This window comes from Rhizobium sp. LjRoot98, assembly GCF_964252935.1.
In the GTDB taxonomy this organism is placed as follows: domain Bacteria; phylum Pseudomonadota; class Alphaproteobacteria; order Rhizobiales; family Rhizobiaceae; genus Pararhizobium.
Genome location: NZ_CAXUPW020000003.1, coordinates 398,925 through 456,595, shown reverse-complemented (window position 1 = coordinate 456,595; position 57,671 = coordinate 398,925). Strand labels below are relative to the sequence as shown.

Sequence of the window (57,671 nt, the reverse complement as noted above, 5' to 3'; positions counted from 1 at the left end):
TTGGCACCAGCTGCGATTTTCGGCGCAAACGACAAGGCAACCTTCTGGCCATCGAGATCGACGGACGACCCGTCGATCTTTGCCGGCAAGACGTTCATGCCCGGAGAACCGATGAAATAGCCGACGAATGTGTGCTTGGGCTTTTCGAACAGCTCTGCAGGCGTGCCGATCTGAACAATCTCGCCGTCATACATGACGACGACCTTGTCGGCGAACGTCAGCGCCTCGGTCTGGTCGTGCGTGACGTAGACCATGGTGAAACCGAACTGCTTGTGCAGACGCTTCAACTGCGAGCGCAGCACCCATTTCATATGCGGATCGATGACCGTCAGCGGCTCATCGAACAGGATGGCGCTGACGTCGGAGCGGACCAGACCACGGCCGAGCGAAATCTTCTGCTTCTGGTCGGCCGTCAGCCCCTGTGCCTTTTTCTTCGCGCGATCGGAAAGCCCGATCATCTCGAGGATTTCCGTAACCCGGCGATCGACCTCATTCTCCGGAACCTTACGATTGCGCAGCGGAAAGGCCAGGTTGTCGTAAACGGTCATCGTGTCGTAGATCACCGGGAACTGGAACACCTGCGCGATGTTGCGCTCCTGCGTCGACAGGTTGGTGACGTCCTTGCCGTCGAACAGGATCTTGCCTTCGGACGGCTGCAGCAATCCGGAAATGATGTTGAGCAAAGTGGTCTTGCCGCAGCCGGAAGGCCCAAGCAGCGCATAGGCGCCGCCGTCGTTCCATTCGTGATGCACTTCCTTCAGCGAATAGTCGGAAGGCTTTGTCGGATTGGGGCCGTAAGCGTGGCGGATATGATCGAGATTGATGCGTGCCATGGTTTTCTCCTCACGCTCCTCGAACGGCAGAGCCGCCGATGGCGCGGCCATCCGGGCCGAAGGCCATCAGGTGGCGGGTATCGACGAAAAGCTCGATCGCCGTATCCGGCTCGATGTCGTGGATGCCGTGTTCAAGCATGACCCAGCGTGATCCCGCGCAATCGACGTGGATAAAGCTCTCGGAACCGGCAATTTCGGAAATGATGATCCGCGCCTTCAGCGTCGCTGCCGTATCGTGCGGACGGGTGAGCGACAGATGATGCGGATGGAACGCGATGGTGTAGGCACCATCGGCGATACCGGCCAGATGCCCCGGTACCGGCAGGACGCTGAGACCACCACGTTCGAATGTATTGCCGGACTTCACCACGTCGAGAACATTCAGCGGCGGATCGGCAAAGGTTTTTGCGGTCGCGATGTCTGCCGGCTTGCGATAGACCGAGATGGTCGGTCCAAACTGGCTGATGCGGCCTTCGCTCATGGTTGCGGTGTTGCCGCCGAGCAGCAGCGCTTCCTGTGGTTCGGTCGTCGCATAAACGAAGATCGAGCCTGCGGCCGCAAACAGTTTGGGCAGTTCTTCACGCAATTCCTCGCGCAGCTTGTAGTCGAGGTTGGCGAGCGGCTCATCAAGCAGCACGAGGCTGGCATTCTTGACGATGGCGCGCGCCAGCGCGGTGCGCTGCTGCTGCCCGCCCGACAGGTTGAGCGGCGTGCGCTCCAGATAGGGCGTCAGCTTCATCAGTTCGGCGGCTTTGCGAACTTCGCGATCGATCGTCGCCGCGTCCTTACCGGAAATGCGCATCGGCGAGGCGATATTCTCATAAACCGTCATCGCCGGATAATTGATGAACTGCTGATAGACCATGGCGACGGAGCGGTCCTGCACGCGCACGCCCGTCACATCCTTGCCGTCGAAGGTGATGGTGCCGGTGGTCGGCTTGTCGAGACCGGCCATCAGCCGCATCAACGATGTCTTGCCCGACAGCGTCGGGCCCAGCAGCACATTCAGCGAGCCCCGCTCCAGCACAAGGTTCGTCGGATGGATATGCGTATCCGCTCCGACAACCTTGGTTATGTTTTTCAGTTCAAGCATTCTCAGGCTTCCTCCCAGCCATCGGCGGCGCCATCCCGGCGCGGCCTTCAGGCAACGATGCGGATCGTTTCCCGCATGTAGTCTTCCAACCCGTCGGCTTCCGCTTGGGTCAATGTCAGGCCCAGTTTGGTGCGGCGCCAGAGGATATCCTCGGCATGCCGCGCCCATTCCTGGCCAATCAGCCACTGCACCTCGACCTCATAGAGATCAGCGCCGAAATGCCGCCCGAGATCTTCGGTCTTGCCCGCGCTTCCAAGCAGGCTCGCCGCAAGTGTTCCGTAAAGCCGAACCAGACGGCGCGCGTAACGCTCGGCCAGAAACGGATAGCGGCTCTTGAGTTTCGCCACTTCGGCCTCGTAGCCCGTCGCTGGAAAATCACCGCCCGGCAGCACGCTCTTCGCGGTCCACGGATTGCCCTTGGCGCCAATCGCAGCAGCGATCTTTTCCAGGGCATGCTCTCCCAGCCGGCGATAGGTGGTCAGCTTGCCGCCGAAGACGTTGAGCAACGGCGCTTCGCCATCACCGCCATCGATCTTCAGCACGTAATCGCGCGTCGCTTCCTGCGCCTTAGAGGCGCCATCATCAAACAGCGGCCGCACGCCGGAATAGGTCCAGACCACATCGGCCGGTTTGACCGGTTCGGAAAAATACTCGCTCGCCGCATTGCAGAGATAATTGATCTCGCCTTCGGTGATCTGGATGGTCTTCGGATCGCCGGTAAAATCGTTGTCGGTGGTACCGATCAGGGTAAAATCGGTCTCGTAGGGGATCGCAAAGATGATGCGATTGTCCGGGTTCTGGAAAAAATAGGCGCGCGGATCGTTGAACTTCTTCTTCACGACGATATGGCTGCCTTGAACCAGGCGCACGTTGTGAACCTTGTTCTTGCGCACCGCATTCGATAAGACCACGTCCACCCAGGGTCCAGCCGCATTGACCAGCATGCGCGCTTTGAAGGTCGTGATGGCACCGGTCGACACATCCTCGACATTGACGGACCAAAGCGCGCCTTCGCGGTCAGCCGAGACGACCCGGCTGCGCGTCATGATCTGCGCACCCTTGAGCGCCGCATCCTTGGCGTTGAGCACCACGAGACGGGCGTCATCGACCCAGCCATCTGAATATTCGAAGGCCTTGGTGAACAGCGCCTTCAACGGCTTTGCGGCCGGGTCCCGCCGCATGTCGAGCGTACGGGTGGCGGGCAAAAGCTTGCGGCCGCCAATATGATCGTAAAGGAAGAGGCCGAGGCGAATGAGCCAGGCCGGGCGGATGCCACCCTTGTGGAACGGCAGGACGAACCGCATCGGCCAGATGATATGCGGGGCCATGGCCCAGAGCACTTCGCGCTCCATCAAGGATTCACGCACCAGCCTGAACTCGTAATGTTCAAGATAGCGCAGTCCGCCATGAATGAGCTTGGTGGCGCGCGATGACGTGCCGGAAGCGAAATCGTCCATTTCAGCCAGCGCAACCGAATATCCACGGCCAACGGCATCCCTTGCGATGCCGCATCCATTGATGCCGCCACCGATCACGAAAATGTCGAGTACGTTCTGCGCAGGCACTGCTTCCCCTCCCACATTTCGCATTGCACAATTTTGAGCACATGCGAAAGTGAAATTAATTAAAGCGAAAATATTACGAATGTCAAACGAATGTTTATGGAAAACAAGCAGACGCTAAAACCAGCGTTTTTAGCGCGCGGTCTCGATCAATCGCACATCCTGCTCCTGGCAGATGTTACGGACATTTTCGATGGGGCAAATATCGGTAATGAAGGTGTGAACCTGGGTAATATGGCCGATCCGGACCGGAGCTGTGCGCTCGAATTTGGTCGAATCGGAGACAAGAATGACATGCCTGGCATTGGCGATAATCGCCTGCGCCACTTTGACTTCGCGATAATCGAAATCCAGAAGCGCGCCGTCATGATCGATCGCGGATGCGCCGATAACCGCGTAATCGACCTTGAACTGCCGGATGAAATCGACGGCCGCTTCGCCGACGATACCGCCATCGGCACCGCGCACCACGCCACCGGCAATCACCACTTCGATCGAGGGATAAACCCGCAAGCGATTGGCAACGTTGATGTTGTTGGTAATGACCATCAACTCCGTATGGTCGAGCAGCGCTTCGCCAACGGCCTCTGTCGTCGTGCCGATATTGATGAACAGCGACGAATTGTTCGGGATCATGGCTGCTGCCGCCTGGCCGATTGCCTGCTTCTCGAGAGCCGCGATCGAGCGCCTGGCTTCGTATTTCACATTCTCGTTGCCGCGCGGAAAGATTGCTCCGCCATGGATGCGCGTCAGCACCCGGCCGTCGCAGAGATCGTTCAGGTCCTTGCGGATGGTCTGCGGCGTCACCGAAAAACGGGCAGCGAGTTCATCGACGAGAACCCGGCCTTCGGTCTTGGCCAGCTCCAGAATTTCCGACTGGCGCCCCGTCAGATACATGGTAATTCCTCCCCGTCGTTTTCGTTTTCTTTCATAATAGGCAAAAACGAAAGCAGCGCAATTTCATAAACGCGGCGAGTGCTCGAAAATGAGCCCTTCGCAAAGAAGGAAGTCGCTCCGCGTTGCAATTCAGGTCATCATGCGACAGCCTGTCGGTCGCGGGAGGGTTTCACCATGTTTCATCCATCGCTGTTCAAAGGTTTGAATGTCGTCGTCACCGGTGCCGGCCGTGGCATCGGACTGGAGGTCGCACGCCAGTTTCTCGATTGCGGCGCAAACGTCTACCTGCACGGCGGCCGCGTGGCGCGCGAACCGCTGCCGGATTTTCTCGATGCGGCGCTGACTGAGGGCCGGGCCTTTCTCTCCTATGCCGACTTCTCGACCGCTGGCGGCATTGAGCTTCTCGCCACCGGTATTGCGTCCCGTTTCAAAACGATCGATGTGCTTGTCAACAATGCCGGAACGATGGTCGGACGATTTCCGGCTGGCGACCTGACCGACGAACAATATGAGACGGTGGTGCAGCTTAACCAGACCTCCGTGGTCCACACCACGCGGGCGCTGCTACCGCTCATTCGGCGTGGCACGCATCCGGCCATTATCAACACCGTCTCGATCTCGGCACTCACCGGCGGCAGCGCCGGATCGGCGATCTATTCCGCCACCAAGGCCTTCGTCTCGACCTATTCCAAGGCACTCGCCCGCGAACTGGCGCCGGAGGGCATTCGCGTCAATTGCGTTTCGCCGGGAACGATCACCACCGATTTCCACGAACGCTATTCATCCGCGGAAAAGCTCGAAGCCACCCGCAAGACCATCCCGCTGCAGCGGCTCGGCACCGCCGAGGATTGCGCGCCGGCCTATTTGTTTCTCGCATCAAACGCGCTCTCGGGTTACATCACCGGTCAGGTGCTGGAAGTGAACGGCGGTCAATTGATCTGCTGAGCGCAGACGGCGGGAGGGTGGCGGTTGATCGACAAGCTGGAATTCTTCATCGCGCTGGCGCAGGAGCGGCATTTCGGCCGCGCCGCCGATCTCTGCGGCATCACCCAGCCGACGCTTTCGGCCGCGATCAAGCAGCTGGAAGACCAGCTCGGCGTCATGCTGGTCAACCGCGGATCCCGTTATCAGAGCCTGACGCCGGAAGGGCAGCGCGTACTGGAATGGGCGCGCCGGATCGTCGGCGATTCCCGTACCATGCACGAGGAAATGCGCGCCGCCCGCCGCGGTCTTGTCGGTCATATCCGGCTGGCTGCCGTGCCCACCACGCTTGCCATGGTGCCGCGCATTACCGCACCGTTTCAGGAGAAACACCCGGACGTCACCTTCTCCATCCTCTCGACAACCTCGCTGAAAATCCTCGGCCTCTTGGAAAACCTCGAGATTGATGCCGGTCTCACCTACCTCGAGAACGAACCGCTCGGACGCGTCACCAGCGTGCCGCTGCAGGTGGAGCGCTATCATCTGGTGACCGCCGCCGGTAGCCCGCTTTCGGATCGCGAAACTGTGACCTGGAAGGAAGTCGGCAGTATTCGGCTTTGTCTATTGACCGCAGATATGCAGAACCGTCGCATCATCAACCAGCATTTCGCCGAGGCTGGCGCCACCGTCGCGCCGACACTGGAATCCAACTCGATGATCGTGCTGTTCTCCCATGTCCGCACCGGCCACTGGGCCAGCATCATGCCCTATAACGTCGCAAAATCATTTGGTTTTCACGAGGATATCAAGCTGATCCCGATCATCGAGCCGGATGCCCGCCACACGGTTGGCCTGGTCGCGACGCACCGGGAGCCGTTTACCCCACTTGTCTCTGCCCTGCTGCACGAAGCGCGTATCCTGGCGGATGCGCAGGCGCTTTGATAGAAATCATCTATCGCTTAACGGAACACGCCTATTGACCCTCCCCCAGCCTGCTGACACGCTGTATTTCAGTACGTGAGCTGCAAAACCGCGTGTTATCGGCCCTTTCGAGCCGGAAATCTGAATCGATGATGGTCTGGAGGGACTTCGTTCGGTTGGAGGTATTGCAGAGCGCGGCCAATTGTTCATTTCAGTTCGGGAGGTCTGAACGTTGAACCTGCATGTATCAAGCCGTGATATCGGTGAACGGACACTGGATATAGTCAGCGCGTTGAAGTCGCTCGAAGGGCCGCTTCTGCCGATCCTGCACGAAATCCAGGCCGAGTTCGGCTATGTGCCGCAGGAAGCGCTGCCGGTCATTGCCCGCGAACTCAACCTGTCGCGTGCCGAAGTTCATGGCGTCGTCACCTTCTATCATGACTACCGTGATCACCCGGCAGGCCGGCATGTGCTGAAGCTCTGTCGTGCAGAGGCCTGTCAATCGATGGGCGGCGACGCGCTGGCCGAACGGGTGAAATCCCTGCTCGGGATCGATTTCCACCAAACGACGCCCGATGGCGCGGTGACGCTCGAACCTGTCTATTGTCTGGGGCTCTGTTCCTCCGCACCCGCCGCGATGCTCGATGGCGAGGTGCACGGACGGCTTGATGCGGATGCGGTGCGAGACCTCGTTGCGGAGGTGCGGGCATGAGCGTGCGGATTTTCGTTCCCCAGGATGCTGCTGCTCTGGCGCTTGGCGCCGACCGGGTCGCCGTGACATTGTCGCGTGAAATCGAAACCCGCGGCATCGACGTCACGATCGTTCGCAACGGCTCGCGCGGCCTGCATTGGCTGGAGCCGATGGTCGAGGTCGAAACAGCGGAAGGCCGCGTTGCTTACGGCCCGGTCAAGGCATCCGACATTTCTTCTCTTTTGGACGCGGGCCTTGCCAACGGCGGGGATCATCCGCTCTGTCTCGGGAAAACCGAGGAACTGCCCTTCCTGAAAAACCAGACACGGCTGACCTTTGCCCGTTGCGGTATCGTCGATCCGCTGTCGCTGGAAGACTACAAGGCCCATGACGGCCTGAAGGGCCTTGCCAAGGCCGTGGCGATGGCCCCTGCCGACGTGGTGGCACAGGTGACGGAATCTGGCCTACGCGGCCGCGGCGGTGCGGGGTTCCCGACCGGCATCAAGTGGAAGACCGTGCTCGACACCGCTGGCGACCGCAAATACATCGTCTGCAACGCCGACGAGGGCGACAGTGGTACCTTTGCCGACCGGATGATCATGGAGGGCGACCCCTTCGTGCTGATCGAAGGCATGGCGATCGCCGGTCTCGCGACCCTTGCTACCAAGGGCTTCGTCTATATCCGCTCGGAATATCCGCACGCGATCGCGACGATGACGGAAGCCGTCGAAATCGCCCGGCGCGCCGGTGTTCTCGGTGCTTCGGTGATGGGATCGGGCCGAGCCTTTGACATCGAAATCCGCACCGGTGCGGGTGCCTATGTCTGCGGCGAAGAAACGGCGCTGCTCAACAGCCTGGAAGGCAAGCGCGGTATCGTTCGCGCCAAGCCGCCTTTGCCCGCCCACAAGGGCCTGTTCAACTGTCCGACCGTGATCAACAACGTCATCTCGCTCGCGTCCGTGCCGATCATCATGGACAAGGGCGCAGTCTTTTATAAAGACTTCGGCATGGGCCGCTCGCGCGGCACGATCCCGATCCAGATCGCCGGCAACGTCAAGCATGGCGGGCTCTATGAGGCAGCCTTCGGCCTGACACTCGGCCAGATCGTTGACGAGATCGGCGGCGGCACGGCATCAGGACGCCCGGTCAAGGCCGTGCAGGTCGGCGGCCCGCTCGGCGCCTATTTCCCCCGCGCCCTGTTCGATACGCCGTTCGACTACGAAGCCTTCGCCGCCAAGGACGGCCTGATCGGCCATGCAGGCATCACCGTCTTCGATGACACCGCCGACATGCTGAAACAGGCCCGCTTTGCGATGGAGTTCTGCGCCATCGAATCCTGTGGCAAGTGCACTCCTTGCCGGATCGGCTCGACCCGCGGCGTCGAAACGGCGGACAAGATCGCGCAGGGCATCGAGCCCGAGAAGAATCTCGCCCTGCTCGCCGACCTCTGCAACACGATGAAATTCGGTTCGCTCTGCGCACTCGGCGGTTTCACCCCCTATCCGGTCACCAGCGCCATGACCCACTTCCCGGACGATTTCCGCCCGGCTCCCTTGGTGGAGGCGGCGGAATGAGCAAGACGTTGCCTGTCTTCGAGCAGCCCACCGCACGCTCCCTCTTCTCCCCCGCGGGGAGAAGTGCCGAGCGCAGTGAGGCGATGAGGGGGTCTGTCCTCGAATTCGTTGCGTGGCCCCCCTCATCCGGCGCGACGTGCCACCTTCTCCCCGACGGGGAGAAGAGGAGCCGCAGCGCCAGTGCCTACGACAGAAATCTCGCTAAGACATCCACCCAGGAGGCCCTCCATGCCCCTCGTTCCTGAAATCGACTTCGGCACCCCCGCTTCCCGCTCCGAAAAGATGGTGACGCTCACCATCGACGGCAACGAGATCACCGTGCCGGAAGGCACCTCGATCATGCGGGCCTCGATGGAGGCAGGCATCCAGGTGCCGAAGCTCTGCGCCACCGATATGGTCGATGCGTTCGGCTCCTGCCGCCTCTGTCTTGTCGAGATCGAAGGGCGTAACGGCACGCCCGCCTCCTGCACCACACCCGTCGCGCCTGGCATCACCGTCCATACCCAGACGAGCCGCCTGAAGGATATCCGCAAGGGCGTGATGGAGCTGTATATCTCCGACCACCCGCTCGACTGTCTGACCTGCGCCGCCAATGGCGACTGCGAACTGCAGGATATGGCCGGCGCGGTCGGCCTGCGCGATGTGCGTTATGGCTATGAGGGTGACAATCACGTCAAGGCGCGCAACAACGGCGATATCAACCTCAAATGGATGCCGAAGGACGAGTCGAACCCGTACTTCACCTATGATCCGGCAAAATGCATCGTCTGTTCGCGCTGCGTGCGCGCCTGCGAAGAGGTTCAGGGCACGTTCGCGCTGACCATCGAAGGCCGCGGCTTCGACAGCCGTGTCTCGCCCGGCATGCATGAAGACTTCCTCTCCTCCGAATGCGTCTCCTGCGGCGCCTGCGTCCAGGCCTGCCCAACGGCGACGCTCACCGAAAAATCCGTTATCGCCATCGGCCAGCCGGAACATTCCGTTGTCACCACCTGCGCCTATTGCGGTGTCGGCTGTTCGTTCAAGGCCGAGATGCGCGGCGAAGAGCTGGTGCGCATGGTGCCGTGGAAGGACGGCCAGGCCAATCGTGGCCATTCCTGCGTCAAGGGGCGCTTCGCTTATGGCTATTCGACTCACAAGGAACGCATCCTCAACCCGATGATCCGCGAAAAGGTCAGCGACCCCTGGCGCGAAGTCAGCTGGGAGGAGGCCCTTGCCCATACGGCATCGGAATTCCGCCGCATCCAGTATCAATATGGCCGCGAATCGATCGGCGGCATTACCTCGTCGCGTTGCACCAACGAGGAAACCTATCTCGTCCAGAAACTGATCCGCTCCGGCTTCGGCAACAACAATGTCGATACCTGCGCCCGCGTCTGCCATTCGCCGACCGGCTACGGTCTCGGCGCCACCTTCGGCACGTCGGCCGGCACGCAGAATTTCGATTCGGTCGAGCATACCGATGTCGTCATCATCATCGGCGCCAACCCCACCGATGGCCACCCCGTCTTTGCCTCGCGCCTGAAGAAGCGTCTGCGCCAGGGAGCGAAACTGATCGTCATCGATCCGCGCCGTACCGACATGGTCTCCTCGCCGCATATCAAGGCGTCGCACCATCTGCCGCTGCGTCCCGGCACCAATGTCGCCATCGTCACGGCGCTCGCCCATGTCATCGTCACCGAAGGCCTGTTCGACGAAAAATTCATCCGTGAACGCTGCGACTGGTCGGAATTCGAGGATTGGGCCGGCTTCGTCGCCGAAGAACGTCACAGCCCGGAAGCGATCGAACAACTGACCGGCGTTCCGGCCGAAGAGGTTCGTGGTGCCGCCCGCCTGTTTGCCACCGGCGGCAATGGCGCGATCTATTACGGCCTTGGCGTCACCGAGCATAGCCAGGGCTCGACGACCGTCATCGGCATCGCCAACCTTGCGATGGCCACCGGCAATATCGGCCGCCCCGGTGTGGGCGTGAACCCGCTGCGCGGCCAGAACAATGTCCAGGGCTCCTGCGACATGGGTTCTTTCCCGCACGAACTGCCGGGCTACCGTCACGTCTCCGACGACGCGACCCGCGACATCTTCGAAAAGCTCTGGGGCGTGAAAATCTCCAACGAGCCGGGCCTGCGCATTCCCAACATGCTGGACGCCGCCGTCGACGGGTCTTTCAAGGGCATCTACATCCAGGGCGAGGACATTCTGCAGTCCGACCCCGACACCAAGCACGTTTCGGCCGGCCTCGCCGCGATGGAATGCGTCGTGGTGCAGGATCTGTTCCTCAACGAAACCGCCAACTACGCCCATGTCTTCCTGCCGGGCTCGACCTTCCTCGAGAAGGATGGCACCTTCACCAACGCCGAACGCCGCATCAACCGTGTCCGCAAGGTGATGACCCCGCGCAACGGCTTTGCCGATTGGGAAGTCACGCAGAATCTGGCAAAAGCGATGGGGCTGAACTGGACCTATACGCACCCATCCGAGATCATGGACGAGATCGCCGCGACGACGCCGAGCTTTGCGATGGTCTCCTACGAGTATCTGGAAAAGATGGGCTCGGTTCAGTGGCCCTGCAACGAAAAGGCTCCGCTCGGCTCGCCGATCATGCATGTCAACGGCTTCGTGCGCGGCAAGGGCAAGTTCATCCGCACCGAATATGTCGCCACCGACGAAAAGACCGGCCCGCGGTTCCCGCTGCTTCTCACCACCGGCCGTATTCTCAGCCAGTACAATGTCGGCGCCCAGACCCGGCGCACCGACAACATCGTCTGGCACGAGGAAGACCGGCTGGAAATCCACCCGCATGACGCCGAACTGCGCGGCGTGCGCGATGGCGACTGGGTAAAGCTGCAAAGCCGCGCCGGCGACACGACGCTGAGAGCGCTGATCACCGATCGCGTCGCTCCCGGTGTCGTCTACACCACCTTCCACCACCCGACGACGCAGGCCAACGTCATCACCACCGACTTCTCCGACTGGGCAACAAACTGTCCTGAGTATAAGGTGACGGCGGTCCAGATCTCGCCATCGAACGGTCCCTCGCAATGGCAGGTGGATTACGACGAACAAGCCCGCCAGTCCCGCCGCATCGCCGGCAAGCTGGAGGCCGCGGAGTAAGGTTGGAATGTTGAGTTTGTTGCAACCCTGCCGCTCTGTCCCGTTGGGACATCTTCCCCGAAAGGGGGGAGATCGGATGAGCTGTGCGCGGCAAACTCCCTCTTCTCCCCAACGGGGAGAAGGTGCCCGAAGGGCGGATGAGGGGGCGGCGGCCCCATGACCCCCTTCAAACTCACCCAGACAGTGGCCGAAACCGCCCATCGCAGTGGCAAGCTCACGCGAGGCTCCCGCGTCGTGCCCGAAGAAACGCCGATCGCGCTGTCCTATGGCGGCTCCACCCATGCGGTGATGATGGCGACACCCGGCGATTTCGAGGATTTCGCCGTCGGCTTCAGCCTGACCGAGGGGATCATTGCCGATCCCTCCGAAATTGAATCCATCGAAGCTGTTGCGGACGAAAAAGGCATCGACCTGCAGATCATCCTGAAGGACGAGCAGAACGACGCGCTGGTCTCCCGGCGGCGCCATATGGCCGGCCCGGTCGGTTGCGGTCTCTGCGGTATCGAATCGATCGAACAGGCTGTCCGCAAGACACCAATAGTATCGACCTCGCCGCTGCGCCTCTCCGAACAGCAGATCGTCGAAGCAGTGTCCCTGCTGAACGGCCAGCAGCCGCTGCATTTCGAAACGCGCGCCGTGCATGGCGCCGGGTTTTATGTGCCAAGCAAGGGGCTGATCGCCGTGCGTGAAGATGTCGGCCGCCACAATGCGCTGGACAAGCTGGTGGGCGCTGCGGCGCGTGCCGGGCATGCCGGATCGACCGGCGCCGTCGTCGTCACCAGCCGCGTTTCCGTCGAAATGGTGCAAAAGACCGCCATCATCGGCAGCCCGTTCATCATCGCCATATCAGCACCGACGGCCCTCGCCATCCGCACGGCCGATGAGGCCGGCATGACGCTGATCGCGCTGGTGCGCGGCGCCGATTTCGAGATTTTCACCCACCCTGACCGCATTCAATCCGGAGCCATCGCCGATGTCGCTTGATAACACCAATGGCAAACTGGTCCGCATGGCCAACCAGATCGCCACCTTCTTCAAGTCGCAGCCCGAAGCCGAGCGCGTTGCGGGCATCGCCACCCATATCAACAAGTTCTGGGAGCCACGCATGCGCAAGGCATTCTTCGAACTGATCGAACAGGACGACGCCGGCTTCGACCCGCTCGTGATATCGGCTGCCGCCATCATCAAACGGCCCGGCAGTCCGGCAAAGCCCTCCGAGGCATCCGAACACATCAATCAGACCATGCTGGAGGCAGGCTTCAGCGACTGATCCAGGTCCGATACTGACTTCCACATTGAACGCGACCGATGTTCACGCTATGCAGCAATACCGAAAAAGATGGGCCGGTTGGTAATCCGGTCCCTGCAATCAGCAGCTTATGACCCCTCTGGGTTTCCACGGTACCGGTTTGATCAGCATTGGTCAGTGAGGTACGTGGTCTTGCGCTGTGTTTCCTCGATGACGAACAAGGAACAGCGACATGGCGCCATCCGCCTCCCCGGACATCCAAATTTCACCGGCCAATACCCTCGAAAACCGTGCGCTTGATCGCGCGGAGGTCGAACTCCTTTCGAAAAGTGGAGAACCGCACAAGCTTGTCGCCTGCGTCCTTGAGGAAGCCGACCTGTCGCGCCTGATGCTGGAGGGCTGGGTGTTCGAGGCGTGTACCGTCAAGCAAGCCAATTTCATAGGGGCGAAACTGAGTGCGACGCTCTGGTCTAGCTGCAAGGGCGGCCAGGCCGATTTCACCGGCTGCGACCTTTCCGAAAGCAAGATTGAAGCCTGTGACTTCAACAACAGCAATTTCCGGGGTGCGACGCTGACAGGAGCGCAATTTTCCCGGTGCAAGCTGACGGGAGCCAACCTCTCCGAAACCAAAACCCTCAACCTGACCTTCGACGAAACCCGCCTCGCCGATGCCCGCCTTCCCGGCCTCTCCTTTCGCAAGGCCCGCCTGAACGGCCTCGACTTCCAGATGGCCGACCTGAAGAAATGCGATTTCCGCGATGCGATCTTTCAGGATTGCAGCCTGCGCGATGCAAACCTCGCCGAATGCCGCTTCGAAGGCGCCGACCTGCGCGGCGCAGATCTGGGCGGCATCCGCCTGCTGAACGCCAAACAATTCAAAGGCGCAACGATCTCGCGGGATCAGGCCGGGCAACTGCTCGCGGAACTGGGGTTGAAGGTGCGGTAGATTGGCGCCTCTTAAAGCACGCCAATCCAGTCATGCCCCGGATGCACTAGCCCGAGGCTGGCCCTCAACCATTTCCGTTCCGGCGTGGTCAGCTTCGGCAAGGCAGTCTCGAAATCGGCTTCGTCCTTTGTCCGTTGGTACTTTGCCTTGAAAAGAAGGATCGCGGCCGGAGCCAGATAGGGAATGCCCTCGACAGTCTTGCGCACGAAATCATGACGGGGGCCGTGGATTTGCGGGTCGCGTTTGCAGACCCATGTCAGCTCCGTTCCGGGCTCGATCATCATGTCCACGCGCCAGCGGCGCGCGGCGGCGTCCATGCACCAGATCTGCGCGATATCGGCCGGCGGCTCCACGCCATGCGGCAGTGGCGTCACGACGCCGCTGCCTGCGGTGTAAAATTCGAGCCCTTTCAAAGCGTCGCGACATATCCCGGTATGCTCGCGCAACACAGTGAATTCGAGATCGTCGTGGTCGCGGATCTGCTCACCATGCCACAGGTCAAGCGCCGAACCGCCGACAACGCACCAGGGTTTCGTCACGCCGGACAGCCGGGCTGCCAGTTCCAGCGGATGCCAAGCGCTCCAGGCATCGTGATCCGGAATTTTTAGTGCATTCATCGAAACGCCCTTCGCCTTCATCAGATCCGGCCTCTAGCAGAGTTGAACCAACGAATAAACAAGGCCGATCAGCGGCGACCAAGCGGCTGTTGGGCAAAAGAGTTTCGAAAGAGCTTTGTACCTGCCCGCCAGCCTTGCTAAGGTCGCCCCGTCAAAAGAGGGAGAGACTTTTGCAGGGAGAGGCAGCGCGAAAGACGTCCGTGCCGGAGCGCGATCCGGAGTTCGGCCCGTGGCTGGCGCAGGCCTCCATCCTGATTGTCGATGACGAACCAGGAATGCGCAATTTTCTCGTCCGCACGCTCGGCCCCCGCTGCAAGCGGATCGAAGAGGCGGCCGATACCGACGAAGCCTCGCGCAAGCTCGACGCGCACCATTTCGACGTCGTCATCCTCGACAATATCATGCCCGGCAAGAACGGCGTCGACTGGCTGGCCGAACAGCGCGCCATCGGCTTTTTCGCCGAAGCGATCCTGATCACCGCCTTTGCCGATCTTGAAACCGCGATCCAGGCTCTGCGCGCCGGCGCCGTCGATTTTGTCTTGAAACCGTTCCGCTCCAACCAGATCCTCAATTCCGTCGCCCGCTGCCTCGACCGGATGCGGCTGCAGCGCGAAAATTTCGTGCTGCGCTATGAACTGAAGGCAACGTCCGATCACATCCTTTTGCGCGACCGGCTGATCGGTACGTCACGGGTGATCGGCGATGTCCGCGACACCATCGCGCGGGTCGCGCCGCTACCGACTTCAGTATTGTTGACCGGCGAATCCGGAACCGGCAAGGAAGTTGCCGCCCGCTCGTTGCACACCCTGTCCGATCGGGCCGAAAAACCCTTCGTGCCGGTCAATTGCGCTGCCATCCCGGCCGATATGATCGAGACCGAACTGTTCGGCCATATCAAGGGCGCTTTCACAGGGGCTGAAAACAATCGCGAGGGCCTGTTCACCTATGCGCAGGGCGGCACATTGTTCCTGGACGAAATCGGCGAAATGCCGCTCGCCACGCAGAGCAAACTGTTGCGCGTCATTGAGGATCGCCGCGTTCGGCCGGTCGGTTCGGAGCGCGAGGTACCGGTCGATCTCCGCTTCATCTTCGCCACCAATGCCGATCTGCAGAAGGAGGTCGAAAAGGGCCGCTTCCGCGCCGACCTGTTCTACCGGATCAATGTGATGCAACTCTACCTGCCGCCGCTGCGCGAGCGCGGCAATGACGTGCAGGAACTGGCCGATCTGTTCATGCTGAAACTGTCACAGCAACTTGGCATGCCGCAGGTGACGATCGACGCGCCGGTGCGGGCGGCTCTCACCCGCTACCCCTGGCCGGGCAATGTGCGCGAGTTGCGCAATCTGATCGAGCGCTCGCTGATCCTCGGAAAATTCCCTGACGATTTTCGAGGCGGCCACAGCCAGCAATCCGCCGGCGAGACGCTGGATGACATCGAACGCCGGCATATTCTGGCAGTGCTGGAGGAAACCGGCGGCAATCGTGATGAAGCAGCCCGCCGCCTTGGCATTTCGCGCAAGACCATCGACCGCAAATGTGCCGTCTGGAATGGCTGAGTCCTCCCGCCCGCAGGAACGCCCTGCCCGCTCCATCCGGTTCCGGCTGCTGGCCATCGCGCTGCTGCCGACGCTGGTCATCCTGCCGCTCCTGCTCGGCATCGCCATTGCCCGCTGGAACGCCAAGTTCGACGCGCTTCTGATCACCAAGGTCAATGGCGACCTGACCATCGCTCACCAATATCTGTCCCGCATTCTCGAAAACACCGGCGAGCATATTCAGGCACTGGCCGTCTCCGCCGCGTTTCGCGACACTGTCGGCTCCAGCGAGATGCCGCTCTTGCCAGCATTCCTTGAGAGAAGCCGCGCGAAACTGGGGCTCGATTTTCTGATGCTGGTGGATCGGCAAGGCCAACCCGTAAACACAGCCGGACTACCGTCTGGCGCATGGCCGGTGGTGGCCACTGCGCTTCGCGGCACATCCTCGACCGCCATCGACATTTTTTCCATTGAACAACTGGCAGCCCTGTCCCCCGCCCTGGCTGCACGCGCCCAGATCGAGCTGGTAGAGACGCCAAACGCGGTGCCAACCGACAGGAAAATCGAGACCCGTGGAATGGTCGTTCATTCCGCCAGTCCCGTAACGCTGGCAAATGGCGAGAAAGCAGCGCTTGTCGGCGGTATCCTGCTCAACCAGAATCTTGTCTTCATCGATACGATCAACGACCTCGTCTACCGTGAGGCAAGCCTGCCGGAAGGCAGCAAGGGCACTGCGACGCTGTTTGTCGAGGATGTGCGCGTCAGCACCAATGTCCGCCTGTTCGAGGATCGCCGCGCGCTCGGAACCCGCGTCTCGGCTGCCGTGCGGGCCGCCGTTCTGGACGAGGGCCGGACGTGGCTCGACAGCGCCTTTGTCGTCAACGACTGGTACATCTCGGCTTACGAACCGATCGTCGACAGTTTCGGCAAGCGCGTCGGCATGCTCTATGTCGGCTTTCTCGAAACGCCGTTCCGGCAGGCGAAATACGCCACTCTACTGACCATCGTGCTTGCCTTTCTCGTCGTCACTGCCATCAGCGTACCGATCTTCCTGCGCTGGGCACGGGCAATCTTCAAACCGCTGGAGCGCATGAGCGACACGATTACTCGCGTCGAGGGCGGCAATATGGGCGCGCGCACCGAACTGAAGGCAGCCAGCGACGAGATCGGCCGCGTGGCGCTGCATCTCGACGGCCTGCTCGACCAGCTGCAGCAGCGCGACCGGGAGCTGCGGCAATGGAACGAGGAACTGAACGATCGTGTGGCCGAACGGACCAGCGAACTGGAGCTTGCCAACCGCCAGATCGAGGCGACAACCAAGCAGCTGATCATGTCGGAAAAACTCGCCGCCATTGGCGAGATCACCGCCGGCGTTGCCCATGAGATCAACAATCCGATCGCCGTCATCCAGGGCAATCTCGACGTGGTGCGCAGCGTGCTGGGCGCAAGGGCCGAAGAAGCGAAGGTCGAGTTCCGGCTGATCGATGAGCAGATCCACCGCATCAGCCAGATCGTCACCAAACTCCTGCAATTTGCCAAGCCGGAGGAATATGCCGGTTACGTCGAGCGCCACGCGCCATCGAACGTGATCTCCGATTGCCTGCCGCTGGTGCAGCATCTTCTGCACAAGGCCGCCATCAAGCTTGTCCGCGACGACAAGGCAACCCGGCTGGTTCTGATGAACCGGACGGAGCTGCAACAGGTGGCCATCAACCTGATCGTCAATGCCATCCACGCCATGCCGAAGGGCGGATCCCTGACGATCCGAACACTGGACCAGGATATCGAGGCCCGGCCCGGCGTCGTGATTGACATTACCGATACGGGCGTCGGCATGACGCCGGAGTTGATCGGCAAGATCTTCGATCCGTTCTTCACCACCAAACGCCAGGAAGGAACCGGTCTTGGCCTGTCCATCAGCCAGCGGTTGATCTCCCGCCAGGGCGGCCGTATTTCGGTTCAAAGCGCCCCCGGAAAAGGAACCACCTTTTCCGTCTGGCTGCCAGAAGCCAGCTAGAGCGGACAAAATGTCCGCCAAGTTTCGGACATTTTGTCCGCTACCGGCGGCGTGCCTCCCATAAACCATTGAAATCCTGAATGAGCCAATTTGGCATGCCGATTGCTCCCATGTTGGCAAGGACGGCAAAGACGGCACCACGCGTTGAGGAGCGGGTGGTGCAAAGCAAACCTCTGCCGACCCCGAAATGGCTTCATTGGGAACCGCCCGCTTGGGCGCACGGAGGACAAAATTCATGACGGCAACAACGGACACCTATGTGGGCGGAGGCTCGGTGGGTCTTCTCGACCGCGAACGCATCATCGCCAGGCCCGGCTTCAACCGCTGGCTCGTACCGCCTGCGGCACTTGCCATCCATCTCTGTATCGGCATGGCCTATGGCTTCAGCGTCTTCTGGCTGCCGCTGTCCAAGGCGCTCGGCACCACGCCTGACACCTGCGCCAGCATGAACCTCGCGTCTGCGCTGTTTACCACCACCTGCAACTGGCGCGTCGCCGATCTCGGCTGGATTTATACGCTGTTCTTCGTGCTGCTTGGCTGTTCAGCCGCCATTTGGGGCGGCTGGCTGGAACGCGTCGGTCCGCGCAAGGCAGGCTTCGTCTCCGCCTGCTGCTGGTGCGGCGGCATTCTTGTCGCAGCACTTGGCGTCTATACCCATCAGCTCTGGCTGATGTGGCTCGGCGCCGGAGTGATCGGCGGCATCGGTCTTGGTCTCGGTTACATCTCGCCGGTTTCCACCCTGATCAAATGGTTCCCCGACCGGCGCGGCATGGCGACCGGCATGGCGATCATGGGCTTTGGCGGCGGCGCCATGATCGGCGCTCCGCTTGCAAACCTGCTGATGACCAACTTCCGCACCGACGTTTCAGCCGGTGTCTGGCAGACCTTCGTCGTCATGGCGGTCATCTATTTCGTCTTCATGATGGGGGGCGCCTTCGGGTATCGCATCCCGCCTGCCGGCTGGCGTCCAGAAGGCTGGACACCGCCAGCCACCAAAAGCACGATGATCACCACCAAGCACGTGCATCTGCGCGACGCCCACAAGACAAAGCAGTTCTGGTTGATCTGGGCAGTCCTCTGCCTGAATGTCTCGGCCGGTATCGGTGTCATCGGCATGGCATCGCCGATGCTGCAGGAAATCTTCGCCGGTTCGCTGATCGGCCTGCCGGATGTCGCCTTTGCCGACCTTGATACCACGCAGAAGGCATCAATCGCCGCCATCGCGGCGGGCTTTACCGGGCTTCTCTCCCTGTTCAATATCGGCGGCCGTTTCTTCTGGGCATCGCTGTCGGACAAGATCGGCCGCAAGAACACCTACTTCTGCTTCTTCATCCTCGGCATCGCGCTCTACGCGCTGGCCCCGACACTCGCCGGTCTTGGTAACAAGGCTCTGTTCGTGCTCGCCTTCGGCATCATCCTGTCGATGTATGGCGGCGGGTTCGCCACCATCCCGGCCTATCTCGCCGACATCTTCGGCACGCAGTTCGTCGGCGCCATCCACGGGCGTCTGCTGACGGCCTGGGCAACGGCCGGCATCGTCGGTCCCGTCGTGGTCAACTATATCCGCGAAGCGCAGATTTCAGCCGGCGTCGCGCCCGGGCCTGAACTTTATACCGGCACGATGTATATCCTCGCCGGCATGCTCGCGCTGGGCCTGATCGCCAACGCACTGGTCCGGCCGCTGTCGGACACGTGGTTCATGAAGGATGCGGAAGTGGCCGCTCTGCAGGCCAAATCCGCTGCGGCCAATACCGGTCCGACCGGCTCGTTCGGCATCGGCACTGGCGGTTTCGATGGAACAGCCCTGATCGCCTGGGCCATCGTCGGCATTCCGATGCTGTGGGGCATCTGGGTGACGCTACGGGCCAGCATGGCGCTGTTTGGGTAAGGACGCGCTGGGGTCGCCCCTCATCCGCCCTGTCGGGGACCTTCCCGTAAACGGGGAGAAGGGAACAAGCGGCAACCTCTATCATCCCCTCTCCCCGCAAGCGGGGAGAGGGTTAGGGTGAGGGGCGGTTGCCAAGCGCCTCACTGGCCGAATGACTACCGGTTGATCCGCGTCGACAGAATGATTGACGACAGCGTCTTTTCCACCCCGTCGATCTCGCCGATCCGGTCGATCACCAGATCGAGTTCGCTGATCGATGACGCCGCGACGATGGCGATCAGGTCGAAGCTGCCGCTCACCGAATGCAGCGTCCGCACGTCCTCGATATCGTGCAGGTCCTGCGTCACCCGCCCCAGCGCCTTGGCGGCAAGCGTGATCAGCACATGCGCCTTGACCAGCCCCTTTTCGAAATCATCCGACAGCCGCACGCCATAACCGGCAATGATGCCATCCCGCTCCAGCCGCTCGAGCTTTGCCTGTACCGTGGTGCGTGAAAGACCGAGTTTTCGCGCCAGAAGCGCCGTCGGCATGCGGGCATTCTCGCTGAGAAGGGCGAGAAGCTGCCGGTCCTTATCCGCTAACGTCATATCGATCATCCAGATCGGCATTATGCCGATTATTGATCGGCATTTTTATCAAATCAGCGCTTCATATCAACCATCGGAAGGCAGATAATTCCCGCATAGACAGACTCATTCGGGGAACTTACTATGAAAAACATCGTTGTCATCGGCGCCGGCAAGATCGGCTCGACCATTGCCCGCCTTCTCGCCCATTCCGGCGATTATCAGGTGACATTGGCCGACCGCAGCGCCGAGCAGCTTGCCCTGATCGAAAAGCACGACGCCATTTCGGTCACGGAAATCGACATCTCCGACAGCGCCGCCATGGTCAAGTTGCTGACCGGCAAGTTCGCCGTCCTCAGCGCTGCCCCGTTCCATCTGACGATCGCGATTGCCGAAGCCGCCTCCAAGGCTGGCGTCCACTACCTCGACTTGACCGAAGACGTCGAATCCACCCGCCAGGTCAAGGAAATTGCCGAAAAGGCCAACACCGCCTTCATTCCGCAGTGCGGCCTCGCACCGGGCTTCATCTCCATCGTTGCCAACGATCTCGCCAGCCGCTTCGACACGCTCGACAGCGTCCGCATGCGCGTCGGCGCCCTGCCGCAGTATCCGTCCAACGCCCTGAACTATAACCTGACCTGGAGCACCGACGGCGTCATCAACGAATATATCGAACCCTGCGAAGCCATCGTCGAAGGCCAGTTGATCACTGTACCGGCGCTCGAGGAACGCGAAGAGTTCTCGCTCGACGGCGTCACCTATGAAGCCTTCAACACGTCGGGCGGCCTTGGCACGCTCTGCGAAACGCTGAAGGGCAAGGTCCGCACGCTCAACTATCGCACCATCCGTTATCCCGGCCATGCCGCGATCATGAAGGCGCTGCTCAACGACCTCGGCCTGCGCCATCGCCGTGAAGTCCTGAAGGATATCTTCGAAAACTCGCTGCCCTCGACCATGCAGGACGTCGTCATCATCTTCGTCACGGTTTCGGGCCGCAAGGAAGGCCGCCTGGTGCAGGAAACCTACGCCAACAAGGTCTACAGCGCCGTTGTCGCCGGCCGCATGATGAGTGCCATCCAGATCACCACGGCAACCAGCATCTGCGCCGTTCTCGACATGCTGGCCAAGGGCGAGCTGCCCGCCAAGGGCTTCATCCGCCAGGAAGAAATCGGCCTCGACGCGTTCCTCAAGAGCCGTTTTGGCCATCACTACGAACAGCGCGCCTACGCCGACAAAATGGCTAGCTGATCTGCGGGGATAAAAAGACTTCAAAACCGCGATGCCCGGGATTTTACGATCCCGGGCTTTTTTGTGCGCGGACTTACCCAAGACCTTCAGGGAGGCGGCAGTCCCTTCTCTCCGACGGCAAGAAGAAGAGCACGCAAAAGCCTGGCCTACCGGAAAGCTCCCCCACAAAACCGCGCAGGCCGCCGAATGATACGCTGTTACTCGGAACAGGAGGTTATCTGGCGCTCAATCAGGCCAGCTGGATCTTTGCACGATCAAACCGGTGACACGGCGTGCGCCGGCAGCAAGGGGTCTTAAACCACCGCGCGGCGAGCAAAATCCGGACAATAAAAAACCCCGCCGGAGCGGGGTTCGAAAGTCACGTCACTGACTCTTTCAGGCTGCAACAACGATCTCATTCAACTGCGTCAGCTCTGCAAGAAAGCTTTCCAGGCGCGTCTTGTGTTCGTCGCTGTGCGAGCCATCTTCCAGCTCGGACTTGGCAGCGTCCATGCGCCTCTGGATCAGCTGGGCATCGACTTCGCTGACCGGAACAGCGGATTCGGCAAGCAGCGTGCAACCGGTCGGCAGGATATCGGCGAAACCGCCAAACACGACATAGCGCGTAACCTTGCCGTCAACAGCCTTGACGGTGACAATGCCCGGCTTGATCGTCGTCATGACAGGCGCATGATTGGCCATTACGGTCATTTCGCCTTCCGTTGCGGGAAGAACGACTTCGCTGACGCGCTCGGAAAGCAGCAGGCGCTCCGGGGAGACGAGTTCGAAATAGAAATCAGCCATGATCATTCGCTTCTTTTGGCGCTACCGGCGAGAAACCCCGGCAGAAAATCCCGTTCGGCGCGGCCGGACAACTGCCAGCCGCAGCGAGTGACGATCGGGGCGCCATTAGCGCCCCGATCAAAAGTCATTAAGCGGCTTCGGCAGCCAGGCGCTTGGCCTTTTCGATCGCTTCTTCCATGGAACCAACCATGTAGAAAGCGGCTTCCGGGAGATGGTCGTACTCGCCGTTGACGAGGCCCTTGAAGCCCTTGATCGTGTCTTCGAGCGCAACCAGCTTGCCCGGCGAACCGGTGAAGACTTCGGCGACGAAGAATGGCTGCGACAGGAAGCGCTCGATCTTACGGGCGCGGGCAACGGCCAGCTTGTCTTCTTCCGACAGTTCGTCCATGCCCAGGATGGCGATGATGTCCTGGAGCGACTTGTAGCGCTGCAGGGTCGTCTGCACCTTACGGGACACTTCGTAGTGCTCTTCGCCGACGATCATCGGGTCGAGCATGCGCGAGGTCGAGTCGAGCGGGTCAACGGCCGGGTAGATACCCTTTTCAGCGATCGAACGCGACAGAACGGTCGTTGCGTCCAAGTGGGCGAACGAGGTTGCCGGCGCCGGGTCGGTCAAGTCGTCGGCCGGAACGTAGATGGCCTGAACCGAGGTGATCGAGCCCTTGGTCGTCGTGGTGATGCGTTCCTGCATCTGGCCCATGTCGGTGGCGAGCGTCGGCTGATAACCAACGGCCGAAGGAATACGGCCGAGAAGAGCCGACACTTCGGAACCTGCCTGGGTGAAGCGGAAGATGTTGTCCACGAAGAACAGAACGTCCTGACCTTCGTCACGGAACTGTTCAGCGATCGTCAGACCGGTCAGAGCGACGCGAGCGCGGGCGCCCGGCGGTTCGTTCATCTGGCCGTAAACGAGGGCCGCCTTGGAGCCTTCGCCACCGCCGTGCTTGTTCACGCCGGATTCGATCATTTCGTGGTAAAGGTCGTTGCCTTCGCGGGTACGTTCACCCACGCCGGCGAAGACCGAGTAACCACCGTGCGCCTTGGCGACGTTGTTGATCAGTTCCATGATCAGAACCGTCTTGCCAACGCCGGCGCCGCCGAACAGGCCGATCTTGCCGCCCTTGGCGTAAGGAGCGAGCAGGTCGACAACCTTGATGCCGGTGACGAGGATCTGTGCTTCCGTCGACTGTTCGACGTAGGACGGTGCTTCCTGGTGGATCGAGCGCTTGCCCGAAGTGATCAGCGGACCAGCTTCGTCAACCGGCTCGCCGATGACGTTCATGATGCGGCCGAGCGTTTCCAGACCAACCGGAACGGTGATCGGAGCGCCCGTATCCGTAACCGGCTGACCGCGAACCAGACCTTCGGTCGAGTCCATGGCGATCGTGCGGACGGCATTTTCACCGAGATGCTGTGCGACTTCGAGAACAAGGCGGTTGCCGTTGTTGTCGGTTTCCAGCGCGTTCAGGATCTGCGGCAGCTGACCTTCATCGAAGGTCACGTCGACGACGGCGCCGATGACCTGCGTAACGCGGCCGACTGCGCCAGCTGCCGTGACGGCAACCTTGGCTGCCGGTGCCTTCTTCGCCACAGCGGCCTTCGCTGCTGCTGCCGGCTTTTCCGCTGCTGCCTTCACTGCTGCCGGCTTCTTAGCCGCTGCTGTTGTACTGGGGGTAGCTGCCTTAGCCATAATCCTTACCCTCTTTCCGTAACCTTAGAGCGCTTCCGCGCCCGAAATGATTTCAATGAGTTCCTTGGTGATCTGAGCCTGGCGCTGACGGTTGTAGGACAATGTCAGCTTGTTGATCATTTCACCGGCATTGCGCGTGGCGTTGTCCATCGCGCTCATTTTGGCACCCATTTCACCGGCAACATTTTCGAGCAGAGCCCGGAAAACCTGCACCGAAATGTTGCGCGGAATAAGATCGTTGAGGATCTCGCCCGCATCTGGCTCGTATTCGTAGATCGCAGCCGCTGCATCCGTCTGCTCCGCGCCTGCCGGAACGGCAGCCGGGATCAGCTGAAGAGCTGTCGGAACCTGCGATATCACCGACTTGAATTCCGAATAGAACAGCGTGCAGACATCGAACTCGTTCTTTTCGAACAGGCTGATGATCTTCTTGCCAATCTGGTCGGCATTTTCAAAGCCGATCTTCTTGACTTCACGCAGGTCGACACGGTCGATGATCAGCGATGCGAATTCGCGGCGCAGGATATCGAAGCCCTTCTTGCCGACGCAGACGATCTTCACCGTCTTGCCTTCGGCAAGCAGCTTGCGCACGTGGTCACGGGCAAAGCGGGCAATCTGCGAGTTGAAACCACCGCAGAGGCCGCGTTCCGCCGTGCAGACCACGAGCAGATGCGTCTGGTTCTGACCGTTGCCGGTCATCAGGCGAGGTGCACTATCATCCGAACCGACAGCGGCGGCGATGTTCGAAAGAACAGCGCTCATCCGTTGCGAGTAAGGCCGTGCGGCCTCGGCCGCCTCCTGCGCACGCCGAAGCTTCGCCGCGGCGACCATTTTCATCGCCTTGGTGATCTTCTGCGTCGCCTTGACGGAGGCGATCCTGTTTTTCAGATCCTTAAGTGAAGGCATCGGTTGTCCGTCCTAACTGGTACCCGATCAGGCGAAGGATTTCGCAAACGTGTCGATGGCAGCCTTGAGCTTGCCCTTGACGTCGTCGCTGATTGCCTTGTCCTTGCGGATAGCCTCAAGAATGTCCTTGCCTTCGGAACGCATGTACGACAGCAGACCCTGCTCGAACGCGCCAACCTTGTTGACGGCGATCTTGTCGAGGTAACCGTTCACGCCAGCGAAGATGACCGCGACCTGCTCTTCCGTCTTCAGCGGCGAGAACTGCGGCTGCTTCAGGAGTTCGGTCAGGCGTGCACCACGGTTCAACAGACGCTGCGTTGCAGCATCGAGGTCGGAACCGAACTGGGCAAACGCTGCCATTTCGCGATACTGGGCGAGTTCACCCTTGATCGAACCAGCAACCTGCTTCATCGCCTTGATCTGGGCGGCCGAACCAACGCGGGAAACCGACAGACCGACGTTAACAGCCGGGCGGATACCCTGGTAGAACAGGTCCGTTTCAAGGAAGATCTGGCCGTCGGTGATCGAGATCACGTTGGTTGGGATGAACGCCGAAACGTCGTTACCCTGGGTTTCGATGACCGGCAGAGCCGTCAGCGAACCAGCACCCATCTCGTCGGAAAGCTTTGCAGCGCGCTCGAGCAGACGGGAATGCAGGTAGAAAACGTCGCCCGGATAAGCTTCGCGGCCCGGAGGACGACGCAGAAGCAGAGACATCTGACGATAGGCCACAGCCTGCTTCGACAAGTCGTCGTAACCGATCAGAGCGTGCATGCTGTTGTCGCGGAAGTATTCGCCCATGGCAGCGCCAGCGAACGGTGCGAGATACTGCATCGGAGCCGGATCGGACGCCGTTGCGGCGATGATGATCGAGTACTTCAGTGCGCCGCGCTCTTCGAGCACCTTAACGAACTGAGCAACCGTCGAACGCTTCTGGCCGATAGCGACGTAAACGCAGTACAGCTTTTCGCTGTCCGGGCCGTTGTCGTGGATCGACTTCTGGTTCAGGATCGTGTCGAGAATGATGGCGGTCTTGCCGGTCTGACGGTCACCGATGACCAGCTCGCGCTGGCCGCGGCCAACCGGGATCAGAGCGTCGATGGCCTTGAGGCCGGTCGACATCGGCTCATGAACCGACTTGCGCGGGATGATGCCCGGCGCCTTGACGTCAACGCGCGAGCGCTGCTTGGCATTGATCGGGCCCTTGCCGTCGATCGGATTGCCGAGTGCGTCAACAACGCGGCCGAGCAGTTCCGGACCAACCGGAACGTCAACGATGGCGCCGGTCCGCTTGACGGTGTCGCCTTCCTTGATTTCGCGGTCGGCGCCGAAAATAACGACACCAACGTTGTCGGCTTCAAGGTTCAGCGCCATGCCGCGAATTCCACCCGGGAATTCGACCATCTCACCTGCCTGAACATTGTCCAGACCGTAGACGCGGGCAATACCGTCACCGACGGAAAGCACTTGACCGACTTCGGAGACAACTGCCTCCTGGCCGAAGTTTTTGATTTGATCTTTGAGAATTGCGGAAATTTCCGCGGCGCGGATATCCATCAGCCGACCTCTTTCAGTGCAAGCTTAAGGCTAGAAAGCTTTGTGCGAAGGGAAGTGTCAATCTGGCGGGACCCGACCTTGACGATCAGACCACCGAGAATAGAGGGTTCAACCGTGACGTTGAGCGTCACGTCTTTGCCGGTGACGCCCTTGAGCGCCGCCTTCAATTCAGTCTGCTGCGCTGCCGTCAGGGCATGCGCCGAAGTCACGTCAGCAGAAACTTCGCCACGATGACGGGCAGCAGTTTCGCGATAGGACTTGACGATGCCAGGCACCGCGAACAGGCGGCGATTGCGTGCAACCACCTTCAGGAAGTTACCGACCAGACCCGAAATACCGGCCTTCGCGATGATCGCGGAAATGGCCTTGAACTGGTCGTCGGCAGAAAAGATCGGGCTGACGATAAGACGCTTCAGATCAGCGCTCTCGTTGATCAGCGACTGGAACTTGTCCAGATCCGCCCCCACGCTCTCCACCGAACCCGCCTCCAGTGCGAGATCGAAAAGCGAAGACGCGTACCTTTCTGCAACACCGGAAATAAGCTGGGATGTGTCTGCCACGGGCACAAGCTTCTCTTATTTTAATTCAAGAGCGATGTCTGCGGAGAACCGTAAACCCAACACCTTGAATTTGTTGCTATATTTTAAAGGACATACAAGCCGGGCGGCCTGTTTCCCCCACAAGTCGCGGTTCGTCTAGCATAGGATATCTGGACTCGCAACACGCGAACCGCACGAATGCGCATAGTTCTGGCCGGTTTGGCCAAATTTTGACAAAAAGGGGGTATGAGCTGACGAGGTCCGCGCTGTAGGCCCTTGCTGGCCGGGTTTAGATAAAACCAAAGACATAGGCCAGGGGCAACGCCGAGAGCACGATCTGGACGATCAGATACAACCAGTTCACAACCGTATTGCCGCTGTCCGACAGCATCGACAGGATGCGTCCGAACGCCGCAAGCGCAAAGGCAGCACCGAGCGCCAGATAGACCATCGGCTGGGCCAAAAGCAGCGCGGCAATGCCAAGCCCGAGATGAAAGCCGCCCATCGTGGAGCGCGCCTCCGCATACCCGCCGCGTCGGCCTTCACGCAGATCTATCCCCAGAGCCCGGAAGGCAATGCCCGGTGCAAACAGGAAGACAAGCCCGAGCAGCGAGGTCATTACGGCGGCGCAGAACGCCAGGAATTCTCCCGTTTCGGTTGGAATGTAGAACTCCATGCCTGTCCCCTCATGTCTTGCGCCGACTTCGCGACGAGAGAGGATTAACGCAGTGGAAAGGAAAAGGGAATCAGGTGCAGAGAGGTAATCCAAAGGTAGCTTGCCCGCCTACGCCGGACTGCCCCTCACCCTAGCCCTCTCCCCGCTCGCGGGGAGAGGGGACGACGGAGCGGATCATTCGCTCCCAGCTATATCGTCGCGAGGTGGAAAGAAGGTGCGGCATATCCCTTCTCCCCGCAGACGGGGAGAAGGTGGCCGACAGGCCGGATGAGGGGCTTTTTCGCGATTCTACAAAAAGCTCTGCGGATCGATATCCAGCTGGACGCTGACCGATCCGCGAACCTTCGGCCCGTTCGCCATCATCGTCTTCACGAAGGCCTGCATGTCGCTGTTGCGCCGTCCGTGCACCAGAAGCCGGAACCGGTGCCGTCCGCGGATCAGCGCCAGCGGCGCTTCGGCCGGGCCCAGAATAGTAATGCCGCTCACCTTGGGAGCCGCCTGCCGCAGACCGCGCGCGTGACCCTCTGCATCGGGGCGGGTATCGGCCGAGACGATGATCGAGGCAAGGCGGCCAAACGGCGGCAGCAATGCCTTTTCCCGCTCGCCGATTTCGCGTTCGTAAAACGCTTCCGAATCGCCCGAAACGATCGCCTGCATCACCGGATGTTGCGGCTGGTAGGTCTGCAGCAGGCCAAGCGACTTGAGGCCGGTGCGCCCCGCCCGGCCCGTCACCTGGCTAAGCAGCTGGAATGTCCGCTCCGCCGCACGCGGATCGCCGTTGGCAAGCCCGATATCGGCATCGACAATGCCGACGAAAGTCATCATCGGGAAATTATGTCCCTTGGCGACCAGCTGCGTGCCGACGACAATATCCGCCTCGCCCTTGGCAATGGCTTCGAGCTCCAGCCGCAAGCGCTTGACGCCCATCAGGTCGGACGACAGCACGATGGTGCGGGCATCGGGAAAATGCCGGTCGACCTCCTCGGCGATCCGCTCGACACCCGGGCCGCAGGCAACCAGATGATCGAGCGTGCCGCATTCCGGGCAGCTCTCCGGCGTCTTTTGCGCATAGCCGCAATGATGGCACTGGATCTGGCCACGGAACCGGTGCTCGACCAGCCAGCTGGAGCAGTCCGGGCACTGAAACCGGTGGCCGCAGACCCGGCAGAGCGTCAGCGGCGCATAGCCGCGCCGGTTGAGAAACAGCAACGCCTGTTCACCGCGCTCCACCGCCTTGCCGATATAGCGCAGCATCACCGGCGACAGGAAACCGCCGCGCTCCGGCGGATGTTTGCGCATGTCGACAAGCCCCAGATCCGGCAGCGCCGCATCGCCAAACCGCGTCGGCAGATGGATCGGATTGTAGCGGCCAAGATCGCCATTGACCCGGCTTTCGACCGATGGCGTCGCAGACACCAGCACGATCGGGAATTCGCCGATCCGGGCCCGCACCACCGCCATGTCACGCGCATTATAGAAGACACGATCTTCCTGCTTGTAGGCCGGGTCATGCTCCTCATCGACAATGATCAGCCCAAGATTCTCGAACGGCAGGAACAGCGCGGAACGCGCGCCGGCGACGACCCGCACGCCGCCCTCCGTCACCTGCCGCCAGACTTTTTCGCGGGTCCGTGGCGCAAGGTCCGAGTGCCATTCGGCCGGCTTGGAGCCAAAGCGATCCTGAAACCGTTCGAGGAAACTCGCCGTCAGCGCAATTTCCGGCAAAAGGATCAGCACCTGCTTTCCGGCCTTCAGGGTCGCGGCAATCGCCTCGAAATAGACCTCGGTCTTGCCGGAGCCGGTAATGCCATCGATGAGGGACACAGAAAACCCGCCGGCATCGACGCTTTCCAGAAGATCGATGGCCGCCTGTTTCTGCGGTCCCTCGAGCCGGTGCCCGGCATAATCGGGATCGGGTGCCGCCACCACCGGCGGCGGCGGCATGAACACGGTCTCGAACACGCCTTGCGCGGTCAGCCCGTCGATGACGCTGGACGAGGTACCAGCCGCATGCGCCAGCCCGGAACGGGTCCAGGTAAATCCGTTGTCGGCCGTCGCGATCACCCGCTCACGCGCCGATGTCATCCGCTCCGGCCGCATGTCCGTCAGCCGCAAGCCTTCTATCATGGGCTCCGGATCAAACGCCGCCGGAGCCCGGAGCGCCATGCGCGCCACCAGACCGGGCGGTGAAACCGTATAGGACGCGACCCAGTCGAGAAAGGTGCGCATATCCTTCGCCAGAGGCGGGCAATCGAAGACCTGGGTAATCGCCTTCAATTTCTTTGGATCGACACTGCCATCGTCAACGCCGTCCCAGACGACGCCCACCACCTGGCGTGGCCCGAGCGGCACCTGGACGATCGATCCGGGCTCGACGGCCATTCCCTCCGGCACGGCATAGGAGTATGGTTTCGGGGCGGGCATCGGCACCAGAACGGGCACGACGCGGCGGGCGAACAGGTCGTCAAACAAATCGGTCGAATCTTCAGTCATCGGCCGTGACCTTGCCCCCGGATTGCGTTAAAGAAAACCCCGAAACAACACAGCAGCCCCCGCATCCCAAGGGAGAATACCAATGAAGTTTTTTGTCGATACAGCCGATGTCAATGAAATCCGGGAGTTGAATGACCTGGGCCTCGTCGACGGCGTCACGACCAACCCTTCGCTGATCCTGAAGTCCGGCCGCAATATCGTCGAAGTCACCAAGGAAATCTGCAGCATCGTTGAAGGCCCGGTTTCCGCCGAAGTCGCCGCCACCGAATACGAGCAGATGATGAAGGAAGCGGCTGTCATCTCCAAGATCGCCGACAATATCTGCATCAAGCTGCCGCTGACGCTCGATGGCCTCAAGGCCTGCAAGAACCTGTCGTCGGATGGTCACCTGACCAACGTCACCCTGTGCTTCTCGGCCAACCAGGCCCTCCTCGCCGCCAAGGCCGGCGCTACCTTCGTATCGCCTTTCGTCGGCCGCCTCGACGACATCGCCTTCGACGGCATGGACCTGATCCGCGAAATCCGCCAGATCTTCGACAATTACGGCTACGAGACCGAAATCCTCGCCGCCTCGATCCGTACGGTCAACCACGTCAAGGAAGCCGCTCTCATCGGCGCCAACGTCATCACCGCCCCGCCGGCAACGCTCAAGGCCCTCGTCAAGCACCCGCTGACCGACAAGGGCCTCGAAACCTTCCTCGCCGACTGGGCCAAGACCGGCCAGAAGATCGCCTGATTTTTTCAGGTTTTGGAATAAACGAAGCCCCGCGAGACGATCGCGGGGCTTTTTTTGTTTCAATCATCATCCTCTTCGATCACGCCGGTCAGCCGCATCCCCTCGATCCAGGTCGCGCCGTCGTTGCGGATCACGCGTTTCGGGCGAGCGCCGCAGCGCTTGTAGATTTCTCCGGCCAGCAGTTCGGAATGGGTAACGATCCAGATCTGGCTGTCGGTGGATGCTTGCGCGATCATTTCGGCAAGTGCAGGCAACATGTCGGGATGCAGGCTGGTTTCCGGTTCATTGAGCGCGATGAAGCGGGGTTTGCGGTAGGAGAGCAGCGCACCAGCCAGCGCCAGGAACCGCATCTGGCCGTCCGACAGTTCGCGCGGTGAAAACTGGCGTTGCGGAAAATCCGGGAAGACCAGCGAGAATTCGGCGAACTCTTCTGGTTCGGGCACGACAAGCCGGGCGCCGCCAAAGGCATCGGCAATCGCCCGGTCGAGATCGACCGTATCCTGGCGGGTATGAAACAGCGTCGCAAAGACGGCCGCGAGGTTGGAGCCGTCCTCGTCCAGCATCGGCGCGGTGACGGCAAGACAGGGCGAGCGCAGCGGTGAATCGCGGTCCGTGCGGAACCCATGGAAAAAGCGCCAGCCATCGATCGCCCGCCGGAACGTGCCGATCTCCGGGTAATGCCCGGCGTCGCCCAAGAGCGCGATGGCGGTTTCCGAGGTCAGCGCCTGTTCCGGGTGTTCCTCCATGCGGCCTGCCGCATTTCTGACGAAGATGCCCGGCCCGGCCCGCTTCATAACCGTCACCGGCCGGCCGGCATCGACCTTCAGCTCCTCCTCCTTCACCTGCGGCTCGAAGATGAACCCGGCAGCAGCCTTTGCGGGACGCAACCCGGCCTCGACGCGGTAGAGAAAACTCAGTGCCTGAACCTCGTCGAGCAGCTCGACCTCAAGCTTGATGCGAACGGGATCGCCGCTACGGCGCCTGCCGCTCCAAAGCGCCGAAGCCATGCCACCTTCGCGGGCAATCTCGTGCGCCAGCCTGCCACGCACGGCAGCCTGGATCAGCTGCAGGGCGCGGTAGAGATTGGACTTGCCGACACCGTTTTCGCCGATGAACAGGTTGACGCCGGCCATATCCATGCGGATGGATTTGAGCGAACGGTAATTAACGGCGAACATGGAGCGAATCTGCATGATGCAGAATTTACCCGATCGTCTCCACTGACGAAACCGGGTTGCGGAACTGTGTATTGCCATCGAACGCCAGATCAAAGACGGTGTGGCGTTCCAGAGCGCGCGTCACCTCGATCGGATCGCCATCCAGCGCATCCGGCTGAATGAGGTTGCCGATGGTGAAATCGAACAGGTCGCCCTTCTTGTTCAAAAGCTCATGAAACACCGTCATGTCGCGCAGTTCGGTCGACCATTTGGCGAGCCAGTAGAACAGCCCAGAATTGCGCGCCGACATATGCACCGGCAGGATGGCCAGATTGTACTTGCGGGCAAAGCCGACAGCCGACGTTTTCCATGGCCGCTCATTGAGCCGCCCATTCGCCCAATAGGCGATCCGGCCGGAGGGAAACAGCACTGTCGCCTTGCCCTCCGAGATCGCCCGGTTGGTGATCTGCAGCGTTTCACGCGCCTTCAGCTTGCTCTTGTAGTCCTCGCGCCACTCGACCGGGATGACCATTTCGGCAAAGCGCGGATTGACCCGGATGGCATCGCGATTGGCAAAGAACATCATGTCGGGGCGGCGGATTTTTAAGAGATCAAACACCGCAATACCGTCGGCAATGCCGGTCGGATGGTTGCTCACCAGCAAGAAACCACCCTTTTCGGGGATACGCTCTTCGTTACGCACGCGGATATCAAGCGACAGGGTCCGGCTCAGGTGTTCGAACGCCTGGAAACCCGGGGCATTGGCAACAGCGTCGGCAAACTCGATCGCCTTGCGGTAGTTCAGCAGCATGTAGAGAAACGGCCGCATCACCGGCCAGAGCGGATGCTGGACGATACGCTGGCCGCGTTCGGCAATCAGCGTATCGACGATATGGCCCGGCTGGCCATGCGATACCAGCGCCACCGTCTCTGCGAAATAGGTGAAACCGCTTGCCGAATCCCGTCGCGCCATCGCTTCTTCCGCCTTGCCTGCGCTTGAGCTATCGCAGTTGAATATGATCCGGGCATGACAAATTCCAAGGGCTGTTAGGAAAAACATAACCGGCTGGCGCGCAGAGTCGCGATCATCTGAAATCGCGGAGCATGGCTGTGAACGAACTGCTGATCATTGGTCATCCCGAGTTGATGGCCGAGCGCCAGCGCTGGCTTTCCGGCCTTGGAGAGGAGCGGCGGCTGTCGGACAAGACAGTCGAAGCCTATGAGCGCGACACGCGGCAATTCCTGCATTTCCTGACCGGGCACCTCAGCGGCCCTGCCCGGCTGAGCGACATCAGCGCGTTGCGCCCCGGCGATCTGCGCGGCTTTCTCGCCGCCCGCCGGCGGGATGGCGCCGGAGCGCGAACGCTTGGACGCGGGCTGGCCGGCCTGCGCTCGTTCCTGCGCTATCTGGAAAAGAAAGGCATGGCCAACGCCGCCGGTGCGTCTGCCGTTCGCTCGCCCAAACAACCGAAATCCCTACCAAAGCCGCTGACGGCAACGGATGCGCTGACGGTCGTTACCAATGATGCGCAATTGGCCGAAGAGCCCTGGATTGCCGCACGCAACGCTGCCGTCCTGACGTTGCTCTACGGCTGCGGCCTGCGTATTTCCGAAGCGCTGGCCCTGACGCCAGCCGATTTTGCCGGTGCGCCGACAGCGCTGCGCATCCATGGCAAGGGCGGCAAGACCCGCATCGTGCCGCTGATCTCGGCGGCGGTCGATGCCATACGCGCCTATGAAAAACTCTGCCCCTATCATCTGGCAGCGGACGGCCCGCTGTTTCGCGGCGCCAAGGGCGGCAAGCTGCAACCGGCGATCATCCAGCGCGAGATGCAGAAGCTGCGCGGCGCGCTTGGCCTGCCGGATACGGCAACGCCGCATGCCCTGCGCCACTCCTTCGCCACCCATCTGCTCGCGGGCGGCGGCGACTTGAGGACCATTCAGGAACTGCTCGGCCATGCCAGCCTGTCAACCACGCAGGTCTATACCGGCGTCGATTCGGCACGGCTGCTCGAAATCTATGATCGTGCTCACCCACGCGCCTGAATTTTGCCGGTTAAGGCGCGTTAACCAGTTTTGTTAAACGGCCCGTGAGGCCTGGGCAGCTAGAATCGCCGGATTGATGTTTCGCAGACAGGATCGATGATGTTTCAGCACTGGGCAAAACCGGCACGCAGCCTGGCAGATAGATTGACCAGCAGGTTGGGCGATAACCTGCTTGCGCTGATCGCCACGTTGCACGTCCTGTTTGCACTCAGCCTGATCGTCACCCTTCTGTCGATTTCTCCGGCCCATGCCGAAGAAATATCCTGCGGCGGCAAGAACCTGATCGCCGAAATGCGCACATCCGATCCAGCCCGGTTCGCGGCGTTGGAGAAGGAGGCGGCGGCCGTTCCGAACGGCAAGGGTACATTCTGGAAGATCGAGAAGCCCGGCGTTGCGCCATCCTATCTGCTCGGCACCATGCACGTCACCGATCCGCGCGTGCTGGCCATGCCTGCCGGCGCCAGCCAGGCCTATGACACATCCGGGACCGTCATCGTCGAATCCGACGAGATCGTCGATGACCGCAAAGCTGCCGCTACGATCATGATGCAGCCCGGTTTGACGATGTTTGCCGATGGCAAGTCGATCAAGGACTTCCTCAAGCCCGAAGACGTTGCGAAGCTGGAAGCGGGGTTGAAGACGCGCGGCATTCCGCTGACGCTGGTGGCCAAGATGAAGCCGTGGATGATTGCCAGTTTCGTTGCCCTGCCCGCCTGCGAAATGAGTCGCAAGGCCGCCGGCGCCGCGTTCCTCGATAAAAAGCTGGCCGAGGATGCCTTGAAACAGGGCAAGAGCCTGAAAGGGCTGGAGACCCTGGTCGAGCAGTTGCAGGCCATGGATGCGCTGCCGGTGCAGTTTCATCTGGAAGCGCTGATCGAGACATTGGCACTCGGCGACACCATTACCGACGTCATGGAAACAACCACCGAGCTTTATCTCTCCGGCGATACCGGCCTGATCATGCCAATGATGAAAGCGGTTTCGGAAGAGAAGTCCACCAGCGATGATGCAGGCTACGCCGATTTCGAACAACGCATCATCACCGACCGCAACAAGACCATGGCGACGAGAGCCAGGCCGATCCTCGACGGTGGCGCTGTCTTCATGGCCGTCGGCGCCCTGCACCTGCCGGGCAACGAAGGCGTGATCGAACTTCTGCGCAAGGACGGCTTTACCGTCACCAGCATGTCGGCCGCCAATTGAGCGGCCTCCCTCTTCTCTCCCGCAGGGAGAAGTGCCAAACGCAGTGAGGCGATGAGGGGCGTTTCGGCGTATTCCGCACCTGCGGTCCCCCCACCCGGCCTTTCAGGCCACCTTCTCGCCGCCGGGGAGAAGGGACAGATCACCCTCCAGAAACCCTCGCCAGCACAGCAATTTTAGCTGTGACTCTTGCACGCGCGCCGTCTCTCTGCCTTTTTGCCATCATAACCTGCAGCGGCCTGATTCGCGCCCGCTCCGCTTCGTATTCGATGCAGCTCCCGGAACGCGCTTCCACACGCCGGGGCCGCAACCAAGTCCAAGGAGACAAGATGACAGAGATCAAGAAACCCGTGATTTCGGAAATGAGGCCGAAGATCACTGTCATCGGCGTCGGCGGCGGTGGCGGCAATGCCATCAACAACATGATCTCCGAGGGCCTGCAGGGCGCCGAATTTGTTGCCGCCAACACTGACGCGCAGGCGCTGACCATGTCGAAGGCGACCCGGCTGATCCAGCTCGGAGCACAGGTGACCGAAGGTCTCGGCGCAGGCTCGTTGCCGGAAGTCGGCCGCGCTGCAGCCGAGGAATCGATCGACGAGATCATGGATCATCTCGGCGGCACCCATATGTGTTTCGTCACCGCCGGCATGGGTGGTGGCACGGGCACCGGTGCCGCACCGGTCATCGCTCAGGCCGCGCGCAATGCCGGTATCCTGACGGTCGCCGTCGTCACCAAGCCGTTCAGCTTCGAAGGCAAGCGGCGCATGCAATCGGCTGAAGAAGGCATCGAACGGCTGCGTGAAGCGGCCGATACCGTCATCGTCATTCCCAACCAGAACCTCTTCCGTATCGCCGACGCCAAGACCACCTTTGCCGACGCGTTCGTCATAGCCGACCGGGTTCTCTATTCCGGCGTCGGCTGCATCACCGACCTGATCGTCAAGGAAGGCCTGATCAACCTCGACTTCGCCGACGTCAAATCGGTGATGAAGGGCATGGGTCGCGCGATGATGGGTACCGGCGAAGCCAGCGGCGACAGCCGCGCCTCCAAGGCAGCCGAAGCAGCGATTGCCAACCCGCTGCTCAGCGAAGTTTCGATGAAGGGTGCCAAAGGCGTGCTGATCTCGATCTCCGGCGGCTCCGACATGACGCTGTTCGAAGTCGATGAGGCAGCGACCCGTATCCGCGAGGAAGTCTATGAGGACGCCGACATCGTCGTCGGCGCGATCTTCGACAAGAGCCTTGATGGCGTCTTCCGCGTTTCCGTCGTTGCCACCGGCCTCGACGGTCAGGCTGCGGGCACCGATGCCGGCGCAATCCCCGCGCAGGCGGCTCAGTTCCGCACCCTGCAGTAAGCCTATCGACGCGCGGCGCTGGTATCCCCGGCGCCGCCGTTTTCTGTCAGGATTGAGGCTGGCTGCGCTGCCGGATCGAACCGCACCCGGAATGCGCTGACCGGATGCGCGATGTTCTTGACCTTGAGGAATCCCAGATCATCGAAAACCAGATGCCGCTGCTTGCGGATGTGATCGCGAACCGCGCGTGAGATGCAGATCCCGCCGGGATCCGCCATTGGCTCCAGCCGCGCTGCTACATTCACCGTATCGCCAAAAATATCGCCATCCTGCACGATGACATCGCCGACATTGATGCCGATGCGGAACATCAGATGCTGTTCTTCCGGCAGGTCTGCGTTGTCCGCCGCCATCGTCCCCTGGATTTCCACCGCGCAATCGATCGCCGACAGCGCACTGGCAAAGGCGACAAGCACGCTGTCGCCCGCCGTGGTGACAATGCTGCCGCTGTGATTGGCAATGATCGGATCGATCCGGTCCCGCACGTCTTTCAGCCGCGCTAGGGTCTGGGCTTCATCGCCCTCCATCATCCGGCTATAGCCAACGATATCGGCCGCCATGATGGCGAGCAGCTTGCGGTCTAGATGCTGCAGTAATTCGTCGCGCGACGCTTCTGCCGACCGTGCGCGCCGCAATGTGGCGCGCACGGCGATGACGCCCATCAGGGCGGTCAACATCGCCAGCCCGATCACCATCATCTCCAGCACGAACCCGGCGCGGCGCGCCTGATTGGCCCTGAGCGTCATCAGGCTTTCCTCTTCCCTGCGCATGCGCTCCAAAACGTCACGCACGCCATCCATCAAGACCTTGCCCTGACCGTTGCGCAGCATGGCAATGGCGGCGCCTTCATCGCCGGCGCGGCGATGCTCGATGGTCTGGCGCAGCTCTGACAGCTTCTGGGTGGTCAGCGACCGCAGCACCGCAACATTGCCGTCCTGGCGGCGATTGTCGGACACTCCGGTGGCAAGGCTCTCCACGCTGGCGCTGATCGCGCTGACAGCCTTGTCATAAGGCTCGAGGTAAAAGGGGTCACCGGTCAGAAGATAACCGCGCTGTCCGATTTCCGCATCCTGGAGCTGGGATTGCACGACGGAAATCAGGCGCTCGTTGTGAACCGTGTGTGCGACGGCCTCGTCCGCTTCCTGGCCCTTCTTGGACACCCAGAAGGATGCCCCGAGCAGCAGGACGATAAACACGGCGACGCCCACGGTGATCAGCCGCAGGTTCTGTCCTGCCTCGTAGCGGATGTGACGGATGACCGTCGATGTTCTTGGACCGGAAAGCTTGGGCGCACTGAAATCGGATGCCACGGATATCTGCCTTGAGCCAGCGGTTGCGCCGTCAGAAGGAAATGGCGCGCAACCGCGGTTTTACAAGGGCGGACTGGCTGGCGTCTCGCAAGAGCCCGCGGCCTGGACATTCAGTTCACGGCCATGACCGGACGGGCGAGCCGCGCCAGCATCGTCCTGACGATCAGCCGGTGAAACGGTGTGATGACAGCAATGTAGATCTTGCCCAGCAGGATCTTGCGGCGCACCAGCGTCGTGACGCTGACCCTTTGGGCGAGTTCACCGGCCTGGCGCACGTCGATGACGGTGCGGAAATCCAGATGCGTGTCGTCAAAGCCGAGTACGGCCTGTTCACTGGATTTCGAAATGACGGGAAAAAAGCCGATCATCTCCGTTTGACTGCCTGGATGATCGCCCGAGCCCTTCAGTCCGAAGGGGCGGACAACCAGATTTCGCAACCACAACAGAGCACGTGCCCAGACCGGAAAAACACCCATTGCACGCCTGCTCGCGGAAATCGCGTTTGTCGATTGGCCGGGAACAACGAGCTCGTAACAATCCGCCCAATCGGCGAGTGGCAGGGCTGGGTGTGGCAAAGTGACAGGAACGGAATGTGTGCGGGGGGCCATCGACGCGTGCTCCTTGAATGCGCCGATTCTAGACCGCGCACTCAGGAGCCGCAAAGGGGCCGATTGTCACGGCCCCCTCATACCAAGTCTCTCATCGAGACTTTGGTATTGCTGGTTTCTTACATATGGATCGGCTTGAAGAAGGTCGCGAGAGCGGCTTCCTTCACCGCTTCCGACATGGTCGGATGGGCATGGCAGGTGCGGCCGAGATCTTCCGAAGAGCCGCCGAATTCCATCAGAACGGTGATTTCGTGGATCATTTCGCCAGCGCCGAAGCCGACGATGTGACCACCGAGAACCCGGTCGGTTTCCTTGTCAGCGAGGATTTTCACGAAGCCGTCCGTCTGCAGCATGGCGCGGGCGCGGCCGTTGGCGGTGAACGGGAACTTGCCGACCTTGTAGGCGATGCCTGCAGCCTTCAGCTCTTCCTCGGTCTTGCCGACGGAGGCGACTTCCGGCTGGGTGTAGACGACGCTTGGGATGACGTCATAGTTCACGTGGCCAGCCTGACCGGCAATGATCTCGGCAACGGCAACACCTTCGTCTTCAGCCTTGTGGGCAAGCATCGGGCCGCGCACGACGTCACCGATAGCGTAGATGCCGGTAACGTTGGTCTGGAAGTGTCCGTCAATCTCGACACGGCCACGGCTGTCCATGACGACGCCGGCTTCCGCCAGGCCAAGACCATCGGTGAATGGCTTGCGGCCGGTGGCGATCAGCACGACATCGGCATCGATCGTCGCAGCATCGCCGCCCTTGACGGGTTCGAACGTCACCTTGGCGCCGCCGCCGGCCTTCTCAACGCCGGTCACCTTGGCGCCGAGCTTGAAGTCGATACCCTGCTTGGCGAGCATCCGCTGGAACTGCTTGGAGACTTCGCCGTCCATGCCGCCGAGGATCGTGTCGAGATATTCGACGACGGTCACCTTGGCGCCAAGACGCGACCAGACGGAACCGAGCTCAAGGCCGATGACACCGCCGCCGACGACGACCATGGTGGCTGGAACCTTTTCCAGCGCGATGCCGCCGGTGGACGAGATTATGATCTTTTCGTCGATTTCAACGGGAACGCCGGGGATGCCTGCGACATCCGAACCGGTGGCGATGACGATGTTCTTCGTCTCGATGACCTGCTCTTCGCCCTTGTCGTTGGTGACGGAGACCTTGCCTTCGCCAACAACCTTGCCGGTGCCCTGGAAGGCATCGATCTTGTTCTTCTTGAACAGGAAGGCGACGCCATCGGTGTTCGACTTTACCGTCGCATCCTTGTGGGCGAGCATCTTGGTCAGGTTCAGCTTCGGGGCTGCAACCTCAACGCCGAGCGCGTCGATGCCGTGAGCCGTCTGGTGGAAGACTTCCGACGCATGCAGCAGCGCCTTGGAGGGGATGCAGCCGATGTTGAGGCAGGTGCCGCCATAGGTGGCGCGCTTCTCGATGACGCCGACCTTGAGGCCGAGTTGGGCTGCCTTGATGGCGCAGACATAGCCGCCGGGGCCAGTACCGATAACGATGAGATCATAAGCCATGGAAAAGTCCTTCCTGAGAGCGGCTAGCGTCCGCCGCTGACGTTGAGAATGGCGCCCGTAACATAGGACGACGAAGGGGAGAGAAGATAGAGAACGGCGTCAGCGACCTCTTGCGCAGTGCCCGGCCGTTTCATGGGGATGGTCGGCCCGAGTTCGCGGGCGCGGTCCGGAAGCCCGCCGGAGGCGTGGATATCCGTATCGATGATGCCGGGGCGCACCGCATTCACACGGATGCCGTCGGAAGCGACTTCCCGCGACAGGCCGACGGTGAACGTATCGATGGCTCCCTTGGAGGCGGCATAATCGACATATTGCCCGGCCGAACCGAGCACAGATGCCACCGACGAAATATTGACGATGACGCCGCCCTTGCCACCGTGACGGACGGACATGCGCCGGACGGCCGCAGCGGCACAAAGGATCGAGCCGGAGACATTGACGCGCAGCATGCGCTCCAGCCGCTCGGCGGTAATGTCCTCGACGCGTGCCGGCATGCCGACGATGCCGGCATTGTTGACCAGCCCGTCGAGACGGCCGAACCTCTCGTCGATCGCCGCAAAGATAGCAGCAATCCCGGCCTCGTTGCCGACGTCGCCTTCCACCGCAATCGCAACACCACCTTCCGCTTCGATCGCAGCCACGACTGCGTCAGCGGCAGGGCGGTTGGAGGCATAGTTGACGGCAACCGTCCAGCCTTGCTCGGCGGCAGACCGGCAGATGGCGGCACCGATGCCGCGGCTGCCGCCGGTGACCAGCAAAACGGGCCTGTCATTCCGCGTCATTGGCTGCATCCCTTGAAGGTCAGAACATCCCAGGGCGCGACAGTCGCCTTGCCCCAGATCGATGAATTGCGGATCGCCGGGCCGAAATCGGGCAAAAGTACCTGCGCGGCGGCTTCGAGGCCTTCGCCGGGCAGCGAGAGGACCTTGCCATCCGCACCGACTGAATAGATCACGCCCTGCCAGATCGTGCAGGCAGCGATGTCGTCGCCGGTCACGTCACCTTCCGGGCATTTGTGCATGATCATGCCGTTGGCGCGCACGGGCTCGTCGGATTGCATGACGATGCCATCAAGCACCAGATCGGTCTTGCCGACCTTGACCTTGAAATGATTGCTGGTGGCGGCACTGGCCGAGCCGACCGGCTCGAAATGCAACTCGTAAGCATTATCCGCATCGCCATAGATCGCCTGTTCCTGCAGGCAATCGGCGGCACCTGCCGGCGAAACCGCCAGCAATGCGCTCAGGATCGATGCGAGGATGGCAAGACGCATGCTCAGGCCGCCTTTTCGGTGGCGAGCTTCAGGCCAAGCGCAATGAAGACCATGCCGCTGGCGCGGTCGATCCACTGGCTGGCGCGCGAGAAGGCGGCGCGCATCTTCGGCGTCGTCATGAACATGCTGACACCGACGAACCAGAGGATCAGGCAGCTCGCCATTACCAGGCCGTAACCGAACTTGACCATGATCGGCGTATGGGCGCTGACCACCGTCGAGAAGATCGACAGGAAGAAGAAGACCGGCTTCGGGTTCAGTGCATTGGCCGCAAAGCCGAGACCGAATGCCTTCAGCCCGGACTGACGCTTTTCACCGGCCTGCACCCCTTCGGCATGCGCCGTCATGTCGGTCTTGCCCGCCCGCAGCGACTTGACGCCGATATAGAGAAGGTAAGCGACACCGCACCATTTGACGATGTTGAACAGGTAGATCGACTGCGAGATGATCAGCCCAAGACCGAGGATCGTATAGGTCACATGGAACATCAGCGAGGTGCCGACGCCGAAGGACGTGATGATGGCGGAGCGGCGGCCATTGACGATCGACTGGCGCATGACCATGGCAAGGTCTGCGCCCGGAGAAACGATAGCGAAGGCGAAGATGGCCATCAGCGACGCGAGTTCGAACAGATAGGGATGCACTGCACTCTCCGTTTACCGCTGCGGGACGTCAGAAAATCAGCGTCGCGACCATGATGAGAAGCCCGGCGAGCGAACCGAGCCAGATGAGCGAGCGGATATAGGGAACACCCGCCAGATAAAGCGGAATATAAAGGATCCGGCAGACAAGCCAAGTCCAGGCACCGGTCAGGCCCCAGCCGGTGAGATCACCGTTGATGGCCAGCGCAAGAGCCAGGCCGACAAAAGCCGGATAAGTCTCACGGAAATTCGCCGATGCCCGGGCCGCCCGGCCGGCCAGTTTGCCGGAGGGTTTCTTTTCCTCATCCCGCGGACCGGCATTCCATGCCGATCCAAGTTCGAGGGTTGCAGAAAAGCCCTGCAGTGAGACATGAAACACCAGCAGCACCACGCTCCATGCAAGAAGCGTGACGAAGGGCGATACCGCCAGTGCTGCCGGGTCCATGCCTATCGTTCCTTACAGGTCGAGAACGAGGCGTTCCGGATCTTCCAGGCTTTCCTTGACGCGCACGAGGAAGGTAACCGCTTCCTTGCCGTCAACGATGCGGTGGTCATAGGAGAGCGCGAGATACATCATCGGACGGATGACGATCTGGCCGCCGACGACGACCGGGCGATCCTGAATCTTGTGCATGCCAAGAATGCCCGACTGCGGCGCATTGAGGATCGGCGAGGACATCAGCGAACCGTAGACGCCACCATTGGTGATCGTGAACGTGCCGCCCTGCATGTCGCCCATGGAGAGGGCGCCATCGCGAGCGAGCTTGGCGAGACGGCCAAGATCCTTCTCGACTTCGGCGATCGACATTTCGTCGGCGTCGCGGATGACCGGAACGACGAGGCCCTTATCAGTGCCGACGGCCATGCCGATATGGCAGAAGTTCTTGTAGATGATGTCGGTGCCGTCGATCTCGGCGTTGACCGAAGGAATTTCCTTCAGGGCATGCGTCACAGCCTTGGTGAAGAAGCCCATGAAGCCGAGCTTGACGCCGTGCTTCTTCTCAAAGATGTCCTTGTACTTGGTGCGCAGCGCCATCACGGCCGACATGTCCACCTCGTTATAGGTGGTCAGCATCGCTGCTGTGTTCTGCGCATCCTTGAGGCGCTTGGCGATGGTCTGGCGCAGGCGGGTCATCTTGACGCGCTCTTCGCGCGGCGCGTCCTCGGCCGACGACGGACCACGCGATACGGCCTTTACCGGCTCGGAAGCGGCTGGTGCCAAAATGCCCTTGGCAACGGCAGCGATGACATCGCCCTTCAGAACCTGACCGCGCTTGCCGGAGCCATCGACCTGATCGGCCGAGAGATTGTTTTCAGCCAGCATCTTGGCGGCGGCAGGGGCAGCCGGCATGGCGGAAGCAACCGGCGTGGAAGCTGGTGCAGCGGCAGCAGCAGCCGGGGCTGCGGCTGCTGGTTCGGCCTTCTTTTCGGCAGCGGCCGGAGCAGCAGCGCCTGCAGCGCCAGCGGCGATGTTGCCGAGCAGCGCGCCGAGGCCGACGGTCTCGCCGGCAGCGGCGACGATTTCGGACAGCACGCCAGCGGCTGGCGACGGAACTTCGATCGTCACCTTGTCGGTTTCAAGTTCAAGCAGCGGCTCATCGGCCTTGACGGTATCGCCAACCTTCTTGAACCAGGTACCGATGGTGGCTTCGCTGACGGATTCGCCCAGAGTGGGAACGCGGATTTCTGTGGCCATGATTTTTTGTCGTCCGTTGATCGGGTGTCGGTTTCTGTTGAGGCAAAAGAGGGAGGCCTTTCAGCCTCCCGTTTTCTTAGCCCCCGAGGGCGTCTTCGAGGAATGCGGCAAGCTGGGCGAGATGCTTGGACATCAGGCCCGTCGCCGGAGAGGCGGCAGCCGGACGGCCGGTGTAACGCACGCGCTGGTACTTTGCATCGATATGGGCAAGCACCCATTCCAGGTACGGGTCGATGAACGACCACGCGCCCATGTTCTTCGGCTCTTCCTGGCACCAGACCATTTCGGCATGGCGGAAGCGCGAGAGTTCGTTGATCAGCGCCTTGGCTGGGAACGGATAGAGCTGTTCGACGCGCAGCAGGTAGACATCGTCGATGCCACGCTTTTCACGCTCTTCCAGCAGGTCGTAATAGACCTTGCCGGTGCAAAGCACGACGCGGCGGATCTTGGCGTCCTTCTGCAGCTTGATCGGGCCGTCCTTGATGACCTCGGCATCGTCCCAAAGCAGACGGTGGAACGAGGTCTCGCCCGCCATTTCCGACAACGAGGAGACAGCACGCTTGTGGCGCAGCAGTGACTTCGGCGTCATCATGATCAGCGGTTTGCGGAAGTCACGCTTCGTTTGGCGGCGCAGAATGTGGAAGTAGTTCGCCGGCGTCGTGACGTTGGCGACCTGCATGTTGTCTTCGGCGCACATCTGCAACCAACGCTCAAGGCGGGCCGAGGAATGTTCCGGACCCTGGCCTTCGTAGCCGTGCGGCAGCAGGCAGACGAGACCCGACATACGCAGCCACTTGCGCTCACCCGACGAGATGAACTGGTCGAACACGACCTGCGCACCGTTGGCGAAGTCGCCGAACTGGGCTTCCCAGAGCGTCAGCGCGTTCGGACGGGCCAGCGAATAGCCGTATTCGAAACCGAGTACAGCCTCTTCCGAAAGCATCGAGTTGATGACTTCGTAACGGGCCTGGGTCGGCGACAGGTTGGCCAGCGGGATGTAGCGGTCTTCGGTTTCCTGATCGTAGAGAACCGAGTGGCGCTGCGAGAACGTGCCGCGTTCGCAATCCTGGCCCGACAGACGAATCTTGGTGCCGTCGATGCAAAGCGTGCCGAAAGCCAGCGCTTCGGCCATCGCCCAATCGACGCCTTCACCGGTCTGGACCATGTTGGCCCGGCCGTCCATGAAACGCTGAATGGTCTTGTGGGCATGGAAGCCCGCCGGAACTTCCGACAGCTTGCGGCCTACTTCCTTGAGCGACTTCATCGGAACCGAGGTCTTGCCGCGGCGCTGCTCATCCTGGTTGTCGGCGGCGCGAAGTCCCGACCACACACCGTCCAGCCAGTCGGCCTTGTTCGGCTTGTAGGATTGGCCTGCCTCGAACTCCTGCTCGAGATGCGCACGCCAGTCGGCCCGCATCTTTTCCAGTTCGCCTTCGGTGATCAGGCCTTCGGCGATCAGACGCTGGGCGTAGATCTGCACGACCGTCTTGTGGGCGCGGATGACCTTGTACATTTTCGGCTGCGTGAATGACGGCTCATCACCTTCGTTATGGCCGAAGCGGCGATAGCAGAACATGTCGACGACGACAGGCTTGTGATACTTCATCCGGTATTCGGTGGCGATCTTGGCAGCGTAGACGACCGCTTCAGGATCGTCGCCGTTGACGTGGAAGATCGGCGCTTCGATCATCTTGGCAACGTCCGACGGATAGGGCGACGAACGCGAGAAGGCCGGATTGGTGGTGAAGCCGATCTGGTTGTTGATGATGAAATGCACCGTACCGGCAACGCGGTGACCGCGCAGGCCTGACAGGCCGAGGATTTCAGCCGTGACGCCCTGGCCGGCAAAGGCAGCGTCGCCGTGCAGCAAAAGCGGCATGACTTGCGCGCGCTCGGACAGCGGAATGACGTCGCCTTCGAAGATCTTCGCCATCTGGTCCTGCTTGGCGCGGGCCTTGCCCATGACGACAGGATTGACGATTTCCAGATGCGACGGGTTGGCCGTCAGCGACAGGTGAACCTTGTTGCCGTCGAACTCGCGGTCCGAGGAGGCACCCAGATGGTACTTCACGTCGCCCGAGCCTTCAACGTCGTCCGGTGCGTAGGAGCCGCCCTTGAACTCGTGGAACACGGCGCGATGCGGCTTGCCCATGACGTTGGTCAAGACGTTCAGACGGCCGCGATGGGCCATGCCGAGGATGACCTCTTTCAGGCCTTCCTGACCGCCGCGCTTGATGATCTGCTCCAGCGCCGGGATCAGCGATTCACCGCCGTCGAGACCGAAGCGCTTGGTGCCCTTATACTTGACGTCGATGAACTGCTCGAAGCCTTCGGCCTCGATCAGCTTCTGCAGGATGGCCTTCTTGCCCTCAGGCGTGAAATCAACACCCTTATCCGGGCCTTCGATGCGTTCCTGGATCCAGCCTTTGATTTCCGGATCGGAGATGTGCATGAACTCGACACCGAGCGTCGAGCAATAGGTGCGCTCGAGAATGTCGACGATCTCGCGCAGGGTTGCGTATTCAAGACCAAGCACGTTGTCGATAAAAATCGGCCGGTCCATGTCTTCCGGGCCGAAACCGTAGTTCGACGGCGAAAGCTCGTGATAATCCTCGACCGGAGCGGCGATTGCCAACGGGTCGAGCTTGGCATGCAGGTGGCCGCGCATGCGGTAGGCGCGGATCAGCATGATCGCGCGCACGCTGTCACGGGTCGACTGGTGAACGTCGGCGGGCGCTGCGGCAACGCCGGTCACGGCAGCCTTGGCTTCGGCCTTCGCCTGAACCTTCTTTTCGATGACCTTTTCAACCGTGCCCCAGTCGCCGTCCAGCGCCGAGACCAGTTCGCCACTGGCTTGGATTGGCCAGTGTGGCTTCTTCCACGAAGCGCCCTTGGCGGCCTTGATCACGTCTTCCGGCTGCTCCTGCAGCGCCTTGAAGAACGACTGCCATTCGCCGGAGACCGACGACGGATCGTTTTCGTAGCGCGCATAGAGCTGGTCGATATAGCCAGCATTCGCTCCATCGAGGAACGAGGTCAGCTGAAATTGCTCGTTGGCTTCTTGCCGTGCCATGGTGTTCCGCGGACCTGTCCGTCCGCCTCCTGACTAGTTAACTCTGCCGGGTGGATGGCCCCGGTAAACCGCATTTTCGAGAGCGCCGGATGCGCCCCCGCGTCATCAGATGGTGCGGACCGGGCCAACCGCAATGGGCGGCCCGGTCACGTTATTCGCTTGGAACGTCTCAGCCCTTGAGGACTTCGACCAGCGTCTTGCCGAGGCGCGCCGGGGAAGGCGATACCTTGATACCGGCCGCTTCCATGGCCGAGATCTTGGATTCCGCATCGCCCTTGCCGCCGGAAACGACAGCACCGGCGTGGCCCATGGTGCGGCCCTTCGGAGCGGTACGGCCGGCGATGAAGCCTGCCATCGGCTTCTTGCGGCCCTTCTTGGCTTCGTCGATCAGGAACTGGGCTGCATCTTCTTCAGCCGAGCCGCCGATTTCGCCGATCATGATGATCGAGGTCGTGGCCGGATCGGCCAGGAACATCTCAAGCACATCGATGAACTCGGTGCCCTTGACCGGGTCGCCGCCGATGCCGACAGCCGTCGTCTGGCCAAGGCCTTCGTTCGACGTCTGGAACACGGCTTCATAGGTCAGCGTGCCGGAGCGCGACACGATACCGACCGAACCCTTGCGGAAGATCGAGCCCGGCATGATGCCGATCTTGCATTCTTCCGGCGTCAGGATGCCCGGGCAGTTCGGGCCGAGCAGGCGCGACTTGGAGCGGTCGAGGCGAGCCTTGACGCGAACCATGTCCATGACCGGAATGCCTTCGGTGATGCAGGTGATGAACGGGATCTCGGCTTCGATCGCCTCGATGATCGCGTCGGCAGCACCTGCCGGCGGAACGTAGATCACCGATGCGTCTGCGCCGGTGCGTTCCTTGGCTTCAGCGACGGACGCGAAGATCGGCAGGCTTTCGCCCTTCGAGCCGGTCCAGGTTTCGCCACCCTTCTTCGGGTGGATACCACCGACCATCTGCGTGCCGTAGTAGGCAAGCGCCTGTTCGGTGTGGAACGTACCGGTCTTGCCGGTCAGGCCCTGAACCAGGACCTTGGTATTCTTGTTGACGAGAATAGACATGAGTTCGGGTCCTTAAAAATTAGGCGTTGATCGCAGCGACGATCTTCTTGGCCGCATCGTCCAAGTCGTCTGCCGCCGTGATCGCGAGACCCGATTCGTTCAGAATCTTCTTGCCGAGCTCGACATTGGTACCTTCGAGGCGCACGACGAGCGGAACCTTGAGGCCGACTTCCTGCACCGCAGCGACAACACCTTCAGCGATGACGTCGCACTTCATGATGCCGCCGAAGATGTTGACGAGGATGCCCTCGACCTTCGGGTCAGCCGTGATGATCTTGAAGGCAGCAGCCACCTTCTCCTTGCCGGCGCCACCGCCGACGTCGCAGAAGTTTGCCGGCTCCTTGCCGTACAGCTTGATGATGTCCATCGTCGCCATGGCGAGACCAGCGCCGTTGACCATGCAGCCGATGTTGCCGTCGAGAGCGACGTAAGCGAGGTCCCACTTGGAGGCTTCGATTTCCTTGGCGTCCTCTTCGGTCTCGTCGCGCAGCGCCTTGACGTCGTCGTGGCGGAAAATCGCGTTGCCGTCGAAGGACATCTTGGCGTCGAGGACACGCAGATGGTCATTCTTCATGACGATCAGCGGGTTGACCTCGAGCAGCGCCATGTCCTTCTCGTTGAAGGCTTTGTAGAGGATCGGGAACAGCGACTTGGCGTCTTCGGCAGCAGCGCCCGAAAGCTCGAGTGCCTTGGAGATCGCAGCAACGTCAGCGTCGGTCACGCCCGTTTCCGGGTCGATTGCGATTGTGTGGATCTTTTCCGGCGTGTCATGGGCGACAGCCTCGATGTCCATGCCGCCTTCGGTCGAGACGACGAAGGCAACGCGGCCAACCGAACGGTCGACCAAAAGCGAGAGGTAAAGCTCGCGGGCAATGTCGGCGCCGTCTTCGATGTAGAGGCGGTTGACCTGCTTGCCGGCTTCGCCGGTCTGCGCGGTTACCAGCGTGTTGCCCATCATTTCCTTGGCATGCGCCTTGGCTTCGTCGATGGAGAACGCCAGGCGAACGCCACCCTTGGCATCCGGGCCGAGTTCCTTGAACTTGCCCTTGCCGCGGCCGCCAGCGTGGATCTGGCTCTTGACGACGTAGAGCGGGCCTGGAAGCGACTTTGCAGCCGCTTCTGCCTCGTCGGCGGAGAAGATGGCAACACCTTCTGCGACCGGAGCGCCAAAGGTCTTCAGCAGAGCCTTGGCCTGATATTCATGAATGTTCATGGGGATATTTCCTGTTTAAGCCGAGCGGTAATTACGTGAGGCGCAATTACTTCAGGCTGGGCGCGATGGCGACGCAGGCTTCGCAAAGACCGGCAACCGCGGCAACCGACTTGTCGAAGGCTTCCTGTTCGGCCTTGTTGAACTCGACTTCGATGATACGCTCGACACCACCGGCGCCGATGATCGTCGGGACGCCGACATACATGTCCTTGACACCGTACTGGCCGGTGAGATGGGCGGCGACGGGCAGAACGCGCTTCTTGTCCTTGAGGAAGGATTCAGCCATTTCGATCGCCGAAGCGGCCGGAGCGTAGTAGGCCGAACCGGTCTTGAGCAGACCAACGATTTCGGCGCCACCGTCACGGGTGCGCTGGATGATTTCTTCGAGGCGTTCCTTGGTGACCCAGCCCATCTTGACCAGATCGGTCAGCGGAATGCCGCCAACGGTCGAGTAACGGGCAAGCGGCACCATCGTGTCGCCATGGCCGCCGAGAACGAAGGCGGTGACGTCCTGGACGGAAACGTTGAATTCCTGGGACAGGAACAGGCGGAAGCGCGAGCTGTCGAGAACGCCGGCCATGCCGACAACCATGTTCTTCGGCAGGCCGGAGAACTTCTGCAGCGCCCAGACCATCGCGTCGAGCGGGTTGGTGATGCAGATGACGAAAGCGTTCGGGGCATACTTCTTGATGCCGGCGCCGACCTGTTCCATCACCTTGAGGTTGATGCCGAGCAGATCGTCGCGGCTCATGCCCGGCTTGCGGGCAACGCCGGCGGTGACGATGCAGACATCGGCGCCTTCGATTGCGGAATAGTCGCTGGCACCGGTCAGGTTGGCATTGAAGCCTTCGACGGGGGAGGACTGAGCGATATCGAGACCCTTGCCCTGCGGAATGCCGTCAGCGATGTCGAACAGGACGATATCGCCCAGTTCCTTCAAGCCGGCGAGATGCGCCAGCGTGCCACCAATCATTCCAGAACCAATAAGTGCGATCTTGTTGCGCGCCATGAAAGTGCTTCCTTTGCGATCCAAATCTGACAAGGCCTGACGTGGCGCTCTAAGCGCAGACTGTGGCAAACCTTCGGCGCTAGGAATTAAGCTTCAAAATCTAAAATATCAACCGATACTTTCGGACAGAACAATTTCAATCGGTTAGATCATAAAATTCTTACGTAAACGTAAGAATTTACGTCGCCGTTCTGTCATAAAACACCAGAAGCTGCATGATGGTTAGCCGCGTATTCTTTGCTCTGCAGCTCAATGAGCCGCGACACCGTGCGGTCAAACTCGAAACCCTCGGTGCCTTTTTTCGCCGTCAGCAGATTGATCGGCGCCGATGCTGCAGAAGCAAACAGCCGGGCGCCATGATCGTAGATCGTATCGACCAGCATGATGAAGCGCTTGGTCTCGTTGCGGCGTTCCGGCCCGAGATGCGGAATATGCTCGACGAAAATCGTCCGGTAATGCGAAAGGATGGCGAGATAATCGGCGGCGCCCAGCGGCTTTTCGCAGAGGTCTGCGAAGGAAAAACGAGCGCATTCGCCGGCAGCCTTGGGCACGACGATCTTGCGTCCCTTGAACGCCACCTCGGCGGAGGCAACCGTCAGCCCCGCCGTTGCCAGCCTCCAGGCATTGTCGAGTTCGGCGTCGGCTTGCGGGCCAAGCGGCGATGACCAGACTGGTAGTCCCTCGATCTTCGCCAGCCGGTAATCCGTCGTTGTATCCAGCGGCACGATAGCGGCATGCGCCTTCAACAGATCGATGAACGGCAGAAACAGGCCGCGATTGAGACCATCCCTGTAAAGATTGCCCGGCTCGACATTCGATGTCGCCACCAGCACGCAGCCTTTGGAGAAGAGTTCGCCGAACAGCCGCGACAGGATCATCGCATCGGCAATATCGGTGACGGAAAACTCGTCGAAGCACAGAAGCCGCGCTTCGGCAAAGATCTCGGCCGCCACCGGCGGCATCGGGTCCGCCTGCCGCGTCTCGCCATTTTTCAGCTTCTGCCGGTGCTTGAAGATGCGATCATGCACATCGGCCATGAATTCGTGGAAATGCGCCCGCCGCTTGCGCTTGATCGGCACCGTCTCGAAGAACAGGTCCATCAGCATGGTCTTGCCACGCCCGACGCCCCCGTAGAGATAAAGCCCCTTCAGCGGCGGATGTTCATTCTTGCGTGAAGCAAACAGCCATCCAAGCGCATTCGACTTGCGCTCGGCGCGGCCGGCGGCGAGCTCTGAGGAAAGGTGATCGAGCCGCCTGGCGATGGCAAGCTGCGCCGGATCACGCGACAGCGTTCCCGCCGCGACCATGGCTTCGAGTTTTCGTGAAATACTGTCTTCGGGATTTGGCACGCGCTGGACCGCCCTGGTGTCGGAAACGACGGCAAGAAAAAGCCCGGCTGATGCCGGGCTGGTGGTTAGCGGCTAAGACTGACCGACTGGCCGCCATTGGTCGAGCCGTCAAAGCGTGCATCGGCCGTCTTGAACAGGCGGGCGAGCGGATTGCCGTTGCGATCCTTCAAGACGACTTGCTTGCCGGCCACTTCCCAGGATCCCATCGCCGTCAGTTCGCCAGCGCAACCGCGCGTACCGCCGCGCGAACCGCTGCCGAGATTGGTCAGCGTCAGGAACATGTCGCAGGATGCGCCCGCATTCGAGACACGCCAGTTGCCTACCATCGATTCCTTGGTGACATCAAGCGCATTGGCCGCCGCAGCAGTATCGGTAGCACCCGGCGTCGTGACGCCGCCGACCGCCGCCGTGCCGCTGACCGGCGCTGCCGGAAACTGCGAGGTATCACCGGGCGCTGCAAGCTGGCCGGAAGAGACACTCGGCACAGGCTGCGCCTGCAATGGAGCCGGCGCGGGGTTTCCACCGAAATCGCTCATGGACGTCCGCTGACATCCAGCCAGCGCCAGCACCAAGGCCAGTCCCGCTACCGTATGTATTGTCCGCATGTTCAAGCTCCCGATCATCTCTGCTATCGCGTTGTCCAGGGGAATATAGGCGGAATTAGCTTAAAACTAACTTTAAATTCAAGATGCACCGGATTCTTTAAGACTGTGGCATGATTGAAACGGTTCCCATCCTGCTCTGCGAAGTTGCCGGCGCATCAGGATGCCGGGCGATATCCGCTCTACCGGCGACAACGACACTACACTGGCAGGCTTCAATCTGAACACGCTGGATCTACAGCGCAAACCGGCAATAAAATACCTGGCAGCTCCTTCGAAAGGGGAGATCCCAAGCTCGGAAAGCCTGAAGGCTCGCCTACAATCAAACAACCATCATTCAACCATAACGACAGATTCAGGCAAGCATTCCCCTCTAAAGCGAAAGCACTCAAGGAGGGACAGGCAATGAATATCAGCGGCATCAGCTATTTCAACATTCAAACCGCCGGACCGCTAGCCGCCACCAGACAGCTGGCCACCTCCGGAAATCCAGTTACGTCTGCCACCTCCTATGGCGCGCCTGAACCTGCCGGTAACGACGGCGACATCGGAACATACGATAGTTTTGGCAAATTAGCCCCGATATCCGACAGCTTCGTAACATCGCAGCCGAACGGCTTTGAAATTTACATGCCGGTCCGCCCCGGGTTTTCGTCCAACAATTTAGCCCTGGCGGTGACCGATCCGGCGGCGGAACCATTCTCGTCGGGCAAGACAAAGACGGAAGTTGCCGAAGCAGCACGCAAGGCGATCGACAGCCGATACGCCCAGATGAGCGGGAACGGACAACCGTTCGGGTACAACAGTCATGAGGGCAAGGATTGGTATTCCGCCCTCGGCGATCTGGATCGCCGGGCTTTGAATGCCATGCGCACCGACACGACCGGGCTTTTTTCCAAAGAGGAAAAGGATATGGCGGCGTCAATCATGGCAAATCAGCAGGGGCTCGCCATGGGGCTCTATGCTGGCCCCATACGGCTGGCGGAAACATTCGTATCAGACCCTTCCAATCACATGGCAGTCGGGAAAGCCGGGGCGCTCTGGCTCGACAAGGTCAGCTATGAAGAGAAAACCACATCTATCGAATGGATGGAGCAGCGGGCAGCGACACAACGCCTCTATGAGCATGGCGCGGAGCATGCCGGGGTCGAGCCAGAGGACCTGAGTTCCGGCTTCTCATTTGTCGATATGTTGTTGCAGGCCTATAAAGACCTCGAACAGCTGGGCGAAGGGTACGATTTGAAGGATGTCCCGGCCTATCAGAAGGCGTTCGAACTCTTTGCGAACTACGCGCCAGCCAAACAACAGACTGCATCAACCTTATACCTTTGATCACAGCGATCAGTTCGCCAATTTTCCCAATCGGAAAGTATGGCGTGACTTGTTTTGCTACCTCGCGAGGGGCGTGCGACCGGCGGCGGCTTTTCAGTAAAAAAGCCGGCCGCAACGTTTGCTGCGGCCGGCTTCAATACATGAAAAGTGTCGATCTGGATGAAGGCCGAGGCAAGTGGGCCTCCACGATCACCCCCACACCCAGTTATCAGACGCGGCGTTCGACCATCATCTTCTTGATCTCGCCGATCGCCTTCGCCGGATTCAAACCCTTCGGACAGGTCTGGGCGCAGTTCATGATCGTGTGGCAGCGATAGAGACGGAACGGATCCTCAAGATTGTCGAGGCGCTCGCCCTTGGCTTCGTCGCGGCTGTCGATCAGCCAGCGATAGGCCTGCAGCAGCACAGCCGGGCCGAGATAACGGTCGCCATTCCACCAGTAGCTGGGGCACGAGGCGGAACAGCAGGCGCAGAGAATGCACTCATAGAGGCCGTCGAGCTTCTGGCGATCCTCATGGCTCTGCTTCCATTCCTTGGCCGGTGTCGGCGAAACCGTCTTCAGCCAGGGCTCGATCGAGCGGTGCTGGGCGTAGAAATTGGTGAGATCCGGCACGAGGTCCTTGACAACAGGCATATGCGGCAGCGGGTAAACCTTTACCGCCCCCTTCACCTCGTCCATGCCCTTGGTGCAGGCCAGCGTATTGGTGCCGTCGATGTTCATGGCGCAGGAACCGCAGATGCCTTCGCGGCAGGAACGGCGCAGCGTCAGCGTCGGGTCGATCTTGTTCTTGATGTACAGAAGCGCATCGAGAACCATCGGGCCGCAGTCGTCGACATCGATATAGAACGTATCGATCGACGGGTTCTTGCCGTCGTCCGGGCTCCAGCGATAGATGCGGAATTCGCGGGTATTGGTGGCACCGGCCGGCTTCGGCCAGACCTTGCCTTCCGTCATCGTCGAGTTCTTGGGGAGAGCGAGTTCAACCATGGATCATTCTCCTCAATACACGCGTGCCTTGGGCTCGATCTTTTTCGGATCGATGCCTTCGGCCAGAAGTTCGGTGTGAACCGGACGATAGTCGAGACGGACTTCGCCGGCCTCGTTCACCCAGGACAGCGTATGCTTGCGCCAGTTGACGTCGTCGCGGCCGGCAAACGGGCCGTCGACAAAGTCCTCACGCGCATGGCTGCCACGGCTTTCCTTGCGGGCCTCGGCGCCGTAGACGGTGACGATGGCGTTGGCCATCAGGTTTTCCAGCTCCAGCGTTTCCACCAGGTCGGAATTCCAGATCATCGAACGGTCGGTGACCTTGACGTCGGCCAGTTCCTGCCAGATGGCGCTCATCCGCTTGCAGCCGCTCTCCAGCGATTCCTGGGTGCGGAACACGGCAGCGTCGTCCTGCATGGTCTTCTGCATCTTTTCGCGCAGAACCGCCGTCGGCGTGCCGCCATCGGCAAACCGCAGCCTGTCAAAGCGCGTCATGATCTTTTCGCAGGCTTTTTCGTTGATCGGCGGGATCGGTGCGGCGCGGTCGATGACTTCACCGGCGCGGATCGCAGCGGCGCGGCCGAAAACCACGAGGTCGATCAGCGAGTTGGAGCCGAGACGGTTTGCGCCGTGCACCGAGGCGCAACCGGCTTCACCGACAGCCATCAGGCCCGGCAGCACACGCTCGGGATTTTCACCGTCGGCATTCAGCACTTCGCCCCAGTAGTTGGTCGGAATGCCGCCCATGTTGTAGTGAACGGTCGGCAGGACCGGGATCGGCTCGCGCGTCACGTCGACACCGGCAAAGATCTTGGCGCTCTCGGAAATGCCCGGCAGGCGCTCGTGCAGAACGGCCGGATCGAGATGGTCGAGATGCAGGTAGATATGGTCCTTGTTCTTGCCGACGCCGCGGCCTTCGCGGATTTCCAGCGTCATGCAGCGGGACACCACGTCGCGCGAGGCAAGATCCTTGGCCGATGGCGCATAGCGCTCCATGAAGCGCTCGCCTTCGGAATTGACGAGATAACCGCCTTCGCCGCGCGCGCCTTCGGTGATCAGGCAGCCCGAGCCGTAGATGCCGGTCGGGTGGAACTGGACGAACTCCATGTCCTGCAAAGGCAGGCCGGCGCGTGCCACCATGCCGCCACCGTCGCCGGTGCAGGTATGGGCCGAGGTCGCCGAGAAATAGGAGCGGCCATAGCCGCCGGTCGCCAGAACGACCATCTTGGCGGAGAAGCGATGGATCGTGCCGTCGTCGAGGTTCCAGGCAACGACGCCGGTGCAGCGGCTGCCGTCATCCGACATGATCAGGTCGAGTGCGAAATACTCGATGAAGAATTCGGCGTTGTTCTTCAGAGACTGGCCATAGAGCGTGTGCAGGATAGCGTGGCCGGTGCGGTCGGCAACGGCGCAAGTGCGCTGTACCGGCGGGCCTTCGCCGTAGTTCTGCATGTGGCCGCCAAACGGCCGCTGATAGATCTTGCCTTCGGCATTGCGCGAGAACGGAACGCCATAATGTTCCAGCTCGTAAACGGCTTTCGGCGCTTCCATCGTCAGGTACTGCATGGCATCGACGTCGCCGAGCCAGTCGGAACCCTTGACCGTGTCATAGAGATGCCACTGCCAGCTGTCCGGCGTCATATTGGTCAGCGAGGCGGCAATGCCGCCCTGGGCTGCGACCGTATGCGAGCGCGTCGGAAAAACCTTGGTGATGCAGGCCGTCTTGAAACCCTGTTCGGCCATGCCAAGCGTTGCGCGCAATCCGGCGCCGCCGGCGCCGACGACGATGACGTCATAAGCATGGTCGACATAATCATAGGCGTGGCCGTTGATGAGCGGCGATGAGGTGGGTGCCATTGTGAATTACCCTGCAAACGCGATCTTCAGGATGGCGAAAAGACAGAGCCCGCCAACTGCGATCGCAAAAAACGTATTGAGCATGACGAGGACGACCTTGGCGCCTTCGTTGTGAACATAGTCCTCGATGACGACCTGCATGCCGAGCTTCATGTGGATCAGGCCGGAGATGACCACCAGCCCCATGATCACCGCCACGAAGGGGTTCGACAGGGCAACGACGACTTCAGCATAGGGCGCGCCTGCATATTTGATCAGGAACAGCACGAAGAAGATGATCAATGGCACGTTGGCGACGGCCGTCAGCCGCTGGCGCCAGAAATGATCGGTGCCTTCCTTGGCCGAACCGAGGCCGCGAACCTTGCCGAGGGGAGTACGCATATCCATGGAATTCTTGTCCTCTCAGCGAACCGCGTAGCCGACGATCCAGATCAGCGCGGTAACCGCGACCGAACCGATCAGGTTGGCAATGGCAAGCTTGGTGGCGAAATGCTTCTCGTAGCCGTAGCCCAGATCCCAGACAAAGTGCCTGAGACCGCCGAACAGATGATGCACCAGCGCCCAGGTATAGCCAAACAGAACGAGCTGGCCGATGATCGTGCCGAAGGCCCACATGGCCCAGTCGTAATGTTCCGGTCCGCTGGCTGCGGCGATCAGCCACCATGCAACAAGCACCGTGCCGAAGTACAAGGCACAGCCGGTAATGCGGTGCACAATGGACATGACCATCGTGGGGATAGGCTTATAGATTTGTAGATGCGGCGACAAAGGCCGGCTTTTGGTGACATTCGTCATCTGAACCTCACGGAAGACCCGGAAAGATGCCCAAAAACTGGACTATTTTCATCCGGTATTGCACCTGATTGTGCGCAATTCAGTCAGCCGACGTTTAATCACCATATTGATTAACGACAAGTGTGTTTGCACTGCAAAATCAATTTAATCGATTAGACGAAAATGTGGCGGCTTGACCGGCGCGATTCGCCCACCGCGTTAACGATAAGGCGTGAAAATTCAACGCAATCCGTGACTTTTGCGGGCATGTGCCCCACATTGCCCGTTAAGGATTTGTTAAGACCCATCCGGAGGGCTGCACGAAATGCGTCCATTGAGCATTCAGAATGCGACGAAAGTCTTGATCGCGGCGCTCGCTGTGATCCTCTCGTTCGCCAGTTTCGCCGAAGCACGTGATCGCAATGGCGAAAGAAATCACGTCCGCCGGCCGCATTTCGAACGGTCGCATGATCAGCGCCCCCATCGCGGACGGCAGGAAGCCATTTCCGGCGTCACGGCCGATCGCTACTATTACCGCCGCGAC

General features: G+C 60.8%; 51 protein-coding genes (2 of these 51 cut by a window edge). 18 read left to right on the top strand and 33 right to left on the bottom strand.

What is annotated here, in order from left to right:
- The 4 genes from ACSQ3J_RS14045 to ACSQ3J_RS14030 all read right to left on the bottom strand — a co-directional run.
- Positions 1-833, bottom strand: partial view of an ABC transporter ATP-binding protein gene (locus ACSQ3J_RS14045; protein WP_060502880.1) — the 5' portion only. The gene continues 238 nt to the left of window position 1, outside the view; only the first 833 of its 1,071 coding nucleotides appear in the window; the start codon lies at positions 831-833; its stop codon lies off the left edge, out of view.
- A 10-nt stretch (positions 834-843) separates the two neighbouring features.
- Complete coding sequence (locus ACSQ3J_RS14040) at positions 844-1,926, bottom strand: ABC transporter ATP-binding protein (protein WP_060502782.1); 1,083 nt, start codon at positions 1,924-1,926, stop codon at positions 844-846.
- A 47-nt stretch (positions 1,927-1,973) separates the two neighbouring features.
- A complete protein-coding gene (gene glpD, locus ACSQ3J_RS14035) occupies positions 1,974-3,515 on the bottom strand; it encodes a glycerol-3-phosphate dehydrogenase (protein WP_436039330.1) in 1,542 nt (513 codons plus the stop codon).
- Between the two features lie 105 nt (positions 3,516-3,620).
- Positions 3,621-4,385 carry a DeoR/GlpR family DNA-binding transcription regulator gene (locus tag ACSQ3J_RS14030; RefSeq protein ID WP_060502780.1) on the bottom strand — a complete coding sequence of 255 codons (765 nt, stop codon included), beginning with the start codon at positions 4,383-4,385 and terminating at the stop codon, positions 3,621-3,623.
- A 174-nt stretch (positions 4,386-4,559) separates the two neighbouring features.
- On the opposite strand from ACSQ3J_RS14030, the gene ACSQ3J_RS14025 reads away from it, so the two are divergent.
- The 8 genes from ACSQ3J_RS14025 to ACSQ3J_RS13990 all read left to right on the top strand — a co-directional run bounded on the left by ACSQ3J_RS14025 (position 4,560) and on the right by ACSQ3J_RS13990 (position 13,795).
- On the top strand, positions 4,560-5,330 hold the full coding sequence (locus ACSQ3J_RS14025; protein WP_060502879.1) for an SDR family NAD(P)-dependent oxidoreductase: 771 nt from the start codon (positions 4,560-4,562) through the stop codon (positions 5,328-5,330).
- A gap of 24 nt (positions 5,331-5,354) precedes the next feature.
- The gene (locus ACSQ3J_RS14020; protein ID WP_060502779.1) at positions 5,355-6,248 is read left to right on the top strand and encodes a LysR family transcriptional regulator; all 894 of its coding nucleotides are present in this window, start codon (positions 5,355-5,357) and stop codon (positions 6,246-6,248) included.
- 211 nt (positions 6,249-6,459) lie between these two features.
- Positions 6,460-6,939: a formate dehydrogenase subunit gamma gene (locus ACSQ3J_RS14015; protein WP_060502778.1), complete on the top strand. Its 480-nt coding sequence runs from the start codon at positions 6,460-6,462 to the stop codon at positions 6,937-6,939.
- Entirely contained in the window at positions 6,936-8,492 is a 1,557-nt protein-coding gene (locus ACSQ3J_RS14010; RefSeq protein ID WP_060502777.1) for a formate dehydrogenase beta subunit, read from the top strand. The genes ACSQ3J_RS14015 and ACSQ3J_RS14010 overlap by 4 nt, the downstream gene beginning before the upstream one ends.
- Before the next feature lie 228 nt (positions 8,493-8,720).
- The gene (gene fdhF / locus ACSQ3J_RS14005; RefSeq protein WP_060502775.1) at positions 8,721-11,600 is read left to right on the top strand and encodes a formate dehydrogenase subunit alpha; all 2,880 of its coding nucleotides are present in this window, start codon (positions 8,721-8,723) and stop codon (positions 11,598-11,600) included.
- A gap of 156 nt (positions 11,601-11,756) precedes the next feature.
- On the top strand, positions 11,757-12,584 hold the full coding sequence (gene fdhD / locus ACSQ3J_RS14000; RefSeq protein ID WP_060502774.1) for a formate dehydrogenase accessory sulfurtransferase FdhD: 828 nt from the start codon (positions 11,757-11,759) through the stop codon (positions 12,582-12,584).
- Positions 12,574-12,870 carry a formate dehydrogenase subunit delta gene (locus ACSQ3J_RS13995; RefSeq protein WP_436039329.1) on the top strand — a complete coding sequence of 99 codons (297 nt, stop codon included), beginning with the start codon at positions 12,574-12,576 and terminating at the stop codon, positions 12,868-12,870. Before fdhD ends, ACSQ3J_RS13995 begins: the two co-directional genes overlap by 11 nt.
- A 211-nt stretch (positions 12,871-13,081) precedes the next feature.
- The gene (locus tag ACSQ3J_RS13990; protein ID WP_436039328.1) at positions 13,082-13,795 is read left to right on the top strand and encodes a pentapeptide repeat-containing protein; all 714 of its coding nucleotides are present in this window, start codon (positions 13,082-13,084) and stop codon (positions 13,793-13,795) included.
- A gap of 11 nt (positions 13,796-13,806) precedes the next feature.
- Here ACSQ3J_RS13990 and ACSQ3J_RS13985 read toward each other — a convergent pair whose 3' ends face one another.
- The gene (locus tag ACSQ3J_RS13985) at positions 13,807-14,433 is read right to left on the bottom strand and encodes an amino acid transporter (RefSeq protein ID WP_436039327.1); all 627 of its coding nucleotides are present in this window, start codon (positions 14,431-14,433) and stop codon (positions 13,807-13,809) included.
- Positions 14,434-14,582: 149 nt separating this feature from the next.
- On the opposite strand from ACSQ3J_RS13985, the gene ACSQ3J_RS13980 reads away from it, so the two are divergent.
- The 3 genes from ACSQ3J_RS13980 (at position 14,583) to ACSQ3J_RS13970 (ending at position 19,852) form a co-directional block, all read left to right on the top strand.
- The gene (locus ACSQ3J_RS13980; RefSeq protein ID WP_436039326.1) at positions 14,583-15,968 is read left to right on the top strand and encodes a sigma-54-dependent transcriptional regulator; all 1,386 of its coding nucleotides are present in this window, start codon (positions 14,583-14,585) and stop codon (positions 15,966-15,968) included.
- Positions 15,961-17,964: a sensor histidine kinase gene (locus ACSQ3J_RS13975; protein WP_060512023.1), complete on the top strand. Its 2,004-nt coding sequence runs from the start codon at positions 15,961-15,963 to the stop codon at positions 17,962-17,964. Before ACSQ3J_RS13980 ends, ACSQ3J_RS13975 begins: the two co-directional genes overlap by 8 nt.
- A gap of 235 nt (positions 17,965-18,199) precedes the next feature.
- A complete protein-coding gene (locus tag ACSQ3J_RS13970) occupies positions 18,200-19,852 on the top strand; it encodes an OFA family MFS transporter (protein WP_436039325.1) in 1,653 nt (550 codons plus the stop codon).
- A 155-nt stretch (positions 19,853-20,007) separates the two neighbouring features.
- Here the strand turns inward: ACSQ3J_RS13970 and ACSQ3J_RS13965 are convergent, their stop codons facing one another.
- Positions 20,008-20,439, bottom strand: a complete 432-nt coding sequence (locus tag ACSQ3J_RS13965) for an Lrp/AsnC family transcriptional regulator (protein WP_436039324.1) — start codon at positions 20,437-20,439, stop codon at positions 20,008-20,010.
- 123 nt (positions 20,440-20,562) lie between these two features.
- Between ACSQ3J_RS13965 and ACSQ3J_RS13960 the strand changes: the two genes are divergently transcribed.
- Positions 20,563-21,666: a saccharopine dehydrogenase C-terminal domain-containing protein gene (locus ACSQ3J_RS13960; protein ID WP_436039323.1), complete on the top strand. Its 1,104-nt coding sequence runs from the start codon at positions 20,563-20,565 to the stop codon at positions 21,664-21,666.
- A gap of 375 nt (positions 21,667-22,041) precedes the next feature.
- Here the strand turns inward: ACSQ3J_RS13960 and ACSQ3J_RS13955 are convergent, their stop codons facing one another.
- The 7 genes from ACSQ3J_RS13955 to ACSQ3J_RS13925 form a co-directional block, all read right to left on the bottom strand.
- Positions 22,042-22,449, bottom strand: a complete 408-nt coding sequence (locus tag ACSQ3J_RS13955) for a F0F1 ATP synthase subunit epsilon (protein ID WP_436039322.1) — start codon at positions 22,447-22,449, stop codon at positions 22,042-22,044.
- A gap of 127 nt (positions 22,450-22,576) precedes the next feature.
- The gene (gene atpD / locus ACSQ3J_RS13950) at positions 22,577-24,139 is read right to left on the bottom strand and encodes a F0F1 ATP synthase subunit beta (protein WP_082511998.1); all 1,563 of its coding nucleotides are present in this window, start codon (positions 24,137-24,139) and stop codon (positions 22,577-22,579) included.
- A gap of 24 nt (positions 24,140-24,163) precedes the next feature.
- Positions 24,164-25,045 (bottom strand): F0F1 ATP synthase subunit gamma, encoded by an 882-nt coding sequence (locus tag ACSQ3J_RS13945; protein ID WP_060502768.1) that lies wholly within the window; start codon positions 25,043-25,045, stop codon positions 24,164-24,166.
- A gap of 27 nt (positions 25,046-25,072) precedes the next feature.
- Entirely contained in the window at positions 25,073-26,602 is a 1,530-nt protein-coding gene (atpA, locus tag ACSQ3J_RS13940; protein WP_060502767.1) for a F0F1 ATP synthase subunit alpha, read from the bottom strand.
- The gene (locus ACSQ3J_RS13935) at positions 26,602-27,168 is read right to left on the bottom strand and encodes a F0F1 ATP synthase subunit delta (protein WP_060502766.1); all 567 of its coding nucleotides are present in this window, start codon (positions 27,166-27,168) and stop codon (positions 26,602-26,604) included. Before ACSQ3J_RS13935 ends, atpA begins: the two co-directional genes overlap by 1 nt.
- A gap of 262 nt (positions 27,169-27,430) precedes the next feature.
- Positions 27,431-27,817: an AGROH133_08824 family phage infection protein gene (locus ACSQ3J_RS13930; RefSeq protein WP_060502765.1), complete on the bottom strand. Its 387-nt coding sequence runs from the start codon at positions 27,815-27,817 to the stop codon at positions 27,431-27,433.
- A 288-nt stretch (positions 27,818-28,105) separates the two neighbouring features.
- Positions 28,106-30,310 carry a primosomal protein N' gene (locus tag ACSQ3J_RS13925; protein ID WP_060502764.1) on the bottom strand — a complete coding sequence of 735 codons (2,205 nt, stop codon included), beginning with the start codon at positions 30,308-30,310 and terminating at the stop codon, positions 28,106-28,108.
- An 82-nt stretch (positions 30,311-30,392) separates the two neighbouring features.
- Between ACSQ3J_RS13925 and fsa the strand changes: the two genes are divergently transcribed.
- Positions 30,393-31,046: a fructose-6-phosphate aldolase gene (fsa, locus tag ACSQ3J_RS13920; RefSeq protein ID WP_436039321.1), complete on the top strand. Its 654-nt coding sequence runs from the start codon at positions 30,393-30,395 to the stop codon at positions 31,044-31,046.
- Between the two features lie 59 nt (positions 31,047-31,105).
- Here the strand turns inward: fsa and ACSQ3J_RS13915 are convergent, their stop codons facing one another.
- Together ACSQ3J_RS13915 and ACSQ3J_RS13910 are read right to left on the bottom strand one after the other, a co-directional pair.
- A complete protein-coding gene (locus ACSQ3J_RS13915) occupies positions 31,106-32,239 on the bottom strand; it encodes an AAA family ATPase (RefSeq protein WP_436039319.1) in 1,134 nt (377 codons plus the stop codon).
- Positions 32,240-32,249: 10 nt separating this feature from the next.
- Entirely contained in the window at positions 32,250-33,176 is a 927-nt protein-coding gene (locus tag ACSQ3J_RS13910; protein ID WP_436039318.1) for a GNAT family N-acetyltransferase, read from the bottom strand.
- Between the two features lie 131 nt (positions 33,177-33,307).
- Here ACSQ3J_RS13910 and ACSQ3J_RS13905 point away from each other — a divergent pair, with 131 nt between their 5' ends.
- The 3 genes from ACSQ3J_RS13905 (at position 33,308) to ftsZ (ending at position 36,804) form a co-directional block, all read left to right on the top strand.
- On the top strand, positions 33,308-34,249 hold the full coding sequence (locus ACSQ3J_RS13905; RefSeq protein ID WP_436039317.1) for a tyrosine recombinase XerC: 942 nt from the start codon (positions 33,308-33,310) through the stop codon (positions 34,247-34,249).
- A 99-nt stretch (positions 34,250-34,348) separates the two neighbouring features.
- The gene (locus ACSQ3J_RS13900; RefSeq protein WP_436039344.1) at positions 34,349-35,452 is read left to right on the top strand and encodes a TraB/GumN family protein; all 1,104 of its coding nucleotides are present in this window, start codon (positions 34,349-34,351) and stop codon (positions 35,450-35,452) included.
- 326 nt (positions 35,453-35,778) lie between these two features.
- Entirely contained in the window at positions 35,779-36,804 is a 1,026-nt protein-coding gene (gene ftsZ, locus ACSQ3J_RS13895) for a cell division protein FtsZ (protein ID WP_060502759.1), read from the top strand.
- Positions 36,805-36,806: 2 nt separating this feature from the next.
- Here ftsZ and ACSQ3J_RS13890 read toward each other — a convergent pair whose 3' ends face one another.
- The 14 genes from ACSQ3J_RS13890 to ACSQ3J_RS13825 form a co-directional block, all read right to left on the bottom strand.
- Positions 36,807-38,114, bottom strand: a complete 1,308-nt coding sequence (locus tag ACSQ3J_RS13890) for a CHASE3 domain-containing protein (protein WP_436039316.1) — start codon at positions 38,112-38,114, stop codon at positions 36,807-36,809.
- A gap of 110 nt (positions 38,115-38,224) precedes the next feature.
- On the bottom strand, positions 38,225-38,722 hold the full coding sequence (locus tag ACSQ3J_RS13885) for a DUF2867 domain-containing protein (protein WP_436039315.1): 498 nt from the start codon (positions 38,720-38,722) through the stop codon (positions 38,225-38,227).
- 119 nt (positions 38,723-38,841) lie between these two features.
- The gene (lpdA, locus tag ACSQ3J_RS13880; protein WP_436039314.1) at positions 38,842-40,248 is read right to left on the bottom strand and encodes a dihydrolipoyl dehydrogenase; all 1,407 of its coding nucleotides are present in this window, start codon (positions 40,246-40,248) and stop codon (positions 38,842-38,844) included.
- A gap of 23 nt (positions 40,249-40,271) precedes the next feature.
- Positions 40,272-41,030 carry an SDR family oxidoreductase gene (locus ACSQ3J_RS13875; protein WP_436039313.1) on the bottom strand — a complete coding sequence of 253 codons (759 nt, stop codon included), beginning with the start codon at positions 41,028-41,030 and terminating at the stop codon, positions 40,272-40,274.
- Positions 41,027-41,521, bottom strand: a complete 495-nt coding sequence (locus ACSQ3J_RS13870; RefSeq protein ID WP_436039312.1) for a hypothetical protein — start codon at positions 41,519-41,521, stop codon at positions 41,027-41,029. The genes ACSQ3J_RS13875 and ACSQ3J_RS13870 overlap by 4 nt, the downstream gene beginning before the upstream one ends.
- 2 nt (positions 41,522-41,523) lie before the next feature.
- Positions 41,524-42,165 (bottom strand): LysE family transporter, encoded by a 642-nt coding sequence (locus ACSQ3J_RS13865; protein ID WP_436039311.1) that lies wholly within the window; start codon positions 42,163-42,165, stop codon positions 41,524-41,526.
- A gap of 28 nt (positions 42,166-42,193) precedes the next feature.
- A complete protein-coding gene (locus ACSQ3J_RS13860; protein ID WP_436039310.1) occupies positions 42,194-42,607 on the bottom strand; it encodes an MAPEG family protein in 414 nt (137 codons plus the stop codon).
- A gap of 12 nt (positions 42,608-42,619) precedes the next feature.
- Positions 42,620-43,858 (bottom strand): 2-oxoglutarate dehydrogenase complex dihydrolipoyllysine-residue succinyltransferase, encoded by a 1,239-nt coding sequence (odhB, locus tag ACSQ3J_RS13855; RefSeq protein WP_436039309.1) that lies wholly within the window; start codon positions 43,856-43,858, stop codon positions 42,620-42,622.
- Positions 43,859-43,934: 76 nt separating this feature from the next.
- Positions 43,935-46,931 carry a 2-oxoglutarate dehydrogenase E1 component gene (locus ACSQ3J_RS13850; RefSeq protein WP_060502751.1) on the bottom strand — a complete coding sequence of 999 codons (2,997 nt, stop codon included), beginning with the start codon at positions 46,929-46,931 and terminating at the stop codon, positions 43,935-43,937.
- Positions 46,932-47,100: 169 nt separating this feature from the next.
- Complete coding sequence (sucD, locus tag ACSQ3J_RS13845) at positions 47,101-48,003, bottom strand: succinate--CoA ligase subunit alpha (protein WP_037097360.1); 903 nt, start codon at positions 48,001-48,003, stop codon at positions 47,101-47,103.
- A 19-nt stretch (positions 48,004-48,022) separates the two neighbouring features.
- On the bottom strand, positions 48,023-49,216 hold the full coding sequence (gene sucC / locus ACSQ3J_RS13840) for an ADP-forming succinate--CoA ligase subunit beta (protein ID WP_060502749.1): 1,194 nt from the start codon (positions 49,214-49,216) through the stop codon (positions 48,023-48,025).
- 46 nt (positions 49,217-49,262) lie between these two features.
- On the bottom strand, positions 49,263-50,225 hold the full coding sequence (gene mdh / locus ACSQ3J_RS13835) for a malate dehydrogenase (protein ID WP_060502748.1): 963 nt from the start codon (positions 50,223-50,225) through the stop codon (positions 49,263-49,265).
- A gap of 194 nt (positions 50,226-50,419) precedes the next feature.
- Positions 50,420-51,532 carry a cell division protein ZapE gene (gene zapE, locus ACSQ3J_RS13830; RefSeq protein ID WP_060502747.1) on the bottom strand — a complete coding sequence of 371 codons (1,113 nt, stop codon included), beginning with the start codon at positions 51,530-51,532 and terminating at the stop codon, positions 50,420-50,422.
- Positions 51,533-51,639: 107 nt separating this feature from the next.
- Entirely contained in the window at positions 51,640-52,179 is a 540-nt protein-coding gene (locus ACSQ3J_RS13825) for a protease inhibitor Inh/omp19 family protein (protein ID WP_060502874.1), read from the bottom strand.
- Positions 52,180-52,581: 402 nt separating this feature from the next.
- On the opposite strand from ACSQ3J_RS13825, the gene ACSQ3J_RS13820 reads away from it, so the two are divergent.
- Positions 52,582-53,508, top strand: coding sequence for a hypothetical protein (locus tag ACSQ3J_RS13820; RefSeq protein ID WP_060502746.1), 927 nt, complete (start codon positions 52,582-52,584; stop codon positions 53,506-53,508).
- 208 nt (positions 53,509-53,716) lie between these two features.
- On the opposite strand, the gene ACSQ3J_RS13815 is transcribed toward ACSQ3J_RS13820, so the two are convergent.
- Genes ACSQ3J_RS13815 through sdhC form a run of 4 tightly spaced genes read right to left on the bottom strand, consistent with a single transcriptional unit; the run spans position 53,717 to position 57,148 of the window.
- A complete protein-coding gene (locus ACSQ3J_RS13815) occupies positions 53,717-54,496 on the bottom strand; it encodes a succinate dehydrogenase iron-sulfur subunit (protein WP_060502745.1) in 780 nt (259 codons plus the stop codon).
- A gap of 12 nt (positions 54,497-54,508) precedes the next feature.
- Positions 54,509-56,353: a succinate dehydrogenase flavoprotein subunit gene (gene sdhA, locus ACSQ3J_RS13810; RefSeq protein ID WP_060502744.1), complete on the bottom strand. Its 1,845-nt coding sequence runs from the start codon at positions 56,351-56,353 to the stop codon at positions 54,509-54,511.
- 6 nt (positions 56,354-56,359) lie between these two features.
- Positions 56,360-56,740 (bottom strand): succinate dehydrogenase, hydrophobic membrane anchor protein, encoded by a 381-nt coding sequence (gene sdhD / locus ACSQ3J_RS13805; protein WP_060502743.1) that lies wholly within the window; start codon positions 56,738-56,740, stop codon positions 56,360-56,362.
- A gap of 15 nt (positions 56,741-56,755) precedes the next feature.
- Positions 56,756-57,148 carry a succinate dehydrogenase, cytochrome b556 subunit gene (sdhC, locus tag ACSQ3J_RS13800; RefSeq protein ID WP_060502742.1) on the bottom strand — a complete coding sequence of 131 codons (393 nt, stop codon included), beginning with the start codon at positions 57,146-57,148 and terminating at the stop codon, positions 56,756-56,758.
- A gap of 313 nt (positions 57,149-57,461) precedes the next feature.
- On the opposite strand from sdhC, the gene ACSQ3J_RS13795 reads away from it, so the two are divergent.
- Positions 57,462-57,671: the 5' portion of a hypothetical protein gene (locus ACSQ3J_RS13795; protein WP_156393920.1), read on the top strand. The gene runs 408 nt beyond the window's last position; only the first 210 of its 618 coding nucleotides appear in the window; it begins with the start codon at positions 57,462-57,464; its stop codon lies off the right edge, out of view.

Bases quoted from the DNA above. Each gene is read 5' to 3' on its own strand.
- ACSQ3J_RS14040 (WP_060502782.1), bottom strand. From the start codon at position 1,926: ATGCTTGAACTGAAAAACATAACCAAGGTTGTCGGAGCGGATACGCAT.
- glpD (WP_436039330.1), bottom strand. From the start codon at position 3,515: ATGCGAAATGTGGGAGGGGAAGCAGTGCCTGCGCAGAACGTACTCGAC.
- ACSQ3J_RS14030 (WP_060502780.1), bottom strand. From the start codon at position 4,385: ATGTATCTGACGGGGCGCCAGTCGGAAATTCTGGAGCTGGCCAAGACC.
- ACSQ3J_RS14025 (WP_060502879.1), top strand. From the start codon at position 4,560: ATGTTTCATCCATCGCTGTTCAAAGGTTTGAATGTCGTCGTCACCGGT.
- ACSQ3J_RS14010 (WP_060502777.1), top strand. From the start codon at position 6,936: ATGAGCGTGCGGATTTTCGTTCCCCAGGATGCTGCTGCTCTGGCGCTT.
- fdhF (WP_060502775.1), top strand. From the start codon at position 8,721: ATGCCCCTCGTTCCTGAAATCGACTTCGGCACCCCCGCTTCCCGCTCC.
- fdhD (WP_060502774.1), top strand. From the start codon at position 11,757: ATGACCCCCTTCAAACTCACCCAGACAGTGGCCGAAACCGCCCATCGC.
- ACSQ3J_RS13995 (WP_436039329.1), top strand. From the start codon at position 12,574: ATGTCGCTTGATAACACCAATGGCAAACTGGTCCGCATGGCCAACCAG.
- ACSQ3J_RS13990 (WP_436039328.1), top strand. From the start codon at position 13,082: ATGGCGCCATCCGCCTCCCCGGACATCCAAATTTCACCGGCCAATACC.
- ACSQ3J_RS13985 (WP_436039327.1), bottom strand. From the start codon at position 14,433: ATGAAGGCGAAGGGCGTTTCGATGAATGCACTAAAAATTCCGGATCAC.
- ACSQ3J_RS13975 (WP_060512023.1), top strand. From the start codon at position 15,961: ATGGCTGAGTCCTCCCGCCCGCAGGAACGCCCTGCCCGCTCCATCCGG.
- ACSQ3J_RS13970 (WP_436039325.1), top strand. From the start codon at position 18,200: ATGACGGCAACAACGGACACCTATGTGGGCGGAGGCTCGGTGGGTCTT.
- ACSQ3J_RS13965 (WP_436039324.1), bottom strand. From the start codon at position 20,439: ATGACGTTAGCGGATAAGGACCGGCAGCTTCTCGCCCTTCTCAGCGAG.
- ACSQ3J_RS13960 (WP_436039323.1), top strand. From the start codon at position 20,563: ATGAAAAACATCGTTGTCATCGGCGCCGGCAAGATCGGCTCGACCATT.
- ACSQ3J_RS13955 (WP_436039322.1), bottom strand. From the start codon at position 22,449: ATGGCTGATTTCTATTTCGAACTCGTCTCCCCGGAGCGCCTGCTGCTT.
- atpD (WP_082511998.1), bottom strand. From the start codon at position 24,139: ATGGCTAAGGCAGCTACCCCCAGTACAACAGCAGCGGCTAAGAAGCCG.
- ACSQ3J_RS13945 (WP_060502768.1), bottom strand. From the start codon at position 25,045: ATGCCTTCACTTAAGGATCTGAAAAACAGGATCGCCTCCGTCAAGGCG.
- atpA (WP_060502767.1), bottom strand. From the start codon at position 26,602: ATGGATATCCGCGCCGCGGAAATTTCCGCAATTCTCAAAGATCAAATC.
- ACSQ3J_RS13930 (WP_060502765.1), bottom strand. From the start codon at position 27,817: ATGGAGTTCTACATTCCAACCGAAACGGGAGAATTCCTGGCGTTCTGC.
- ACSQ3J_RS13925 (WP_060502764.1), bottom strand. From the start codon at position 30,310: ATGACTGAAGATTCGACCGATTTGTTTGACGACCTGTTCGCCCGCCGC.
- fsa (WP_436039321.1), top strand. From the start codon at position 30,393: ATGAAGTTTTTTGTCGATACAGCCGATGTCAATGAAATCCGGGAGTTG.
- ACSQ3J_RS13915 (WP_436039319.1), bottom strand. From the start codon at position 32,239: ATGCAGATTCGCTCCATGTTCGCCGTTAATTACCGTTCGCTCAAATCC.
- ACSQ3J_RS13910 (WP_436039318.1), bottom strand. From the start codon at position 33,176: ATGGCGCGACGGGATTCGGCAAGCGGTTTCACCTATTTCGCAGAGACG.
- ACSQ3J_RS13905 (WP_436039317.1), top strand. From the start codon at position 33,308: ATGGCTGTGAACGAACTGCTGATCATTGGTCATCCCGAGTTGATGGCC.
- ACSQ3J_RS13900 (WP_436039344.1), top strand. From the start codon at position 34,349: ATGTTTCAGCACTGGGCAAAACCGGCACGCAGCCTGGCAGATAGATTG.
- ftsZ (WP_060502759.1), top strand. From the start codon at position 35,779: ATGACAGAGATCAAGAAACCCGTGATTTCGGAAATGAGGCCGAAGATC.
- ACSQ3J_RS13885 (WP_436039315.1), bottom strand. From the start codon at position 38,722: ATGGCCCCCCGCACACATTCCGTTCCTGTCACTTTGCCACACCCAGCC.
- lpdA (WP_436039314.1), bottom strand. From the start codon at position 40,248: ATGGCTTATGATCTCATCGTTATCGGTACTGGCCCCGGCGGCTATGTC.
- ACSQ3J_RS13875 (WP_436039313.1), bottom strand. From the start codon at position 41,030: ATGACGCGGAATGACAGGCCCGTTTTGCTGGTCACCGGCGGCAGCCGC.
- ACSQ3J_RS13870 (WP_436039312.1), bottom strand. From the start codon at position 41,521: ATGCGTCTTGCCATCCTCGCATCGATCCTGAGCGCATTGCTGGCGGTT.
- ACSQ3J_RS13860 (WP_436039310.1), bottom strand. From the start codon at position 42,607: ATGGACCCGGCAGCACTGGCGGTATCGCCCTTCGTCACGCTTCTTGCA.
- odhB (WP_436039309.1), bottom strand. From the start codon at position 43,858: ATGGCCACAGAAATCCGCGTTCCCACTCTGGGCGAATCCGTCAGCGAA.
- ACSQ3J_RS13850 (WP_060502751.1), bottom strand. From the start codon at position 46,931: ATGGCACGGCAAGAAGCCAACGAGCAATTTCAGCTGACCTCGTTCCTC.
- sucD (WP_037097360.1), bottom strand. From the start codon at position 48,003: ATGTCTATTCTCGTCAACAAGAATACCAAGGTCCTGGTTCAGGGCCTG.
- sucC (WP_060502749.1), bottom strand. From the start codon at position 49,216: ATGAACATTCATGAATATCAGGCCAAGGCTCTGCTGAAGACCTTTGGC.
- mdh (WP_060502748.1), bottom strand. From the start codon at position 50,225: ATGGCGCGCAACAAGATCGCACTTATTGGTTCTGGAATGATTGGTGGC.
- zapE (WP_060502747.1), bottom strand. From the start codon at position 51,532: ATGGTCGCGGCGGGAACGCTGTCGCGTGATCCGGCGCAGCTTGCCATC.
- ACSQ3J_RS13825 (WP_060502874.1), bottom strand. From the start codon at position 52,179: ATGCGGACAATACATACGGTAGCGGGACTGGCCTTGGTGCTGGCGCTG.
- ACSQ3J_RS13820 (WP_060502746.1), top strand. From the start codon at position 52,582: ATGAATATCAGCGGCATCAGCTATTTCAACATTCAAACCGCCGGACCG.
- ACSQ3J_RS13815 (WP_060502745.1), bottom strand. From the start codon at position 54,496: ATGGTTGAACTCGCTCTCCCCAAGAACTCGACGATGACGGAAGGCAAG.
- sdhA (WP_060502744.1), bottom strand. From the start codon at position 56,353: ATGGCACCCACCTCATCGCCGCTCATCAACGGCCACGCCTATGATTAT.
- sdhD (WP_060502743.1), bottom strand. From the start codon at position 56,740: ATGGATATGCGTACTCCCCTCGGCAAGGTTCGCGGCCTCGGTTCGGCC.
- sdhC (WP_060502742.1), bottom strand. From the start codon at position 57,148: ATGACGAATGTCACCAAAAGCCGGCCTTTGTCGCCGCATCTACAAATC.